46 protein-coding genes, 2 tRNA genes and 1 other annotated feature (1 of these 49 running past the window's edge) are annotated in these 57,671 nt (G+C 46.1%); of the genes, 34 read left to right on the top strand and 14 right to left on the bottom strand.

Translation table 11 applies throughout. The features are described from left to right. On the bottom strand, window positions 1-988 hold the 5' portion of the coding sequence (locus tag QUA36_RS17410) for an alpha/beta hydrolase (protein ID WP_333458523.1). Its footprint begins 122 nt before the window's first position; only the first 988 of its 1,110 coding nucleotides appear in the window; it begins with the start codon at window positions 986-988; its stop codon lies off the left edge, out of view. 154 nt (window positions 989-1,142) lie between these two features. Between QUA36_RS17410 and QUA36_RS17405 the strand changes: the two genes are divergently transcribed. Both QUA36_RS17405 and QUA36_RS17400 read left to right on the top strand, forming a co-directional pair. After that, the gene (locus QUA36_RS17405) at window positions 1,143-6,152 is read left to right on the top strand and encodes an amino acid adenylation domain-containing protein (RefSeq protein ID WP_333458522.1); all 5,010 of its coding nucleotides are present in this window, start codon (window positions 1,143-1,145) and stop codon (window positions 6,150-6,152) included. Window positions 6,153-6,303: 151 nt separating this feature from the next. After that, the gene (locus QUA36_RS17400; protein WP_333458521.1) at window positions 6,304-10,374 is read left to right on the top strand and encodes an amino acid adenylation domain-containing protein; all 4,071 of its coding nucleotides are present in this window, start codon (window positions 6,304-6,306) and stop codon (window positions 10,372-10,374) included. A gap of 253 nt (window positions 10,375-10,627) precedes the next feature. Here the strand turns inward: QUA36_RS17400 and QUA36_RS17395 are convergent, their stop codons facing one another. Further along, window positions 10,628-12,028 carry an inorganic phosphate transporter gene (locus QUA36_RS17395; protein ID WP_333458520.1) on the bottom strand — a complete coding sequence of 467 codons (1,401 nt, stop codon included), beginning with the start codon at window positions 12,026-12,028 and terminating at the stop codon, window positions 10,628-10,630. A gap of 67 nt (window positions 12,029-12,095) precedes the next feature. Between QUA36_RS17395 and rplS the strand changes: the two genes are divergently transcribed. Beyond that, window positions 12,096-12,479 carry a 50S ribosomal protein L19 gene (gene rplS / locus QUA36_RS17390; protein WP_242721249.1) on the top strand — a complete coding sequence of 128 codons (384 nt, stop codon included), beginning with the start codon at window positions 12,096-12,098 and terminating at the stop codon, window positions 12,477-12,479. 134 nt (window positions 12,480-12,613) lie between these two features. Then, a tRNA-Trp gene (locus QUA36_RS17385) sits at window positions 12,614-12,686 on the top strand. 58 nt (window positions 12,687-12,744) lie between these two features. On the opposite strand, the gene QUA36_RS17380 is transcribed toward QUA36_RS17385, so the two are convergent. After that, the gene (locus QUA36_RS17380; RefSeq protein ID WP_333458519.1) at window positions 12,745-12,939 is read right to left on the bottom strand and encodes a hypothetical protein; all 195 of its coding nucleotides are present in this window, start codon (window positions 12,937-12,939) and stop codon (window positions 12,745-12,747) included. A 78-nt stretch (window positions 12,940-13,017) separates the two neighbouring features. On the opposite strand from QUA36_RS17380, the gene secE reads away from it, so the two are divergent. The 6 genes from secE (at window position 13,018) to rplL (ending at window position 16,727) form a co-directional block, all read left to right on the top strand. Further along, on the top strand, window positions 13,018-13,251 hold the full coding sequence (gene secE, locus QUA36_RS17375) for a preprotein translocase subunit SecE (protein WP_333166850.1): 234 nt from the start codon (window positions 13,018-13,020) through the stop codon (window positions 13,249-13,251). Beyond that, entirely contained in the window at window positions 13,248-13,886 is a 639-nt protein-coding gene (gene nusG, locus QUA36_RS17370; protein WP_242721257.1) for a transcription termination/antitermination protein NusG, read from the top strand. The genes secE and nusG overlap by 4 nt, the downstream gene beginning before the upstream one ends. 3 nt (window positions 13,887-13,889) lie before the next feature. Next, window positions 13,890-14,315 carry a 50S ribosomal protein L11 gene (rplK, locus tag QUA36_RS17365; RefSeq protein ID WP_006635588.1) on the top strand — a complete coding sequence of 142 codons (426 nt, stop codon included), beginning with the start codon at window positions 13,890-13,892 and terminating at the stop codon, window positions 14,313-14,315. A 265-nt stretch (window positions 14,316-14,580) separates the two neighbouring features. Next, a complete protein-coding gene (gene rplA, locus QUA36_RS17360) occupies window positions 14,581-15,294 on the top strand; it encodes a 50S ribosomal protein L1 (protein ID WP_333166848.1) in 714 nt (237 codons plus the stop codon). A 109-nt stretch (window positions 15,295-15,403) separates the two neighbouring features. Continuing rightward, window positions 15,404-15,577 (top strand) — a sequence feature (ribosomal protein L10 leader region). A 29-nt stretch (window positions 15,578-15,606) separates the two neighbouring features. Next, window positions 15,607-16,191, top strand: coding sequence for a 50S ribosomal protein L10 (gene rplJ, locus QUA36_RS17355; RefSeq protein WP_333166846.1), 585 nt, complete (start codon window positions 15,607-15,609; stop codon window positions 16,189-16,191). A 143-nt stretch (window positions 16,192-16,334) separates the two neighbouring features. Then, on the top strand, window positions 16,335-16,727 hold the full coding sequence (gene rplL / locus QUA36_RS17350) for a 50S ribosomal protein L7/L12 (RefSeq protein ID WP_333037133.1): 393 nt from the start codon (window positions 16,335-16,337) through the stop codon (window positions 16,725-16,727). Between the two features lie 179 nt (window positions 16,728-16,906). Here rplL and crtD read toward each other — a convergent pair whose 3' ends face one another. The 4 genes from crtD to QUA36_RS17330 all read right to left on the bottom strand — a co-directional run bounded on the left by crtD (window position 16,907) and on the right by QUA36_RS17330 (window position 21,844). Then, window positions 16,907-18,523, bottom strand: coding sequence for a C-3',4' desaturase CrtD (crtD, locus tag QUA36_RS17345; protein ID WP_333458534.1), 1,617 nt, complete (start codon window positions 18,521-18,523; stop codon window positions 16,907-16,909). 180 nt (window positions 18,524-18,703) lie between these two features. Next, entirely contained in the window at window positions 18,704-19,876 is a 1,173-nt protein-coding gene (locus QUA36_RS17340; RefSeq protein WP_333458518.1) for a ribbon-helix-helix protein, CopG family, read from the bottom strand. Between the two features lie 231 nt (window positions 19,877-20,107). Next, window positions 20,108-20,764: a HEAT repeat domain-containing protein gene (locus QUA36_RS17335; protein WP_333458517.1), complete on the bottom strand. Its 657-nt coding sequence runs from the start codon at window positions 20,762-20,764 to the stop codon at window positions 20,108-20,110. A gap of 150 nt (window positions 20,765-20,914) precedes the next feature. Further along, window positions 20,915-21,844, bottom strand: a complete 930-nt coding sequence (locus tag QUA36_RS17330) for a phosphodiester glycosidase family protein (RefSeq protein ID WP_333228458.1) — start codon at window positions 21,842-21,844, stop codon at window positions 20,915-20,917. Between the two features lie 71 nt (window positions 21,845-21,915). Between QUA36_RS17330 and QUA36_RS17325 the strand changes: the two genes are divergently transcribed. The 5 genes from QUA36_RS17325 (at window position 21,916) to QUA36_RS17305 (ending at window position 23,963) form a co-directional block, all read left to right on the top strand. Further along, the gene (locus tag QUA36_RS17325; RefSeq protein ID WP_333458516.1) at window positions 21,916-22,701 is read left to right on the top strand and encodes a pentapeptide repeat-containing protein; all 786 of its coding nucleotides are present in this window, start codon (window positions 21,916-21,918) and stop codon (window positions 22,699-22,701) included. Window positions 22,702-22,783: 82 nt separating this feature from the next. Then, entirely contained in the window at window positions 22,784-22,960 is a 177-nt protein-coding gene (locus tag QUA36_RS17320) for a HEAT repeat domain-containing protein (protein WP_333458515.1), read from the top strand. 20 nt (window positions 22,961-22,980) lie between these two features. Then, on the top strand, window positions 22,981-23,316 hold the full coding sequence (locus QUA36_RS17315; RefSeq protein ID WP_333458514.1) for a hypothetical protein: 336 nt from the start codon (window positions 22,981-22,983) through the stop codon (window positions 23,314-23,316). Next, window positions 23,285-23,584, top strand: coding sequence for a type II toxin-antitoxin system HigB family toxin (locus QUA36_RS17310; protein ID WP_333458513.1), 300 nt, complete (start codon window positions 23,285-23,287; stop codon window positions 23,582-23,584). Before QUA36_RS17315 ends, QUA36_RS17310 begins: the two co-directional genes overlap by 32 nt. Then, entirely contained in the window at window positions 23,568-23,963 is a 396-nt protein-coding gene (locus tag QUA36_RS17305; protein ID WP_333458512.1) for a transcriptional regulator, read from the top strand. Before QUA36_RS17310 ends, QUA36_RS17305 begins: the two co-directional genes overlap by 17 nt. A gap of 274 nt (window positions 23,964-24,237) precedes the next feature. Here QUA36_RS17305 and QUA36_RS17300 read toward each other — a convergent pair. Continuing rightward, window positions 24,238-24,322 (bottom strand) — tRNA-Ser (locus QUA36_RS17300). 213 nt (window positions 24,323-24,535) lie between these two features. On the opposite strand from QUA36_RS17300, the gene QUA36_RS17295 reads away from it, so the two are divergent. The 9 genes from QUA36_RS17295 to moeB all read left to right on the top strand — a co-directional run bounded on the left by QUA36_RS17295 (window position 24,536) and on the right by moeB (window position 32,178). After that, entirely contained in the window at window positions 24,536-24,904 is a 369-nt protein-coding gene (locus QUA36_RS17295; RefSeq protein WP_333185390.1) for a 2Fe-2S iron-sulfur cluster-binding protein, read from the top strand. 34 nt (window positions 24,905-24,938) lie between these two features. After that, window positions 24,939-25,454 (top strand): thermonuclease family protein, encoded by a 516-nt coding sequence (locus QUA36_RS17290; RefSeq protein ID WP_333456258.1) that lies wholly within the window; start codon window positions 24,939-24,941, stop codon window positions 25,452-25,454. Window positions 25,455-25,606: 152 nt separating this feature from the next. Continuing rightward, window positions 25,607-26,422, top strand: a complete 816-nt coding sequence (locus tag QUA36_RS17285) for an inositol monophosphatase family protein (protein WP_333458533.1) — start codon at window positions 25,607-25,609, stop codon at window positions 26,420-26,422. 101 nt (window positions 26,423-26,523) lie between these two features. Further along, window positions 26,524-27,462, top strand: coding sequence for a tetratricopeptide repeat protein (locus QUA36_RS17280; RefSeq protein WP_333458511.1), 939 nt, complete (start codon window positions 26,524-26,526; stop codon window positions 27,460-27,462). Between the two features lie 449 nt (window positions 27,463-27,911). Next, the gene (locus QUA36_RS17275) at window positions 27,912-29,147 is read left to right on the top strand and encodes an ATP phosphoribosyltransferase regulatory subunit (protein ID WP_333165036.1); all 1,236 of its coding nucleotides are present in this window, start codon (window positions 27,912-27,914) and stop codon (window positions 29,145-29,147) included. A 144-nt stretch (window positions 29,148-29,291) separates the two neighbouring features. Beyond that, the gene (locus QUA36_RS17270) at window positions 29,292-29,519 is read left to right on the top strand and encodes an indolepyruvate ferredoxin oxidoreductase subunit alpha (RefSeq protein ID WP_015174956.1); all 228 of its coding nucleotides are present in this window, start codon (window positions 29,292-29,294) and stop codon (window positions 29,517-29,519) included. Between the two features lie 180 nt (window positions 29,520-29,699). Continuing rightward, window positions 29,700-30,311 (top strand): Uma2 family endonuclease, encoded by a 612-nt coding sequence (locus QUA36_RS17265; protein WP_333458510.1) that lies wholly within the window; start codon window positions 29,700-29,702, stop codon window positions 30,309-30,311. 135 nt (window positions 30,312-30,446) lie between these two features. Beyond that, a complete protein-coding gene (locus QUA36_RS17260; protein WP_333458509.1) occupies window positions 30,447-30,926 on the top strand; it encodes a M67 family metallopeptidase in 480 nt (159 codons plus the stop codon). A gap of 79 nt (window positions 30,927-31,005) precedes the next feature. Beyond that, on the top strand, window positions 31,006-32,178 hold the full coding sequence (gene moeB / locus QUA36_RS17255; RefSeq protein ID WP_333458508.1) for a molybdopterin-synthase adenylyltransferase MoeB: 1,173 nt from the start codon (window positions 31,006-31,008) through the stop codon (window positions 32,176-32,178). Window positions 32,179-32,341: 163 nt separating this feature from the next. On the opposite strand, the gene QUA36_RS17250 is transcribed toward moeB, so the two are convergent. The 4 genes from QUA36_RS17250 to alaS form a co-directional block, all read right to left on the bottom strand. Beyond that, window positions 32,342-33,940 carry a hypothetical protein gene (locus QUA36_RS17250; protein WP_333458507.1) on the bottom strand — a complete coding sequence of 533 codons (1,599 nt, stop codon included), beginning with the start codon at window positions 33,938-33,940 and terminating at the stop codon, window positions 32,342-32,344. Continuing rightward, the gene (locus QUA36_RS17245) at window positions 33,927-34,319 is read right to left on the bottom strand and encodes a hypothetical protein (protein WP_333165024.1); all 393 of its coding nucleotides are present in this window, start codon (window positions 34,317-34,319) and stop codon (window positions 33,927-33,929) included. Before QUA36_RS17245 ends, QUA36_RS17250 begins: the two co-directional genes overlap by 14 nt. Before the next feature lie 198 nt (window positions 34,320-34,517). Next, window positions 34,518-37,682 (bottom strand): CHAT domain-containing tetratricopeptide repeat protein, encoded by a 3,165-nt coding sequence (locus QUA36_RS17240; RefSeq protein ID WP_333458506.1) that lies wholly within the window; start codon window positions 37,680-37,682, stop codon window positions 34,518-34,520. A 316-nt stretch (window positions 37,683-37,998) separates the two neighbouring features. Further along, window positions 37,999-40,659 carry an alanine--tRNA ligase gene (gene alaS / locus QUA36_RS17235; protein ID WP_333458505.1) on the bottom strand — a complete coding sequence of 887 codons (2,661 nt, stop codon included), beginning with the start codon at window positions 40,657-40,659 and terminating at the stop codon, window positions 37,999-38,001. 632 nt (window positions 40,660-41,291) lie between these two features. On the opposite strand from alaS, the gene QUA36_RS17230 reads away from it, so the two are divergent. The 8 genes from QUA36_RS17230 to QUA36_RS17195 all read left to right on the top strand — a co-directional run bounded on the left by QUA36_RS17230 (window position 41,292) and on the right by QUA36_RS17195 (window position 54,844). After that, a complete protein-coding gene (locus QUA36_RS17230) occupies window positions 41,292-41,504 on the top strand; it encodes a hypothetical protein (protein WP_333165016.1) in 213 nt (70 codons plus the stop codon). Window positions 41,505-41,674: 170 nt separating this feature from the next. Next, window positions 41,675-42,283: a hypothetical protein gene (locus QUA36_RS17225; RefSeq protein ID WP_333458504.1), complete on the top strand. Its 609-nt coding sequence runs from the start codon at window positions 41,675-41,677 to the stop codon at window positions 42,281-42,283. Between the two features lie 6 nt (window positions 42,284-42,289). Beyond that, window positions 42,290-44,986, top strand: coding sequence for an OmpA family protein (locus QUA36_RS17220; RefSeq protein WP_333458503.1), 2,697 nt, complete (start codon window positions 42,290-42,292; stop codon window positions 44,984-44,986). 2 nt (window positions 44,987-44,988) lie between these two features. After that, window positions 44,989-45,525 carry a Rab family GTPase gene (locus QUA36_RS17215; RefSeq protein ID WP_333458502.1) on the top strand — a complete coding sequence of 179 codons (537 nt, stop codon included), beginning with the start codon at window positions 44,989-44,991 and terminating at the stop codon, window positions 45,523-45,525. After that, on the top strand, window positions 45,522-47,087 hold the full coding sequence (locus tag QUA36_RS17210; protein WP_333165006.1) for a PAS domain-containing sensor histidine kinase: 1,566 nt from the start codon (window positions 45,522-45,524) through the stop codon (window positions 47,085-47,087). The genes QUA36_RS17215 and QUA36_RS17210 overlap by 4 nt, the downstream gene beginning before the upstream one ends. A 56-nt stretch (window positions 47,088-47,143) precedes the next feature. Beyond that, entirely contained in the window at window positions 47,144-49,969 is a 2,826-nt protein-coding gene (locus QUA36_RS17205; protein WP_333458501.1) for an adenylate/guanylate cyclase domain-containing protein, read from the top strand. Between the two features lie 44 nt (window positions 49,970-50,013). Beyond that, window positions 50,014-53,721, top strand: a complete 3,708-nt coding sequence (locus QUA36_RS17200) for a PAS domain S-box protein (RefSeq protein ID WP_333458500.1) — start codon at window positions 50,014-50,016, stop codon at window positions 53,719-53,721. 4 nt (window positions 53,722-53,725) lie between these two features. Further along, a complete protein-coding gene (locus QUA36_RS17195) occupies window positions 53,726-54,844 on the top strand; it encodes an ATP-binding protein (RefSeq protein WP_333164999.1) in 1,119 nt (372 codons plus the stop codon). Between the two features lie 49 nt (window positions 54,845-54,893). Here the strand turns inward: QUA36_RS17195 and QUA36_RS17190 are convergent, their stop codons facing one another. After that, window positions 54,894-56,297: an NAD(P)/FAD-dependent oxidoreductase gene (locus QUA36_RS17190; protein ID WP_445301443.1), complete on the bottom strand. Its 1,404-nt coding sequence runs from the start codon at window positions 56,295-56,297 to the stop codon at window positions 54,894-54,896. Between the two features lie 108 nt (window positions 56,298-56,405). Between QUA36_RS17190 and QUA36_RS17185 the strand changes: the two genes are divergently transcribed. Both QUA36_RS17185 and QUA36_RS17180 read left to right on the top strand, forming a co-directional pair. Beyond that, entirely contained in the window at window positions 56,406-56,690 is a 285-nt protein-coding gene (locus QUA36_RS17185; protein ID WP_333164995.1) for a hypothetical protein, read from the top strand. 51 nt (window positions 56,691-56,741) lie between these two features. Then, window positions 56,742-57,281 (top strand): DUF2231 domain-containing protein, encoded by a 540-nt coding sequence (locus QUA36_RS17180; RefSeq protein WP_333164992.1) that lies wholly within the window; start codon window positions 56,742-56,744, stop codon window positions 57,279-57,281. Window positions 57,282-57,348: 67 nt separating this feature from the next. On the opposite strand, the gene cutA is transcribed toward QUA36_RS17180, so the two are convergent. After that, window positions 57,349-57,609 (bottom strand): divalent-cation tolerance protein CutA, encoded by a 261-nt coding sequence (cutA, locus tag QUA36_RS17175; RefSeq protein WP_333458531.1) that lies wholly within the window; start codon window positions 57,607-57,609, stop codon window positions 57,349-57,351. Window positions 57,610-57,671: the final 62 nt, after the last annotated feature.

Raw genomic sequence — 57,671 nt, 5'->3', positions numbered from 1 at the left:
TTCGCAGGCTAGCTGGGGGCGTAGTGGCGATATCTGAATCGCCGCAGATCACCAACACAGGAATGTCAATTGATGGCAAAGTTTTTGTTTCATCAAATTTGAGCATTCCCAGTGTGCCGCGAGCAAGAACGCCGGGAGAACCCAAGGCTGATAAGAAAGCTGAAAACTCTAATTGACCGCGCGTTTCAGTGCCTTTAAATCCCGATACTTCTACACTGATGTACAGTGAACCATTGAGATAGCTCAGCCAAGTCATTCCCCACATAATCGGTTCAAGAGCTATGGTGAGGTAGAGCAGAGGTTGCAGCAGCGGCTTCTGCAAAGCGCGTAATAAACCGCTAAAAATAGCGGTTTTGACGGGATTAGTATAGGTGGTATCTACCAGAATTAAACCAGCTACTCGACTACCGAGAAGTTCTGGAAAAAGCCGACTGAATGTTAGAGAAATCATGCCGCCCATGCTGTGTCCGAGTAGGATAACAGGTTTATTTCCTGCTATGGCAATGACGGCTTCGAGATCGCGGGCAAATTTTTCTAGGGAGTAGTCGCTGTTTTTTGGTCGAGTGGATTTTCCCAAACCTGGAAGATCCCAAACAATCACTCGGTAGCGATCGGTTAGTTGCCGTTTCGCGTAATACCAAACCATACTGTTGGGCCCCCAACCATGGGAGAGAATAATCGGCTGCCCGTCCTCTGGGCCGTAGAATTCTACTTGTAAAATAGTGCCATCAGGTCTCTCTACCCGCTGCACTGTACCCGTCCGCGTCGGCTTCGGTTCGTCAGCACCGGGGCGGCGGAACAGCGGCAAACTGATAAAGCGGCCGCCAACAGACCAAAGAAGCATCAAGACTCCGCTGACTAAGTAGGAAATCCCTACAAGTTCGCCGATGTACCATTCGTAAATAATATATATACCTCCGCCAAGTACCCCGATCGACAGCAATCCTACCAGCCAGAGGAACAGGAAATTGAAGGGCATGAACGGCATAAGCTGAAACCTTGGGTAGAATTTGGGTTGCGAATTCAAACAGGATCATACTCAGGTTAGGCCACAGTAAGCAAGCGGTAAGTTAAGCTCTTAACTTGTGTACTGGTTGAATTTCTTTTATTGATTTGCCCAAGTAATGACAGGATGACTCAAAATGCCCGATCCAAAAATATCGAGCTCATCGCCAAATGCCAGAGATTCTGTCACTGTGGAGTTAGTTGAGTTTTTATCTTACCTTCGCAGTCTAGATATTAATATTTTTGTTGAGGGCGAGATCCTGCGCTGCAATGCTCCCGAAGGAATTATTACACCCGAACTGCGGGCCGAAATTTCTCAGAAAAAAGCCGAAATTATTTCATTTTTAAAAGCAGCTAATCGTACTTCTAGTTTCACTCCTACACCGATTGTTCCTCTGGGGCGGGACGGAAATTTACCGCTTTCTTTTGCACAGCAGCGCTTGTGGTTTCTCGACCAATTAGTCCCGAACAATCCCTTCTATAATGTTCCCGCAGCCTTGCGTTTGACAGGTTCGCTCAATTTTTCGGCGCTGCAACAAACCTTCAATGAAATTGTGCGCCGCCACGAAGCTTTACGCACGACTTTAGCAGTAGTTTCGGGGCAACCTGTTCAGAGAATAGCTGCTGCTTTCCACCTCCCGATTAATGTAGTAGACTTGCGAAACTTGCCAAAGGAATCTCGACAAACTGAAGCAAACAGGCTCACGGCTGAGGAAGCTCAACGGTCTTTCAATTTGTCCAATGACTTGTTGCTGCGAGTCACATTATTGCAGTTAGATGATGCCGAATATTTACTAATGCTGAATATGCACCACATTGTATCCGATGGTTGGTCTATCGGAGTGCTAATTCAGGAATTAGGCGCACTTTACACGGCATTTGCTAGGGAAAAACCTTCGCCTTTACCGGCTTTGTCGATCCAGTATGCTGATTTTGCAAAATGGCAGCGCGAATGGCTGCAAGGGGAAGTTTTAGAAACGCAGCTTGCTTACTGGCGACAGCAGTTAAACGGCATTTCTATGCTAAATTTGCCTGCGGATCGACCCCGGCCAGCAATTCAAAGTTACCGAGGCAAAAGGCAATTTTTGCAATTGCCAAAACAACTGAGCGAGGCTTTAGAAACGTTGAGCCAGCGCGAAGGAGTGACGCTGTTTATGACAATGCTGGCAGCTTTTAAAACGTTGCTTTACCATTACGCCCAGCAAGAAGATATTGTAGTAGGTTCGCCGATCGCCAATCGCAACCGCAGTGAAATTGAAGCATTAATCGGTTTTTTTGTCAACAGTTTGGTGCTGCGTACAGATTTGTCGGGAAATCCAACTTTTCGGGAACTTTTAAACCGAGTCAAAGAGGTAGCATTAGGAGCTTATGCTCACCAAGATTTGCCGTTTGAGAAGTTAGTAGAAGAACTGCACCCCGATCGCGCGTTGAACCAAAATCCCTTATTTCAGGTGGCGTTTGCGCTGCAAAACGCGCCGGGGAATCGGTTAGAATTGCCAGAATTAACACTCAGCCCGCAGCAGTTAGATGTGGGTACAGCGCGCTTTGATTTGGAGTTTCATTTGTGGGAGCGATCGCCCAACAGCTCGGGAAGCCACCAATCGCCCAGCAATAAGCTGTGGGTTGATAGCTCGGAGGGTATCAGCGGCATGGTTATTTACAGCGCCGATTTGTTTGATGAAGCTACGATTACGCGCAGGATCGGGCATTTTCAAACCTTGTTAGAAAGCATTGTGACAAATCCCGAACAGCGAATTGCCAACTTGCAATATTTGAGCGCCCAAGAGCGCGATCGTTTGTTAGTTGAATGCAACAATACTCAGGCGGATTATCCGCAAAATTTGTGCATCCATCAGCTATTTGAAATGCAAGCCGATCGGGCACCGGATGCGGTGGCGCTGGTATTTGGAGAGGAGCGAGTCACCTATGGAGAGCTAAATCTCCGCAGCAACCAACTAGCACGTTATTTGCAAAAAATGGGGGTTGGGGCGGAAGTTTTAGTCGGGCTTTGCTGCGGGCGATCGCTCGATCTGATCGTGGGGATGTTGGGTACCCTGAAAGCGGGAGGAGCTTACTTAATTTTAGATCCGAGCTATCCTGCTGAGCGATCGAGCTTTATGGTAAAAGATGCTCAAGTGTCAGTATTGCTTACCCGCCAGGGAATAAATTCCCTGTCTAATAGCGAAAGTCGTCTAAAGACGACTGAAGGAGGACAAGTTTCCAGTCGGCTTAAGCCGACTTCAGCTATGAGCCAGGGAATTTATTCCCTGGTGGATGATGGCGAAGTGCAAAATTTAGAAACACAGTCAGAGGATAAAATTCACCATCCAAGGGTTGTTTTTCTAGACACAGACTGGGAGATGATTTCCCAAGAAATCGCCGACAATCCCACCAGCGCAGCCACAGCCGAAAATCTGGTTTACGCGATTTACACCTCCGGATCCACGGGAAAGCCGAAAGGAGTTGAAATTGAGCACGGGAGCTTGTTAAATCTCGTTTTTTGGCATCAAAGAGAGTTTGGGGTGTCAGCGGGCGATCGAGCAACGCAAATTGCTGCGATCGGCTTTGATGCTTGCGGGTGGGAAATTTGGCCTTATCTCGCCGCGGGGGCTAGCATCTACTTTCCAGAAGATGACATCAGGCGAGATCCTGAAAAACTGCAAAACTGGTTAGTATCAAACGCCATTACAATTAGCTTTTTGCCAACACCTTTAGCAGAGAAAGTTTTGCTATTAGATTGGCCTCAAACAACAGCGTTGCGAATCTTGCTCACAGGCGGCGAAAAGCTGCAACAACATCCTTTAAAATCCCATCCATTTAAGCTAGTAAATAATTACGGCCCAACCGAGAACACCGTCGTCACAACTTCCGGTTATGTTCCTGTAACCGAGCAAACAGACATCGCCCCGACAATTGGCCGCCCCATTGCTAACACTCAAATCTACATATTAGACAAATATTTGCAGCCAGTGGCGATCGGCGTTGTTGGCGAATTGTACATCGGCGGAAACGGACTCGCTCGCGGCTACCTCAACCGCCCAGATTTAACCGCACAAAGCTTTATTGTCAATCCTTTTAAACCAAATTCAGGAGAGCGAATTTACAAAACCGGCGACTTAGTGCGCTACAGAGGCGATCGCAACCTTGAATTTTTAGGACGCATTGACGAACAAGTAAAAATTCGCGGTTTCCGCATCGAATTAGGAGAAATCGAGACACTATTAATTCAACATCCGGCGGTGCAGCAAACTGTAGCAACAGCTTCGGAAGATGGACAGGGAGATAAACGTTTAGTAGCTTATATTGCCCTGAATCCTGAATATAGCAGTGCCAGCGAAAAAAACCAAATAATGCAATTGCAGGACGAACAGGTTTTGCAGTGGCAAATGCTCTACAATGAAACTTACAATCAACCTGCTGTTGACTCAGATCCAACATTTAATATTGTCGGCTGGAATAGCAGTTATACTAATCAGCCAATCCCAGCAGAACAGATGCGCGACTGGGCGAACAATCAAGCCGCCCAAATTTTAGCTTTGCAGCCGAGCAGAGTGTTAGAAATTGGCTGCGGCACAGGTTTGTTGCTGTTCCAAATTGCCTCTCGCTGCACTCACTATTGCGGGACAGACTTTTCACCTATTTCGCTAAACTATATTCGGCAGCACTTGGCAAATCAACAGTTAGCTAATGTAACGCTGCTTCAGAAAATGGCGACAGACTTTGAAGGAGTAGAGACAGCAGCTTTTGACGCAGTAATTCTCAACTCAGTCGTGCAATATTTCCCGAATATCGACTATCTCGTGCAGGTGCTAGAAGGTGCGGTGAAAGCAACTGCCCCGGGCGGCTTTATATTCATCGGAGATGTCCGCAGCTTGCCGTTGCTGGCAGCTTTCCACGCTTCGGTACAACTGTATCAAGCCGAACCTTCTCTCGCGGGCGAACAGTTGCAGCAGCGAGTACAAATGCAAATTTTTCAAGAAACAGAGTTAGTTATTGAACCAGATTTTTTTAGCGCATTAAAACACCGCTTTCCGCAGATTGGTGGCGTAGAGATTCAATTAATTCGCGGTAGTTATCGCAATGAGTTAACTGATTTTCGGTACAATGCTATTCTGCATATTGCGTCGGAAACAGATCCCCCCAACCCCCCTTACGAAGGGGGGCTAAGAAATCTCTCTAACTTTCCTGACAAAATAGAGCTTCCTCACCGTCCTTTTCCGGGGGAGTTGGGGGGGTCGAAACGGCTGGATTGGTCGGCTGAAAATCAGAATCTGACTGTTACCAAGGTGCAACAAATATTATGGGAAAATCAACTCGATGTTTTAAGAATTGCTAATGTGCCTAATGCGCGGGTAACGGCAGCAGTTAAGGCTGCAGAATTGCTGTCTGTTGTCGATAAATTTTCAACTGCAGGTCAGTTGCAGAAAGCCGTGGAAAAAGTTGAGGATTTAGGAGTCGATCCCGAAGCGTGGTATGCTTTGGAAGTTCCGTATAATGTTAATATTAGTTGGTCTAATTCCGACAGTCAAGGGCGCTACGATGTAGTGTTTGCACGGGGCGAAACTAAAGATTTTATGCCAGAAACCAGAAGCGATAACTTGCGTCCTTGGCGCTCTTATGCTAACAATCCCTTACAAGGTAAAGTAGCACGGAAATTAGTGCCACAGTTGCAGGCTTATCTAGCAGAAAAACTGCCGGAATATATGGTTCCGTCGGCTTTTGTGGTGCTGGAGTCGCTACCGGTGACGGCTAACGGAAAGGTCGATCGGCTCGCTTTGCCTGCACCGGAGCCGATTAAGTTAGAATGGGCTGGCGGTTATGTTGCGCCTCAGACTTCTATTGAGGAAGTTTTAGTGAAAATTTGGGTTGAGGTTTTGGGGATAAAGCGAGTGGGTATCCGGGACAATTTCTTTGAATTAGGAGGCCATTCGCTGCTGGCGACTCAGCTTGTTTCGAGAGTGCGAGATGCTTTCGGGGTAGAGTTGCCTTTGCGCCGCGTTTTTGAAGCGCCGACAATTGCAGAATTATCTAAGATTGTGGAAAGTTTAAAAGATAAGAATGCTAAAAGTGATGCTCCGGCTTTAGTGCCGATTTCGCGCGATAGTCGGCGGCGGAAGCTATCATCTTTTAATAGACCTATTGCATAAATTTTTGATTGATAGAGCAACCGCAGATGAAGGGCAGATTAACACTGATAAACGCAGATAATTTTAAGAGGGTTTTTGACTTTGGTAAGATGTCGAATCGAGAAAGTAAATGAAAAGGATGGCTGTTTAACAGGATGCAATTTCGATAAATATGCAGCAAGAAACAGATGTTTTCGTCTTCCCCGCATCATTTGCTCAGCAGCGGCTTTGGTTCCTCAATCAATTAGCACCGGGCAATCCTTTCTACAATGTCTCAACAGCGCTCCGCTTAACAGGTTCCCTCCACTTCAGATCCTTAGAGCAAACCTTCAACGAAATTGTGCAGCGGCACGAAACTTTACGCACCACATTTACGCTTTTGGAAGGGGAACTCGTACAAATTATTGCTCCCATTTTAACCGTATCGCTCCCCACAATCGACTTACAAAATCTCTCGCCCACTCAGCAAGAAACCGCAGTGCTGCAACTCGCAACCGATGCAGCGCAAAGCCCTTTCGATTTAGCCGCTGGGCCGTTATTCAAAGTAACGCTGCTACAACTCAGTGAAACAGAACATATATTGTTGCTGAATTTACATCATATTGTGGCTGACGGTTGGTCGATTGGAGTGCTAATTCGAGAGCTGGGAACGCTCTACACAGCATTTGTAAAAAATGGGATCTCGCACTTACCAGCACTGCCCGTGCAGTACGCCGACTTTGCAGAATGGCAGCACCAATGGTTGCAGGGCGAAGTATTAGAAACCCAGTTAGCTTATTGGCGGCAGCAGTTAAACGGAATTACCACACTCAATCTACCAACAGACAGGCAAAGACCAGCCGTTCCATCCTACCGCGGCGCTAAACAATTTATAACACTATCACCTGCTTTGAGCGAGGCGCTAAAGTCATTGAGTCAGCAAGAAAGCGCGACTTTATTTATCACTCTACTAGCCGCTTTTCAAACTTTGCTGTACCGCTATACAGGACAAGTAGATATTGCAGTAGGAACGCCGATCGCCAATCGCAACCTGAGCGAAATCGAAGCATTAATCGGTTTTTTTGTCAACAGTTTGGTGCTGCGTGCAGATTTATCAGGAAACCCAACTTTTCGGGAACTATTGCATCGGGTAAAAAACGTCGCAATGGCAGCCTACGCCCACCAAGATTTGCCCTTCGAGAAGTTGGTTGAGGAATTGCACCCCGATCGCGAGTTGAGCCGCAACCCCCTATTTCAACTTAGTTTCAGCCTGCAAAACACTCCTGTAGCAGCGCTAGAATTGCCGGGAATCGCTTCCGAGGCGATCGACTTTGACGCGGGAACCGCCAAGCTCGATTTAGAGTGCCACTTGTGGGAAAATGCAGGAAGTATTCAAGGGCAATTTGTCTACAGCACAGATTTATTTGATAGCGGCACAATTGCGCGCATGGCGGGACATTTCCAAACGCTGCTCGAAGCCATTGTTGCCAATCCCAAACAGCACCTCAGCGACTTGGCTTTGCTGACAGCGCCAGAATACCAGCAATTATTAATCGATTGGAATGACACTCAGAGAGATTATCCGCAAAAGCAGTGTTTCCATCAGCTATTTGAAGAGCAAGTCGCGCGATCCTCTTCGAGGGCTCCGCTAACGCCCCATGCTGTCGCCGCCGTCTTTGAAAACCAGCAGTTAACCTACTGCCAACTCAACAGCCGAGCCAACCAACTTGCACGTTACTTGCAGCAATTGGGAGCAGCACCCGAAGTTTTAGTGGGCCTTTGTGTAGAACGTTCCTTAGATGCGATCGTCGGATTGCTAGGCATTATCAAAGCAGGCGCAGCCTACCTGCCTTTAGATCCCACTTATCCTCAAGAGCGGCTTAACTTCATGTTAGAAGATGCTCAGGTGTCGATTTTGGTAACTCAGCAGCACTTAACAAAAAACTTGACGCAGCCGGAAAATTACGGAGTTTTTTCAGTAGTGTGTTTGGACTCCGACAGAGAAATTATCGCCCGACAAAGCTCCAAAAACCCAACTACAAATATCCTACCAGAAAACCTAGCCTACGTCATTTACACATCTGGTTCAACCGGAAAACCCAAAGGCGTTTTAATCGAACATCGGGGACTCTACAACTTAGCCATAGCTCAAATAGAAGTTTTTAACTTAAACTCAAATCACCGCATTTTGCAATTCGCCTCCCTGAGTTTTGATGCCTCAATCTTTGAGATTGTCATGGCCTTGGGAACCGGAGCAACACTTTACTGTGCCAAGAAAGAATCTTTATTACCAGGAGAAACATTAATCCAATTTTTGCAGGACAATGCTATTACCCACGCTACCTTGCCGCCGTCGCTGCTAGCTGTCCTTCCAAGCGCCGAACTTCCCGCACTGCAAACAATCATCTGTGCTGGCGAATCCTGTTCCCCGGATATTGTTAAATGCTGGGCTTCCCGGCGCAGATTTTTTAACGCTTACGGCCCTACAGAAGCGACAGTATGGTCAAGTTTTGCCGAAATTAGCGAACCCAAAAAACCGCCAATCGGCCGCCCAATAGCTAACACTCAACTCTATATTTTAGATGAAAATTTACAGCCTGTACCCGTTGGAATTCCCGGTGAATTGTACATCGGCGGCAGCGGATTGGCGCGAGGCTACCTGAACCGCCCCGAATTAACCGCCCAGCGATTTATTGCTAATCCGTTTAGCCAGAAAGCAGGAGAACGAATTTATAAAACTGGTGACTTAGCTCGCTATTTTCCAGACGGCAATATTGAGTTTTTATGCCGCACTGACGAACAGGTAAAAATTCGCGGCTATCGAATAGAATTGGGAGAAATTGAAGCGCTGCTGGTTCAGCATCCAGCAGTCAAAGAAACAGCGGCGGTTGCTGTGGATGATTTGTCTGGCAACAAACGCCTAGTTGCTTATGTCGTCCCCAATCACAATCAGACGCTTAATCCTGGGGAAATACGCAATTTCCTCAAACAACAACTGCCCAATTACATGATTCCCAGTGCTTTTGTGGCGATGGATTTTCTGCCCCTAACTCCCAATGGCAAAATCGACCGCCTGCGCCTACCTGTACCGGGAACTCTAACTAGCAATTCAATAGATAAAAGCTGCATTGCACCTCGCACGCCAACCGAGTCAACCCTCGTCCAAATTTGGGCCACAATCCTCAACGCAGAGTGCGTTGGCATTGGCGACAACTTCTTCGATTTGGGTGGAGATTCCCTGCTGGCAATCCGCCTCATCAATGAGATTAACCAGCAATTTCAGCGCGAGTTGCCGCTGTCAGCTCTTTTTTTAAATCCGACAATTGAAGGTTTAGCAGATTCGCTATCTTCAGGAACAAATTCTCTGGAATGGTCGCCTTTAGTTGCGATTAAGCCTCGCGGTAAAAATCCCCCGTTCTTTTGCGTCCATCCCATCTTTGGGGTCGTATTTCCTTATTGCGAGTTAGCCTTTGGGCTAGGAGAAAATCAACCGTTTTACGGGCTGCAACCAAAGGGTATTGACGGCGAAAGTTCTCCGTTAACTAGCATTGAAGACATGGCGGCTGACTACATCGCAGCCTTGCGTACCGTTCAACCAAAAGGGCCTTATTTTTTAGGAGGCTGGTCTTTTGGAGGTTTGGTTGCTTTTGAGATGGCTCAACAGTTGCTCGCAGCGGGGGATGAAGTGGCTTTACTTGCTGTGCTGGATACTTTAGCGCCGGTTTCTGCTAACAAACCTTCTTTTTGGGACGGTTGCAAGTTTATTCTAACTACTGTTTCGCGCTCTATCTGGCCTTTTGTAGTAGATTATTTTCGCTTGGTGGCTACTTCGGAAAATGTTCAAAGTGGCGGTATTGCGGCCAGGTTTCCTAAATTAAATAAGATGCTTAATCTAGTAGCTAATTTTTTGCATCGCTGGAATTGGAAACAGGCAGTTATGGTTAGCATCCTATCTCAGGAGTCAACAAAACACAACTGGCGCGAGCTGGCAATTCCCTCAATGTTTACTGTATTTCAGGCTAATAGTCAAGCAACTCTCAGCTATATACCGAAATTTTATCCGCAGCGAATTACTCTGTTTAGATCGAGGGAACAGCTAAGCATGAGTCATCAAGATTCGACTCTTGGCTGGAGCGAATTAACGACCCAAAAAGTAGAGGTGATTAGGGTTCCTGGGAATCACCTGACTATGCTGAGAAAGCCTAACGTTGAGGTGCTGGCTCAAAAGTTGAAGCATTGCTTTGAGGAGGAATTAAGTGATTGAGTTACCCGCAGGCTTGTGCGTCGCCACCGGGTTTGATGTGCGAAAGCGCTATTAGTCCTGAATCTGATCTTCATCTGCGTGAATCAGCGTCAATCCGTTGTCATCTGCGGTTTACATTCTCTTTTTTTAACCGCAGATACAGGCAGATAAACACAGATTAACGCAGATGAATTAGATCGAGTCCGGTTGCACCCTCCATCCGTGATTGTTGACTGATGACTGTTCTGAAATGCCTCAATCTAAAATCTAAAATCTAAAATTGCCCAATGGATTGCGCGATGCTGAAAATGATAGCACCCAAAGCTCCTGCGATCGGAATTGTCACCAGCCAAGCCGAACCAATTGACAGCAAAGTTTCCAAGCGTACTGTTTTCCAAGCTTTGATCAGCCCGACTCCGACAACTGCACCGACTAAAGCGTGGGATGTGGAAACTGGCAAACCGAAGCGGGATGCTAGCAAGACTGTGGTGGCTGTGGCTAATTCCGCGCAAAATCCGCCGCTTGGTTGGAGTTCGATGATCTTTTCGCCGACTGTGGCAATTACATTTTTGCCCCAGATGGCTAAACCGATGACTATTCCTGCGCCTCCGACGACTAAAATCCACAGGGGCACGCTGAAATCCTCTAGGGGAAAGGAACCTGTGCGCCGGATGTAGGCGATCGCAGCTAGGGGAGCAACTGCATTGCCTACGTCGTTGGAACCGTGGGCAAATGCTACAAAACAGGCGCTCAAGACTTGAAATCTTGCCATTTGTTGCTCGATGAGAGTGTGGGGGAGTGTCGGAGTGGGAGGGGGGGAGAGTGGGAGAGTGGGAGAGTTTGTGTTTGTACTTCTTCCTTCTTCCTTCTTCCTTCTTCCTTCTTCCTTCTTCCTTCTTTCTTCTTCCTTCTCAACTGATTCTAATTTTTTCCAGCTATTGAATGTGAGGCCGATCGCCCCAATACTCCCGATGCCAATGACAAAATCGTGAATTGGAAGATTCCAGCCAAATCTATCCTGGGCGGCGGCGATCGCCCCTGTCTGCACCAAAGCGACATTCACAACAGACGGCAGTACAATTATCCCAAATACGCTCAGCATTGCTGCACTCAGCCAAGGTATCCACTCGCGCATTTGAGATAGAGGATCTGGCCGATCGAGAATCGAATACTTCACCACACTGTAAAATAGTGCGGCTAAAGCACCGCTGGCAACAGGTGTCGCCAGCCAAGTTAGGGAGATAGTGCCGATGGTTCGCCAATCAACTGCATTAATTCCGGCTGCAACACAGCTAAAACCCGCGATCGCGCCCACCACTGCATGGGATGAAGAAACTGGCAAACCTCGACTGGTAGCGATTTGCAGCCATATCCCGCAAGCTATCAGCACTGACACCATCCCGATTAAAAATACTTGCGGTTGGGCCGCGAACACTTGTGCATTCACAACTCCTGTTGCCAGAGTTTCGGAAACTCCTTGGCCGAACAGCACTGCGCCGGAAAACTCCAGTATGCCTGCAACAATTATTGCCTGTCGCAGCGTTAGCGCCTTCGAGCCTACGGATGTCCCCATCGAGTTAGCGACATCGTTGGCCCCCAAGTTGGCGGCGACGTAGAAGGCGAGTGCGGCCATTGCCCCTAGTTGCAGAAATACGACCCCAGAGGTATCTAACATAGAAATTTTTTGACATAAAACGGGCATTTCGATATATGATAAGGGATTGTGAGTTTTGGTAAATCCGATGAAAGGCGCAGAAATAATCCGTTCTATCGAAACGGAAGAAATAAATAGAGTCAAGCAAGAACTTAATAAACAAGTTCCCGAAATTTACGTCGGCGACACAGTGCGAGTCGGCGTAAGAATTAAAGAGGGTAACAAAGAACGGGTTCAGCCCTACGAAGGGACTGTGATTGCCATGCGTAACGGCGGGATTAATGAAACAATCACCGTCCGCCGCGTATTTCAGGGCGTCGGAGTGGAACGGGTGTTTTTGATTCACTCGCCCCGCATCGCTACGATCCAAGTGATGCGCCGCGGGAAAGTCCGCAGAGCAAAACTTTACTACCTGCGCGATCGGGTGGGCAAAGCTACTCGCGTCAAACAGCGGTTCGATCGCTCCCTGTAGGAATGCACCCAGCTTTCCCTTGGTTCATGATTCATGGGAAATTGAAAAAAATCAAAAAAAAGTTTTCCATTTACGAGCGCACTGTGTTAAAATAGAAATCTAGAGGTTAAGCGAATTTCAGCAACCTCACCTGTGCGCTCTTAGTTCAGTTGGTAGAACGCAGGTCTCCAAAACCTGATGTCGGGGGTTCAAGTCCTCCAGGGCGCGCTGAATCACCAAACATTAAATTCTGCCCGAAAGCGCCCGGATTATTGGCTGGCAACAGTCAAAACCGCAAACTTTCGGGTAGAATTAATTTTTGTGGGCGGTTCGCAAAAAATGCCATCAACAAATGCTCGGTGTGGCTTCTCGATCGTTGGTTTAGGCGATCGGCATTTACGCCGTTGATTGGTTGGGCTTGTAAAAAAGTGCTGGCTTTAGATTTGAGATTTGGGACTTGGGCGTAAGTGGTTAGTGTCACAAAATCTGAGAGCCGCGGGCCACTCACACCATCTAAAATCTAAAATCTAAAATCTAAAATCGCAAGGGGGATTGAATCGTGGCGAAAAAAGACGAAGCTCAAGAAACTCAAGAAATAACGGCGCCTGGGTTTAATCCTACGGGTTTTTTTAAGGAAACTAGAGAAGAACTCGACAAAGTGGTTTGGCCCAGCAGGCAGCAGCTAATCAGCGAGTCTTTGGCCGTGCTTTTGATGGTAATCCTCTCAGCAAGCCTGATCTATTTGGTGGATAACTTCTTTAACTGGGGCGCGGGAAAGGTGTTTGGGCCATGACTTTTGCATCAGAAGAATCTGAGTATTCCACAGAAGCGACGGGACAGGCAGCATCGCCAGATGTGCCGGAAATTGATGCTCGCTGGTATGCTGTTCAAGTTGCCTCTGGCTGCGAGAAGCGGGTGAAGGCAAACTTGGATCAGCGGATTCAAACTTTGGATGTTGCCGATCGCATCGTTCAAGTGGAAATTCCGCAAACTCCGGCGATCAAAGTCGGCAAAGACGGTTCCAGGCGACAGTCAGATGAAAAAATCTTTCCCGGCTACGTACTCATCCGTATGTTTATGGACGAGGATACGTGGCAGGTGATCAAGAATACCCCGAATGTAATTAATTTTGTCGGGGCAGAGCAGAAACGCCGCTACGGGCGCGGCAGGGGTCACGTCAAACCGCTACCTCTGAGTCATTCGGAAGTAGAACGGATCTTCAGAAACGCTCAGGAATCAGAACCAGTTGTCAAAGTATCGATGTCTACTGGAGACCACGTTGTGGTACTTTCCGGGCCGTTTAAGGATTTTGAAGGTGATGTGATTGAAGTTAGCCCGGAACGAAACAAGCTCAAAGTTTTACTCTCGATTTTTGGGCGCGATACGCCTGTAGAATTGGAGTTCAATCAGGTTCAGAAACAGAACTAACTAATGGCAAAGAAAGTTGTTGCAGTAATTAAGTTGGCGATTACGGCGGGAAAAGCCAACCCAGCTCCTCCGATCGGCCCAGCTCTGGGTCAGCACGGCGTCAATATTATGATGTTTTGCAAGGAGTACAATGCTAGAACAGCAGACCAAGCGGGTCTGGTGGTTCCGGTAGAAATTTCGGTTTTTGAAGACCGCAGTTTTACGTTTATTCTCAAAACCCCGCCGGCGTCGGTTTTGATTCAAAAAGCGGCTGGCATTGCTAAGGGTTCGGGAGAACCTAACCGCAAGCAAGTAGGGACGATTACACAGGCTCAGTTACGAGAAATCGCTGAAACCAAAATGCCTGACCTCAATGCTAATGATGTTGAGGCTGCTATGAAAATTGTGGCAGGAACGGCTAAAAATATGGGCGTGGCGATCGCGGATTGAAGGAAGAAGGAAGAAGGAAGAAGGAAGAAGGAAGAAGGAAGAGTTTTCCTAGTCCAAGTTCCAAATTGCTAATCCAAAATTCCTGATTTTGAAGGTAAAATCTTCAATCTAAAATCCAAAATCCCCAATCCAAAATCGATCGGTTCAGGGGGAGAAGCAAAGCTTCGCTAGTAACCGAAAACGGGTAGATTTTAAGATTGTTCGATAGGTTCAATCTAAAATCTAAAATCTAAAATCTAAAATCGACTGACCCCAGGAGATAACAATGGCAAAGAAAGTATCGCGAAGACTGCAAGAACTTCTAAAGAAAGTTGAAGACAGACCTTATCTACCGCTGGAAGCTCTGCAACTTTTGAAAGAAACAGCAACCGCTAAGTTTGGCGAAGCTGCTGAAGCTCACATCCGTTTGGGAATTGACCCGAAATATACTGACCAACAGTTGCGGACAACTGTATCGCTACCAAAAGGAACTGGTCAAGTAGTCAGAATTGCGGTGATTGCTAAGGGCGAAAAAGTTAAAGAAGCTCTAAATGCCGGCGCAGATATTGCTGGTTCTGAAGAGTTGATCGATGAAATTCAGAAGGGCATGATGGACTTCGATTGCCTGATTGCTACCCCAGACGTGATGCCGTTGGTGGCAAAATTGGGTCGGTTGTTGGGCCCGCGCGGTTTGATGCCTTCTCCGAAAGGTGGCACGGTGACGACTGACATTGCTCAGGCGATCAACGAGTTTAAAGGTGGTAAACTAGAATTCCGTGCCGATCGAACTGGCATCGTTCATGTTATGTTTGGCAAGGCAGCTTTCTCAGCGGAAGATTTGCTCGTCAACCTTCATGCTTTGCAAGAAACTGTTGACCGCAACCGTCCTTCTGGTGCTAAAGGTCGCTACTGGCGCAGTTTGTACGTATCCGCAACAATGGGCCCGTCGATAGAAGTCGATATCAGTGCTCTGCGCGATACCAAACTTGATGCTGCGTAGAAAGAATTCAGCAGAAGGCAGAAGGTAAAAGACTGCTTCGGCTGTCTGTGTAAATCTCTTACAAGACTTACGCCAGACCCCAGCTAATGTCTGCCTTCTGGTGATAGCCTAATCAAAAATCAATAAGCTGAAGACCGCAGGTGCCGATCGCTTAATTTCCTGCCGAGGCTGAAGAAATAAAAACTCAAGACTCAAAGATTAGAAAATTTCTATTTTTTAATTCTGACTTGTTAATTTTTAATTCTCTGCCCCGGCTCGAAGGTCGGGGTTTTTGACGGGCAGTTTTCGATCCTAAAAGGAGGTGAAATAAGTATGGGCAAAAGTTTAGCAGTAAAAAATGAGATTATTGCAGACCTCAAGCAAACCTTGAGCGAATCTCAACTGGCGATCGTGATTGACTACACGGGCTTAACTGTTGCTGAAATCACAGATTTGCGTCGGCGTTTGCGTCCGAAAGGCAGCAGTTGCCAAGTGGCAAAAAACACGCTAATGCGAATTGCTGTTGAAGGCAACGAAACCTGGCAGCCGATACAAGAATTGCTGACAGGTACGTCGGCGTTCCTGTTCGTGCAAGAAGATATTGGCGGCGCGATTAAAGCTTACCAAGAATTCCAAAAAGTCTCTAAGAAGACTGAACTTCGCGGCGGCGTGATGGAAGGACGGGTGCTGAAAGAAGCTGATGTTAAAGCATTAGCTGATCTGCCGTCGAAAGAACAACTCATGGCTCAAATTGCTGGCGCTATCAACGGTGTCGCAACCAAGTTGGCTGTGGGTATCAATCAAGTTCCTACTTCGATCGCTCGCGGTCTTAAAGCTTATGCTGAAAAAGACGGCGATTCAGCAGAAGTAGCAGCAGAAGCAGAAGCACAACCTGAAGCAGAAAGCGTATCTGCTTAGTCATTAGTCATTAGTCATTAGTCATCAGTCATTAGTGTTAATCCACAGGCTGAAGACTGGAGACGAGAAACTAATGATGGAGGAGCAATCCCAAATCCCAAATCCCAAATCCCAAATCTACAATCGAACTAGGAGTTTAACGAATGTCTACTGCAACTGACGAAATCTTGGAAAAACTTAAGTCTCTGACTTTGCTCGAAGCTTCTGAATTGGTTAAGCAAATTGAAGAAGCTTTCGGCGTGAGCGCTGCTGCTCCTGTCGGCGGCATGATGATGATGCCCGGTACAGGTGGTGGAGCCGCTGCTGAACCAGTAGAAGAGCAAACTGAATTTACTGTCATGCTCGAAGAAGTTCCTGCTGACAAGAAAATCGCAATTCTGAAGGAAGTCCGCGCAATTACCGGTCTGGGCCTGAAGGAAGCAAAAGATTTGGTAGAAGCCGCACCGAAGGCAGTTAAGGAAGCTATTGCTAAGGAAGCTGCTGAAGAAATGAAGAAACAGCTTGAAGCTGTGGGCGCAAAGATTTCTATCAAGTAATCAGAGAATGTAGTTGATATCTATTCCGGTGACACCGGAATGATGGTTGACGGTTGACTGTTGACTGTTGACTGTTGACGGTTAACTGTTAACTATTCCCTAAAATTAATCGCGCGATAGTTACATCTCTCGCGCGATTAATTATTTTTGGCGTAGGGAAACGGCATTGCCGTGTCCTCTTAGATTTTAGAGGCGGCCTCCATTTGCCGCACTACTGTTAAAGCAGAATAGGAAACGCCGGCAGTGCCTTCTCCGGGATGGGTGGAGTCGCCTACTAACCACAAGTTTTTAATTGGTGTGCGGTTGGCAAATCCGAAGGGGCCGAAGGTTGGTATTCGCTGGCCGATGCCACCCACAACTCCTCTATCTCTCGCTGTGTAGCGGGCAAAGGTGCGGGGTGTGGCGGCTTCTTGGTGTACGATCGACTCTGGCGTCAAATTGAAATATTCGCTCAAACGGGCGATCGCCCCTGCGGTATATTTTTGCTTCAATCCTTCATAATCAACCGAATTCCACCACATTCGAGTATCAGTAAATGAGGAAGCGATAATTGTCGCCATTCCCTGCGGTGCTCGGCCATCTCCCGGATGGCTGACTGAAACAAATAATGAATTATTCTCCCCAATCTCGCCGTCGTAATCGTAGAGAAACTGAAGGTGGGGCGGACAATTTGCGGGAATTGCGTTTTCATGCACTCCCAAATATATGACAAATGCACCGGATGCGGGCGGCAATTTATCAACTCGATATTTGTAGCCTGCCATTTGATTTGGGAGTTTGTTTGTTGTCTCTGAAGTATCTGATTTAACCGATAAATTATCTGTTGAATTTCCGATAATCGGCTCGCTTGACAACAATTTTACTAGATTTTGCGCGGTTACGTTGGCAACAATGCGATCGGCTGTTTCTGTCCAAACTTCGCCTGTTTTTTGATTGCGAATTATTGTACCGGTGGCTTTGCCGTTGGCGGTGACAATACTTTCAACTGTGTGGCGCAATAAGACTTGACCGCCGTCTCGTTCGATTGCCTCTACAAGTCGATCGCTCAACACCTGCATACTTCCTTCTAGATGATACAATCCCTGCGGCTCTTGCGAAACTCCTAAAGCCGTCGCCGCGTAAAGTAGCGCCGTTTCTTCGGTATCAACTTGAGAATACAATTTTAACTGCAAATCTAGAAAAGTTTTCAAGCGCAAATTGTCACCTAACCCACAAAGTCGCAAAGCATCTCCCACTGTCATAAAAGTGAAAGGCAAAGTAATTAGAGTATCGGGGCGAACTGCTTGAATTAATTGCCAGAAATCCCATAAGTTTCTGGGTGGTAAAACTGGATCGCGCCCTTGAAATTTCCAGCTAGCTTTGAACAATGCAGACAATAATTGCCAAAAAGGTTCGCTTCCGGGAAACTGCCGCTGCCTTTCTTGCTGCCACTTTTGCGGATCTCGCCACACGCTAATCGGTGCGGTTTCTCCCGGCAAAAACACCGCACAAGCGGGATCGCAGGGTGTCGCGGCGGGAAGTTCTATGTCTAATTCTGAGAAAATGCGGTGGTGAATGCCTCCGGGTTCCAATCCTGCAACCTGCGTGGCGCCGACATCGAAGGTAAAGCCTTTGCGTTTGAAGGTGGAAGCGCATCCGCCGGGGACGATCGCCTGGTCTAAGACTAGCACTTTGTATCCTCTGCGGGCTAGCAGGGCTGCTGCTGTCAGCCCGCCGATGCCGCCTCCAATTACCGTGACGCGGCCCTTAGTGTCTGCTGGATTGGATTTGCCTAAAGGGGTGCGATCGCCTGTCATAAATTTATTTATTGTAATATTTCTTAATAGTATGCTCATATTTTGCAATAAAAAGCTCTTGTAGCGACAGGTTGAAATCTATCGCTACAAGAGGAAGGAGACCGAGTTTAGAGGACTTTTTAGGGATAAAGTGATCCGGGCGCACCCGGAGCGTTAGACTGTGCCGTGCTGATGAGAAAATCAGGGACGGCGCCACTTGTTGAGATAAGCTTCGCCAATCCCAGCCACAGCCTGCATTTGAGCTAACTGTTCCCGTAAAGCTTTGATGGTTCTTAGCTGTTCTTGAGACTGTTGTTGCAAAGCGTCGTAATTTCGCTGTATCGCCGCACTCTGGCTCAATTGATTTTCTAGAGATTGCAACTTGCTTCGTTGAACTTGGAAGTCGCCGATCGCACTTGACTTTTCTGCTAACTCGTGCTGTAAAGATTCGTAACTCGACTTTGACACGGTTTCCTGGAATTGGCTTTCGAGATTTTGCTTTTCGGTGGCGAATTGCTGCTGCAAAGATTCCAGAGCACTGGATTTTTCGCCTAGCTGTTGCTGCAAAGATTCCAAAGCACTGGATTTTTCGCCTAGTTGTTGCTGAAACTCGTGTTCTCGGTGTTCTCTTTGGGCCAATTGCTGCTGCAAAGATTCCAGAGCACTGGATTTTTCGCCTAGCTGTTGCTGCAAAGATTCCAGAGCACTGGATTTTTCGGCTAGCTGTTGCACAAACTCGTGTTCCCGGTGTTCTTTTTCAGCGAATTGCTGCTGCAAAGATTCCAGAGCGCTGGATTTTTCGGCTAGCTGTTGCACAAACTCGTGTTCCCGGTGTTCTTTTTCAGCGAATTGCTGCTGCAAAGAAGCGATCGAACTTTCGCGTTCACTCAACTGCTGCTGTAAAGTTTCGTAACTTGACTTCGCTACAGTTTCGGCTAATTGGCTTTCGAGATTTTGCTTTTCAGTAGCGAATTGCTGCTGCAAAGAAGCGATCGAACTTTCGCGTTCACTCAACTGCTGCTGTAAACTTTCGTAACTTTCTTGCAGCGGATTTGGCTTTACACTCACCGAGTCCGATAGAGTTTCTGCCGTTACAGCGTCATTAACTTCGCTTTCTTCGGCTGTTTCCCCTTGCAAGTGGGCTGCATCTACCTCAGTTTCTTCACCTTTTTTCCAAGTGACAGTAACTTCCGTCTTGTCCTTAGAAATATCCAGAGCGCCTTGTGCCAAGCGTTCTAGGAGTTCCGACCTTGATATTCCGAGCTTGCGAGCGATCGTGTTTAATCGATCGGCACTAGAAGAAGTCAGCGAAAGTCCGACTTTGACTTTACTTTCTGAATTGGAACTAACTACATTGCGATTTTTTTTGACCATTGGCATTTTCCTCATGCCAACCTACACTAATAAGTGTAGTGGCTGAAGCTTGTATTAAAATTAATTCTTGTTACTTACCAATTGTGCCAGCTTGCGTTCCCAATTGAACAAAAATCCGTGAATATACTCTTGGGTTCATTCCTCCCCGTAGAACCGCGTGAACATTCCCTGACGCGGGTTTTTTTCGGCACGATACCGCAGATAGCGCAGTTGAGCTTGTAAGCCGTTGTTTTAAAGCGAAGCTTCCAAAGTCGCACCTGCAACCCGATGATCTCGATCTTTTGCCAAATAGCTCACAGCAGCGCGAGCTTGAGGATTGTCAAATTTCCTCAGCGCGCGAGCAACTCGCAGCCGAATTCCCCAGTAATCCGCGCTCACAAGAGGTAATAATTGCTGCAAAGCCTCTTCTTGCTTCTGGGTATTTGCCAGCAGACCAAATCCGTCAATTGCTGCTTCCTGAACTGGTAAATCTTCGCCGCCAAGACCGATCGCACAAATTTCAAATACTGCATCAGGACACTGCATTTCGTACAGCGGAGCCATAATGCTGCGCCGAACGAGCCAATTGTCATCGCGGCGAAAAGCTTCGACTAAATGAGAAATTGCCTCGGTTCCGAACCTTGACAAAGAATTAGCGGCTTCGGCGCGCACGTTCGGATCGCGATCGAACTGCATCATTTTTAACAGCGCCGCAAAAGCTTCCGCAGTTTGAATCTGCCGCAATCCCATCGCCACGAACGATCGCACCATAAACTCGCGATCGTCCACTTTGCTCAGCAACATCGGCAGCGCCACCGCAGAATCGCAGTTTCTCAGAGCCGTTACCCCCCGCAGCCTCTCTTGAGAATCCGAACTTTGCAGCGCTGCTTGGATTTCGTTAATTTTCATAAGCCAATTATAAATTTTTGTTACGTTTCTTTACAATTTTAGCAATTATTCCCGGATTTTGGGCAGATTAAAAAAAACTTCACTGCTGAATAATAAATTTTGTGGGTATTTAAGCGAATTTTTGTATTACTAATGAAGGCAATCAGTACCCTATTTATTTGAGTATGCGGAGGCATCATTATTATCTCGCGCGTAAAATCCCAAATGATTGGAAATTGGACGTTCCTGCATGGGAATTTTATTCTGAATCGGAGCATTCAACAGTTTCGCTCCTGACGGCGATGCTACTGCAAAAGTTACCGACCCGCCGCCATCTAAATTCAGCACTGTCTCGGCTCCCAACTGCATCGAAATATCAGTTATTTCGCTCAATTTCAGCCCTTCACTGTAAAGCCTCTGCTTGCCGTCTGCCAGAATTAACCACAACTTGTCGCCTGTTTTGTCGATCGCCGCGACGGCACGGGGATAGGGTTTATCCTGTGTGCGTTCTTTCTGGCTTTGTGCTACGGGTTGGCCATTTTTTACCAGCAAAGTATCTCCGGCAACTGCATAGGCTGTTCCCGCAGGACAAGTACCGTTTTCGATTATTTGAGCGCGGTTTTTGGCATCAAAACAAAGGGCGGGAAAGCCTGAATGTGGTTGAGAATAAGCTTGGCTTTTGGCAATGGCGTGTCCGACATTATTTACTCGATCGCCACTGCGGGGATAGTAATCCCAAGGTGCTTCCTCGATGCAGGGATAAAAAAAATTGCCGTTGACGGCTAATTGCAATTTAAATTCTTTCAGGAATTCAGTAGCGGTGCGGGCATTGGTTTCTGTTAAATCGGGTGTTGGGTTTCCGGGAGTGACAAAAATTCCTATTCCCGGCGCTTTTAGGTCGATGCTAACAATGTGAATTAGGGTGGGACGCGGATTAGTCCGAAATTCCCTGCGGTAGGCTATTCCTTGAAAGAGCGATCGGGCTTCGTTTGTTTGTTGGGGGCGCAAAAAGTAGGGAATGTTGTAGAGTAGTATTGGTGCGAGCAATATTCCGAGACCGAGAATATGCCAAATTGGTTTGATCGTGGGTCGATAATTCATACCATTTTAGATTTGAGATCGGGGAGGGGAAAACTGACAGATTTATATATTTTCAAGCATCCTGTACTAATATGAAGTATTCGGGTTCCAATAATTTTAGCAATCAAATTTTACGAAATAGATCGTTCCAAGGACAAGTTCTTAGCGGTGCTGATTTCAGCGGTGCGGATGTTCGAGGCTGCAATTTTAGAAATGCTCAGTTAGCGGGTGCGAATTTTATCGGTGCGAAAATCGGGCTTTCTCGGCGACAGATAGCTGTTTTGAGTGCTGGGGCGATCGCGATTTGTTTGGTTGTGGGCGATGTTCTGACTCGACTGATTTTGGGAACTCAAGGACAACTACCGGGCTCTGGCAGTTGGCCTTTTGTTCTGTTGCTGTACGGGGTTTTGAGCGCTGCTGGCTTCGCTTCGGCGATCGCCAGCAAACAGCCAAAAACCTCAAAAGCGGGTAGATTGGCACGAACAATTTCTGCTATTCTATCAGGAGCTTTGCTGGGATTTTTCTATGCTGGGACTGCAACTAATAATAATTCCCAGGCTGCTCTTGCTGGAATGTCGATCGGCGGGGTGTTAATGTTTTTTGTGAATTCCCGGATTCGTAGCCAATTTTCACAGGTGGCGATCGCATCGGCTGGAAGTGTGGCGACTTACGCAGCAGCTTTTTTGTTAAGTGCAACGGCGAGCGCTTTTCTGAGCACTCACAAACTGTTTTGGGGTATTTGTTTCGGTTTGCTGTCGCTGCTGTATCTTTGGTTTGCGTTTGTGTCTTTCTCGGCTATTGTTCGAGAGATTGGAAATGCTGAGGGTACTTCGTTCAGAGGGGCAAATCTCGCTGATGCTAAGTTCGATATACATTAGCTCAATCTAAAATCTAAAATTTAAAATCTAAAATTACCCGACTGATATTCAAACAGTAATTGAGCCAGCAGAAAGCGACGCTTTGCTGCAAACGGTGATGGAGCAAATGGCCCTCGCAACTTTCAATCCCAACGACAGCGAACTGCTCAAAAAGATGGTTGAATGTATGGGAGATTCGCAGGGAATGGTGAGGCTGAGTTTAGCCGAAACTCTCGGCTCAATTGGCAAACCTGCAACTCCTTTTTTGGTGGAAGCTTAGCACATCACCGCAACCCTGTCGTGCGTAGAGCCTCTGCTAAAACGCTGACTCTGATTTGCGAGGCGATCGCCCGAACCACGCTGCTAGAAGCTTTTTTACACGATGAGGATCAAGTCGGGGGAGGAAGAGTGGGATTAAAGACAAAGCCTGCGGTTTCCAACCGCGCCTACACAGACAAAACCCACTTGGAGTGGGTTAAAGAATTTTTACTCGATCGGGCCTTGACATTTTCCTCTCAAAACGAGAGTATAAGCATAGTAGTCTATGCAGTTGTTTACCCGAAGATCGCTATGCAAAACAAAAGAACAAATCAAAGAAAAACAAATGCACCTAATCTCGATCCGGAACCTCCGTAAAGATTCTGCCCAGTACCCCGATGTCAAAAATCAAATTGATAGCTGGAATGCAACTGTAAAGCAAGCAGAATGGCAGAATTTGGAGGAGGTTCGCAAGATTTACCGGGATGCCGAAGCAGTAGGAAACTTGACAGTCTTCAATATCAAAGGCAACGAATATCGCCTGATAGTCGGCATCAACTACGAGGAGCAAACTATTTTTTACAAATATTTCCTAACCCACGCTGAATACGACAAAGAAAAATGGAAAAATGATCCTTACTTTTGATGGAGCTACTTATAGCAAATTGCTTGCAGAAATTGCTCCTAGAGCGATCGAAACCCAAGAGGAATACGATCGCCTCCTGGCTGTGGCAGAACGGCTAACGTTCGCTAAAAAGCTCACTCCAGAGGAGAGAGCTTTATACAAGTTGTTAGTCACGCTGATTGAAGTTTATGAGACGGAAAATTATCCGATCGAATCGGAGCCTCATGAGATTTTGCAACACATCATGGAATCCAGCGGCACCCGTCAAGCGGACTTGGTAGGTATCATTGGATCGAGCGGTGTGGTGTCTGAGGTTGTGAATGGGAAAAGAGCGATTAGCAAGGCACAAGCTAAGGCACTAGGCGATTATTTTAAAATCTCACCTAGCTTGTTCATTTAATTTGGAAATTGGGCATTGGAAAAACAATTAAGTGACGCTCTTAGACCATATCGCTGGCGATTGGTGGAGGATCTTCACTATGGTTTTCTACTATTGGCATTATCTGGGCGTTTATTCTCGGCGCGATCGCCCGTAATTTACCCTCAAAAATATAAAAGCGAGATCCCTTGAGTTTTCTAAAAGAATTCAAGGGCGATCGCTCTAATCAAAGTATTTATCTCATATCAGAGATTTTTGTTGCAAGCTGTTTTTTTTGCCTGAACAGCTTGATTAACGGAGAGGGAGGGATTCGAACCCTCGTTAAGTTGCCCTAAACACACTTTCCAGGCGTGCGCCTTCAACCGCTCGGCCACCTCTCCAGGGCTAAATTAATTCATTTAGCCACAGCTAAACTATCTTAGCAGAACAAATCTGATTTGGGAAGGGGTAACGGCATAAATTTGCTGTTTAATGTGGGTAGGGTGTCAAACGGGCAGGCCGGATTCTGCTTCCTGTGTCGCAAACCCTTTCATATAAAGGATTTAGCCCCGCAAACCCCAATCTAAAATCTAAAATCTAAAATCTAAAATTCCATGACAGACTCTTACACAATTAAAATTCATAACAGACAGACAGGCGATCGCCACACCGTGCGAGTACCCGAAGACCGCTACATCCTGCAAAGCGCCGAAAACCAAGGAGTAGAATTGCCCTTTTCCTGCCGCAACGGCGCTTGTACCGCCTGTGCGGTGCGCGTCAAGTCGGGGGAACTGCACCAGCCAGAAGCAATGGGGCTTTCTGTGGAACTGCAAAAAGAGGGTTATGCCCTGCTGTGCGTCAGCTATCCCCGTTCCAACATCGAGGTAGAGACGCAAGACGAAGACGAAGTGTACGAACTGCAATTCGGCCGCTACTTCGGCAAAGGTAAAGTTAAAGCCGGTTTGCCGTTGGATGAAGAGTGAGGGAATTTGATAAATAATCAACTACCAATTATCCATGCTTTATCGATTATGTGCGATCGCCCTTTGTCTGTTGCTAGCTAGCTGCCAAAAACCAGAAATGCCGCAAGGTACGATCGCCAAAGTAGAAAGGGCCATCAGCGGCCAAACAATCGAAGTTATCAGTACAGCCGACAAAATAGCCTTATTAGAACAAATCAGGCTGATTGGTATTGATGCGCCGGATTTAAAACAGCAGCCTTGGGGAGAAGCAGCCAAACAAAGACTAGAACAGCTAACTGTGGGAAAACAGGTATTGTTAGAATCAGACATCGAAGAGAAAGACCAGTTCGATCGCAAACTAGCCTACTTGTGGCAAGATAAAATTTTGCTCAACGAACTGCTAGTCAAAGAAGGTTATGCCCTGGCCTCAGTGCGATCGCCCAACACCAAATATCAGCAGCGACTCATCAACGCTCAAGAATGGGCGAGACTCATGGGTAAAGGTCTGTGGAATCCAGAACGAGCTTTGCGCCAAACTCCCGCAGAATTTCGCCAGCAAAATCGGAATTAGTCAGTTGACAGTTGACAGTTGACAGTTGACAGTTGACAGTTGGCAGTTGACAGTTGACAGTTGACAGTTGGCAGTTGTCATTGGAAGCAATTCCCAATTCCCAATTCCCAATTCCCAATTCCCAATTCCCAATTCCCAATTCCCAATTCCCAATGACTGACAATCAACTGCAAAACTTCTTAGAAATAGCCACCGAAGCAGCCCTAGCCGCCGGTTCCGTCCTGAAATCTTTCTGCGGAAAATTAGAAAAAATTCAAGAAAAAGGCCGATCGGGCGATTTAGTAACAGAAGCCGACAAAGCCTCAGAAGCGGTTATCTTAGAAATTCTCGGCCGCCACGTACCCGACCACGCCATCCTCGCCGAAGAATCCGGCAAATTAGGGGATGCCAGCAGCAAATACCTGTGGGCGATCGACCCTTTGGATGGCACAACAAATTATGCTCACCAATATCCTTTTTGGGCCGTGTCGATCGGACTTTTAATCGACGGAATACCACAAATTGGAGTAATTTACGACCCTTTTCATAATGAATTGTTTCGGGCAGGCAAAGGATTGGGAGCAACCTGCAACCGATCGCCGATCGAAGTTTCCCAAATCCCAGAATTGAGAACCAGCTTGCTAGTCACTGGCTTTGCATACGATCGCCGCGAAACAGCAGACAATAACTATGCCGAATTCTGTCACCTCACCCACCTCACCCAAGGCGTGCGGCGCAGCGGTTCCGCATCCCTAGACCTCGCACACCTCGCCTGCGGGCGATCGGACGGATATTGGGAACGGGGACTGTCCCCTTGGGACATAGCAGCAGGTGTAGTCATCGTCTCCGAAGCCGGAGGTCAAATTACAGCTTATGACGGTAGTGCCTTTGAGATGAACTCAGGTCGGATTTTGGCCACAAACGGCAAAATACACGCCGAACTCAGCAGCGCACTGCTAGCAGTTCCTCCCTTATCTTCTTGGAAGTAGCGCCCCCCAGCAATAGATCGGGGGTAGTACGGGGGTCAGAACCCCTTGACTCAAGCTACATTAAAGAATAGTGAAAAGCCAGGAAAGGAAGAGTAAAAGTTATGTCTTTTGAAATGACAAAAGGGCTGTTCAAGTATGACTTTACAGATCAGCACGCAATTTTGGGAATTCCCTTAGACGCCGAGTTTAACGACATCCGCAAGCGCTACATGAAAATCGCCCGCCGCTTGCATTCGGATACTTGCTCTTTTGAAGACCAAGCAGATAAAGATTGGGCCAACCAATTTTTGTCAAAAGTAGTCAATCCGGCTTACAACAAATTCTCTAAGGAAAGCGATCGCAAAGAATACAGCCTGCTATTAGCAGCCATCGGCAAGCGCGTTGTTAAAGAACAGGCGAAAATGCAAATCGAAAGCGAAGCAGCTAAACAGTTAGTTACCGCTCAAAATTGGGAAGAAGCTTACAAAACAGCAGTTAGCAAACTCGCTCTCAAGCAGTACGAATCAGTTAAGGAAACGCAAGAGGCGATCGATCAAATTAGCGAACTTAACATGGTTTACCTGCTGCGAAAAGAGCGCATGGGTGGTGGTGGTGCGGTTGCACCCGGTTCATCTGCAAAAGCCACAAACCCAACTAGCACAGAAAAAACAGCAGCAGCAACCTCAGTCACCGCAAATCCCGCGCCTCCTCCTCCTCCGCCTAAAGTCGAACCCCCAGACTCGCAGACCGAAGCCTATTGCCGCCGAGCTCAAGGATTTATGGACAGCAAAAATTACGCTAAAGCAAGTTTGGAGTTGAGGGAAGCCCTGAAGCGCGATCCAAAACACAGCAAGGCTCACGCTATGTTAGCAATGTGTTACCTTGAACAAAATCAAGCCACAATGGCAAAACTTGAGATGAACAAAGCTTTGGCATCAAATCCTGAAGAACCGACGGCTTTGGAGGTGAAGAAAAAGCTGGAACAAGCTTCCGCAAAAGCCAAAAAAGGTGACGAGAAACCAGGATTTTTTGCAAGTTTGTTTGGCGGGAAGAAGAAGTGAGAAGTTGTGAGTGGTGAGTCTTGAATATTTAGAAACGAATGAACTGCTCAGCAGTGGAGTGAGGTAGATTAAAACAATCAAGACTTGGTGATATCAAATCCGGTGACATCGGAATTATACCATCAGTGCGATCGTCCCGCGATCGCGGATTCTCCAGAAAGAACGGGACGATCGCACTGACGGGGAAAATGATAATTGCGATGCAAACGAAAACGATATGACGCCTTAATTTGTTAAAGTCGAATGTTAAGCTTGCCTTCTTCGACTTTAACACCGTCCCCTAAAGCTAAGCTTCTAAGCCCAATCTAAAATCTCAAATCTAAAATTAATATGACACCTTAATTTGTTAAAGTCGAATGTTAAGCTGGCCTGGTTAGACTTTAACACCGTCCATAAAGCTAAGCTTTTAAGCCCCATCTAAAATCTAAAGTCTAAAATCTAAAATTGATATGGTTCACCAACCCCCATCCGGCGCAAGAGATTTATTGCCCCTTGACGTTGCTCAAAAAATTTCGATCGAACGGCGCTTGCAGCAGGTTTTTCACCGCTGGGGCTATCACCGGATTATTACCTCTACTCTAGAAAGGCTGGAGACATTGATGGCTGGGGGCGCGATCGACCGATCGACCTTAATTCAATTGCAAGACGCCGAGGATGGAGAACTTGGTTTGCGGCCGGAATTGACAGCATCGATCGCGCGCGCGGCTGCAATGCGGATGGCCGGGACTCGCTGGCAGCCTCAGCGCCTCTACTACAACGCTAACGTGTTCCGCAAAGGCCCAGATACTGGCTCAGGCGGGCAACAGGAGTTCTATCAAGCTGGCGTAGAGCTCCTCGGCGCGGGGGGGGCGGTTGCGGATGCGGAAGTGCTGCTGCTGCTGTCTGAGTGCTTGCAGAGCTTGGAAATTGATGAGTGGCATTTGGTTTTGGGAGAAGCGGGCTTGACTGCAACATTGCTAGAACCGTTTCCGCCAAACGTGCGCCAAAAAGTTCGGGGGGCGATCGCCAATCTCGATCGAATTGCCTTGGAAACTTTGCCGCTGTCAACGGAATTGCGAGAAAGAGCTCTGCTATTATTTGACTTGCGCGGTCGCCCGGAAGAGGTGTTGCCAATTGTTGCCAAGCTGGATTTAGATTTGCCGCAGCAAGCGGCGTTAAATAATCTCAAATCTGCGATCGAATTGCTGCACCAATGCCAATCAAAAATTCCCAATCTCAAATCCCACATTCACCTCGATTTGAGTTTAATTCAAACATTTGACTATTACACTGGAATTGTGTTTGAAGTTGTCAGCAGCAGTAAGACTGGACAGCGAGTTCTAGGACAAGGGGGACGTTACGACCAACTGTTGGGACTGTTTGATCCGCAAGGGCAAAATTCCCCCGGCATCGGGTTTTGTCTGAATATTGAAGAATTGCACCAAGTGTTGCTGACAGAGGGGCAATTGCCCAGCCAGACGCCCGCTAGCGACTGGTTGGTTGTGGCTCAAACTCCTGAAGCTAGTGCCGCCGCGTTTGCTTACGCTCGCAAACTCCGAGACTCTACTCACCTAGTTCGGGTAGAAATAGATTTGGAGAGTCGGGAGACAGCAGAGTCGGCACGGGAATACGCGCGCGATCGACGAATTGCTCAAATTGCTTGGGTAAATGCCGAAGGATTGCCAACAATTGAAACGGTAAATTAGCCTAATTGGTAATTGGTAATTGGTAGTTGGTAATTGGCTAAAAATCACCCGATATGATATTATGTATCCTGCTGATTGAGAGAAGGTTTTGCCAATTGCTAATTGCTAATTCCCTATCTAACTAAAATCTTTTGAGAGAACACTATGGCACACACTATTGTTACGAATATTTGCGAGGGAGTTGCTGATTGCGTTGGCGCTTGTCCGGTTGCTTGTATTCACCCCGGCCCCGGCAAAAATGTCAAGGGTACTGATTGGTTTTGGATTGATTTTGATACCTGTATTGACTGCGGTATTTGTTTGCAGGTGTGTCCTGTCGAAGGTGCGATCGTTCCAGATGAACGGCCTGAGTTGCAGCAAACTCCCTCTTGATTGCAACTTGATTGCAATTGAGGGCTAGATAGCTACATTAACTAAGGGGTAAGGTGCGCGACCGGGCGCACCCTAAATTAACTTTTTTATGAACCGCAGAGGGCGCAGAGGACACAGAGAAGAAGGGTGAGAAATCTTGAAAAACTCTAACGTTTAGATATCTAAGTGAGGTAATTAATTATGTTACTTTTAGATCCAAAAACTCTCGTTCCAGCGACTGAACAGCGCATAATTCTCTATGAGGTGACTTGGGAGCAATACGAGCAACTTTCTGATATGTTTGTCGATGAATTTCCCAGGATGATCTACTTGGAAGGAACGTTAGAAATTATTATGACGACCTCGCCAGAACAGGAAAGGCTTAAAACAATTATTGCCCGGTTGATAGAAACTTATGCGGTTGAAAGGCTAATTAATCTCAACGGTTACGGAAATACTACATTTCGCCGCGAAGCTGTGAGACGGGGTGCGGAACCAGATGAGTGTTACTGTTTAGGTTTACTTGCAGAAGTCCCGGATATTGTGATAAAAATTGCTCTGACTAGCGGCGGTGTTGACAAGCTGGAGGTGTATCGCGGTTTGCAGGTTCCTGAAGTCTGGTTTTGGGCTAACGATCAATTTTCTCTTTACCACTTGCGGGAGTCTGGTTATGAGTTAATTTCCAGCAGTGAATTTTTGCCTGAGTTAGACTTTTCTGTATTGAGTCAATATGTAGGATATGTTAACCAAACAGAAGCTGTTATTGCTTATAGAAGTGTTTTGCAAACAGCTACAGGAATGTCAAATCAATAGACATCTCCAGAAAATCCATTATTGAACAGGCAAGATGCCTGTTCCACAATAAAAAAAAGCCCGTGAAGCGTAGCTATCCCCCAGGGAATCGCACTTTACAAAAAAAATCTACACTAAAATCTACAATAAAATCTTATGCAGCCGATCGCACTTTCCGACTCTCATATTTTATCCATGCGTACCCACGCCGAAAGCGCTTATCCTGAAGAATGCTGCGGTTTGTTGCTCGGTCGAGTTACTGGCGATGTTAAAAATATAGTAGAAGTTTGGCCGACTGAGAATGCTTGGAGTGCTGAGGCCCAGGAGAATTGGCCTGACCAAAAAGAATTGACAGAAAAACGCAGATATGCTATAAAGCCCGAAGATATGTTGCAGGCGATGAAACACGGGCGCGATCGCACTCTGGATATTATCGGTATATATCATTCTCACACGGATTGTCCCGCAGTGCCCTCAGAGTGCGATCGGGCATTGGCGTGGGCCGAATACTCTTATATTATTGTGTCCGTCCGACAAGGCTGTTCAGAAGACGTTCGCAGTTGGAGTCTTGACGGAGAGGGGAACTTTCAAGCAGAGGAAATTCGCCTAGTGGAACAGACTCAGATTAAGAAATAATTAGTAAAAATAACAAACTCGTAAAAATGCGAAAGATTTAGATAGGATATAATTCAAAATCTGCGCTACACACAATATCATGCTAAATCCTAATCTGGACGAGATCCAGCTCAACAAACAAGAATACGAACGCTACTCTCGCCACCTCATCCTCCCAGAAGTTGGATTGGAAGGGCAGAAGCGTCTCAAAGCTGCCAGCGTGCTCTGCATCGGTACGGGAGGTCTCGGTTCGCCGTTGCTGCTGTATTTAGCAGCCGCCGGTGTTGGCCGCATTGGGATTGTAGACTTTGATGTTGTAGACCATTCCAATTTGCAGCGCCAAGTAATTCACGGCACTTCTTGGGTTGGGAAACCGAAGATTGAATCGGCTAAAAATCGGATTTTAGAAATTAATCCTTTTTGTCAAGTTGATTTGTACGAAACTCGCGTTAGTTCCGAAAATGCGATCGACATTGCCACTCCTTACGATATCATTATCGACGGTACGGACAACTTCCCGACTCGCTATTTGATGAACGACGTTTGCGTGCTTTTAAACAAGCCCAACGTCTACGGTTCCATCTTCCGATTTGAAGGGCAAGCAACTGTTTTCAACTACGAAGGCGGCCCGAATTACCGCGACTTGTACCCGGAACCCCCGCCTCCTGGCATGGTTCCTTCTTGTGCAGAAGGCGGCGTTTTAGGGGTTTTGTGCGGAGTTGTCGGTTCTATCCAAGCAACGGAAGCTATCAAGATTATCTTGGGTCAAGGCACTACTTTGAGCGGCAGATTGTTGCTTTACAATGCCTTAGATATGACGTTCCGACAATTGAAACTGCGGCCTAATCCAGTGCGCCCGGTAATTGAAAAGTTAATCGATTACGAACAATTCTGCGGCATTCCTCAAGCTAAAGCGGAGGAAGCAAGTCAGCAAACGCAAATTCCTGAGATGACTGTCAAAGAACTTAAGCAGTTAATCGACAGCGGTGCCAAGGATTTTGTATTGTTGGATGTTCGCAATCCCAACGAGTATCAAATTTGTCAAATTCCTGGGTCAGTTTTGGTTCCTTTGCCGGATATCGAACACGGCGCAGGTGTCGCTAAGGTCAAGGAATTGTTGAACGGCCACCGCTTGATTGCACACTGCAAAATGGGCGGGCGTTCTGCGAAGGCTTTGGGGATTTTGAAAGAAGCTGGAATTGAGGGGATTAATGTTAAGGGCGGAATTACTGCTTGGAGTGAAGAAGTAGACCCGTCTGTACCTCAATATTAAGGCTAATCTTTTTCTGGGGCGGGCGATTTGCCCGCCCGGAACCGGGATGATTAGACTTCTTGCACTCATTTCCCAACAATCTCAAAATTATCTGCGTTAATCTGTGTTTATCTGCCTTGAATCTGCGGTTTCCGTATTAATCAAAGATTTATGCAATTCAACTCTATTGCGGCGGCAACTGCTTATTTTTACCGAGTAGATTCTTGAACTTACCTAATAGATTCTTGGAATTTGCACTCAACATAACCATACCCCAAACCACAACCCCCGCACCGATACTAATCAACAATACCAACGCAAAAGAATTAATTTCCCCCTTCAAGAAAGGCAAAGCAACCATTTGATTCGACGGCTCTTGTTCAATTAAATAAGGAGCACTTCCAGCCACCACCCCGGCTACTCCCAAACCAAAGCCGACAGCTTGAATCGTTACCTCTAGTTTGGCATTCCGATAAGCTTCTTCGATCGCCACAATAGCTCTAATTGCCTCGGTTGCTTGGTCTAGCAAGCCGGAACCGTGTTTGAAATAGCCTAAATCTGCTTGAATCTGCCTTTGAAACTGCGGGCAAGTTTCTTTGCTGAATGTTTCGAGGAAACTTAAATCGGCATCACTATCATTGTACTTTTTAGCTGCTTTGATGTCAAGACTTATTTGATTTAATTTATCTTGGTAATTTTGGGCGTTAATTGCGATCGTATTTTGGCGAAACTCCAAATCAATCAGCATTCGGGCATACTTCACAGCCCGAGGCGGCATCTCAATCATCTGAGTTTCCAGATATTTTAATTCTTCCTCCTTTAAACCCGCACCTTTCGATTGCTTCTGCTGAGCTTTATCTCGCTGCAAATACTTAAAAGTATTGTCAATATCCCGTTCAATTTTTTCATATTCCTCGCGAATTTTGCGGTAATAGGCCCGACTTTCCCAAAAAGCACGAATAATTTTATTTCTGTACAAAAACAGCTCCATAAAATCGCCGTACCTGGCTGCATCCCAGATTTCACCTGTTGCCGGACTGTTTAAAAACCAGATCAGAATGTGGCAGTAGGAAGCCTGCTGATTCGGATTGCCATATTCCAAAATCGGACTGCCGAACAACTCGCCTTGACGGTAAAAAGTCGGCAAGTTTTGACCGCAAATAAACTTTTCCAGACACTGTTGAGCCAAGCTTTTGAGAAAATGCTCATCTTGCCGCATTTCTTGGTTTTGTTCCGCACTCAGCCAAGCTGTAAGCAGCAGAGTTTGACCAAAATAACTGTTAACAGAATTCGGCAGCAAGCAGTTATCTGGATTCAATTCCTGAAAAATGCTAACATCGACATTAGATGTTTTAATACCATCAATTTCTTCGGGAATGCTAATGTTAAATCCCAAAGCATAACTGTCATCAATCCGCTGCGGTTGAGCAAATCCTTGGAGAAAAATCGGCTGGCCGTGATGCTCAATATTCTTCTCGAAAGGCAGAAAAGCCAGGTCATTTACAGAATTTTCAACAATCAGGTTGACGCGCCCTCCCGGAGGTGCTGTTTTCGCGCTGTATAAATTGCTAGAATTTAATTCCGCATCGACTTTGAGATTATTTTTCAATATCTCGTTGCACTTTTGCCACAAATGTTCGGGATTGACAGGGAAATTTGAGCTTGAAGTTAGGGCTGGCTGTTGAGAATTGACAGGGGAATTTGAGTCAGAACCTAGGGCATCCCAGAGGTGAAAGGCAAATAAATGAACGTTGGGAGCATAGATTTTGCTATTTTGGTTCATTATCGGTATCCGAACTATTTTCTTGGTTGGGATTTTGTTGTAGATTGTACGCAGTTAGAATGCTGTCGCGCAGAATTTTAGTGATATTAGTTGTTGACCGCCCTGTCATTAAAGTCGGTTTCGTGGGACGGATATCTTGCCGTGCATCACTTACATTATCAACCAAGTTTTGTTCCTCAATAGCATCTCTCAAAGTCTTTCCCAGTTCGTGTTTGCTACACCACTTGCTGATAGTCATGGCAATCGGGAATAATTCATCATCGGCAGATTCAGCTATTTGTGTTTCTAATTCAGGTAAATCACGCCATGCAGAGATAAAGATACTCGGTTTTTCGTTCAGCCAGTTCAGGAAAGTATTGATAATTTGTTCAGGTTCCATAGGACAATTCCCCTTTGATAAAAATTTAGGTTTCGTAACTCATCTCACAGATTTTGCAATTACTTCTGGCTTGTTTTTTTCTGGCAATCACGCTCGCCTTCACATTATACCAAATCTGTTTTAAATCGCAATGCTTTCTCTTAGCCCGCTAGGAGTAGACTTCGTTTGTGTGGTAGCGATTTCAAGATGCGATTCCTCTTAATATCCAGTAGCGCAGAAGGCAGCCCAATATTGTGGGTCGGAAAATAGTGATTCATCTGGTGTGAAGGACGTTAACCGCAATTGGACTTTTTGACTCAATTTTTTATCTAAACCTAACGATTGCATCCAAACACGAAAATCTTTTTCCGTGACTCCGCGCATCCAGTTTTGCGCCGCATTCAAAGCGAGGGCTACTGAATCTGCATCCGGCAATTTCTGATAAAATTTAATCATTAAAATTGCCGTGGCAAAATCATCGACAGCCCACAGACTGCTGACAACATTCATGCTACCCGCATACAAAAAACCGCTGGGTAAACCAATGTATTCATCCGTCATTGCGGTTGAGGTGGTTAACCCGGTTTCGCAGGCGGAAAGTGTGACGAGACTGCACTGCGGTAACTGCAATTCGGCAAAGATTTCTCGCAGGGTGAGGCATTTTTCTGGGATGGCTTTTCTGCCGCTGCGTAGGGTGAGATAGCGCTGTTTTTCATCGGGCTGATTTGACTCTGGGGGCGGGGGTGAGGTTTGCGGTTCCAGGGAATCGGCTAAGACTAGGGATGACAGCAGCGGATAGTCAAAGTTGAAGATGCCGTGACAGGAAAAGTGCAGGTAGTTGGCGTTTGAGAGGTTTTCTCGGTTTTCGTTGAGGGCGGTTTTTGTGGCTTGTTTTTTGAGTAAAATTTGATGCGGATTGAATCGGGTTTTGATGGTTTCTACTTCCATGTCGGCGTTGAATAAGTCTTCGGTGGGATTCTGGAGGGCAAATAGTTGTTGCTGATGTGGTGGGGGGGAGTTTCTGGTGGTGATGCGATTTTTTACGAGTTGCAGCAGTTGCAAGCTGGGGGCGTATTTCACGCCTGCGGGGAAGCTGTCGAGGAGGTAGCGGCGAGAGTTGGTTTTTTCTTTAAATCGGGTTTCTGAGGTGAATTGTAGGGCGTGGAGGGGGAATAGGTGCAGGTAGCGGTGGGGTACTAGGATTAGTTGTTTGCAGTTGGGGGGGATGTGGGCGATTATCTCGTTTAGTCGCAGGATTTCTGAGAGTGTTTCGAGTTTTTGGGATAGGGTTTTTTGCCAGGTTCTGTTGGTTTCTTTGTTGCGGTATTCGTCGAGATAGTTGTTTTTCCAGGTTTCTAATTCGGCTATTTCGGTTGTGGTATATGTGACTGGTTTTATGCTGTCGCGGGTGATGATGAAGGCTGATCCCCCCCAGCCCCCCTTAAGAAGGGGGGAGTTGGAGTTGGAGGGGGAGTTAGAATTGCCGATGTACCATTCTACGATTGCTGTTTCGGTGTCTAAGGTTTGTTGGAATTGGGTGATGTCGATGGGTTCGACTTTTTGAGTTAGGGAGAATTCTGGTTCTCGCTGTTTTATTTGTTCCAGCAGTTGTGTTAGTTGCTGTGATGTTGTTTCTAATTTGGCTTTTTGTTGTTGGAAATATTCGGGGCCCAGACTGCGGGTTTGAGTTGTGGGTTGTGAGGGAGAGTCATCTGGAACCCCCCCCGGCCCCCCCTTGGTAAGGGGGGGAGAAAGAGGGGGAGGAGATGGGGTTTCTGTTTCTAGGAATTGTTGGGAGGCGGCGATTTGGCGGCGCAGGTTTTGGAGTTGCTGTTTCTCGGTGTCGGTGGCTGTTTTGGGGTAGATTTCGCTGTTGGTGAAGAGTTCGACTAGGTAGCGGGATTTGCTGCGTTCGATTGTTTGCAGGGCTTTGTCATATTTTTGGTGATTGATGCAGGATTGCATCATTTTTTCGTAGACATCGAGATTTTCTTCGATGATTTCTCGTTTGCGGTTGTCGGATGCGATCCACTCGCGGCTTTGTTCCACTGCTTCGATGGCTTTTTCGTACCCGAATATGGCTGTTTCCCACAAACTTTCTGTAAATCCTACATGGCCTAGATTTCTGCCTGTTTTCAGACAGTTAAGGGGTAAGGTAGTAGGAGTGTCAACTTCTAAAGCTGCTTTAAAAAGTTGGATCGCCCTTTCGATATTCTCACCCCGTTCTCCTTTGATTCTGTCACTGTAAGCAGTTGCCAAATTATTTTGAGCCATCGCCCAATCTTGGGGAAAAGCATCGCGGGTGTAAACTTTTAAAGCAGCTTCATAAAATGCGATCGCCTTTTCAATATTCTCACCCCGTTCTCCTTTGATTCTATCTTTGTAAGCATTTGCCAAATTATTTTGAGTCATCGCCCAATTTTGGGGAAAAGCATCGCGGGTGTAAACTTTTAAAGCAGCTTCATAAAATGCGATCGCCTTTTCGATATTCTCACTCCGTTCTCCTTTGATTCTGTCACTGTAAGCAGCTCCCAAACAAATTTGAGTATCTGCCCATTGTTCCGGGAAAGCAGGGCAGCTACGAACTTCTAAAGCTCTTTCATAAAATGCGATCGCCCTTTCGATATTCTCACCCCGTTCTCCTTTGATTCTTCTATAGTAAGCAGCAGCCAAATTATTTTGAGTCTGAGCCCAATCTTGCGGGAAAGCAGGGCGGGTACGAACTTGTAAAGCTGCTTCATAAAGTGCGATCGCCTTTTCGATATTCTCACCCCGTTCTCCTTTGATTCTATCTGTGTAAGCAGCAGCCAAATTATTTTGAGTCGCAGCCCAATCTTGGGGAAAAGCATCGCGGGTGCGAACTTGTAAAGCTGCTTCAAAAAATGCGATCGCCCTTTCTAAATTATCACCGCTGTCTCCCTTGATTCTCTCACAGTAAGCAACTGCCAAATTATTTTGAGTGCTTGCCCGCTTTGCAAGATAAACATCGCCATACTTTTGCATAAGTAGTGATGCGATTTGACATAACCCATTCTGTATGAGTAGATAAAATGTCAAAATCACTACTTGTTCAGCACAATCGCGAGTCCAAACGGTTAATGCTATTTTGTTACAAATAATAGCAATTTCTAAGTTGCTTGCTCTACTGCCTTGCTGAAGAGTTATAAATAGAACACTCAAATCCCTTAAAGATTGACCAAAAATATCTGCTTTATCTACATCCAAATTTGCTAAAAATTCAGTAGCAATTTCTCGCAAAGATTCGGCAAATTTATCGTCTAATAATTCGAGATTGGCTTGCAGGATGGCGGTTTGTTCGTCGATGTCCCAGGTGAGGAGAGATTGAATCAGGGTGAGATAGGCTTGGTGGCGTTCTTCGTTCATTTTTTACTACCCATGTTTGTATGATTTTACATTTTTTGCGGGGAAATCAAGGGACTTTTTAACCGCAGATGTTGGCGGATGGACGCGGATAAACGCAGATGTAAGGGCCAATATATGCGGTAGCAGCCTGCGGAGATTCAGGTAGACGGAAGCGATCGAACTGACGATTAGGCCCCGATCCCCCCTAGCCCCCCTTAAAGAAGGGGGGGACAAGATTCCGATCGAAGTCCCCCTTCTTAAGGGGGATTTAGGGGGATCTAGCCTCCGCTATAAACGAGAGATAAAAAGAGTTTTAGTCTCCTACAAAAAACCCAGATTACCCCAACTCTTCAACTAACAAATTGCGAGCACTTTCCAACGCTTCCTGCAACTTACTTGCATCGCGTCCCCCAGCTTGCGCCAAATTCGGCCGCCCGCCGCCTTTTCCGCCGCAAATTTGAGCAATTCCCCCGATAAACTTGCCAGCTTGCAATCCTTTCTTATTGACTTCTGGACTAAAAGCAGCCACCAAACTTACCTTGTCCGGTTCAGGAATTGATGCCAAAACAACCGCAGCATTTCCTAACTTTTGCTGCAATCTTTCCGCCGCAGTTTTCAGCGCTTCCGTATCCACATCACCCAATTGAGCTACAATGATTTTGAATTCGCCAATCGCCTCAGCCACACTCAGCAACTGGTCGGATTTCGCGATCGCCAATTCCGACTTCACAGCAGCCAAATGTTTCTGAGTATCCTTCAACTCATTCTGCAAATTAGTAATCCGGTTCGGCAATTCTTCAGGCTTCGCCTTAAATCGATCGCCCAAATCACGCACCACCTTATCGCGCACATTCAAATAGTCCAAAACAGCTTGACCGGAAACCGCTTCAATCCTGCGAGTTCCCGCCGCTACCCCCGCTTCGGAAACAATCTTAAACAGCCCGATTTCTGCGGTATTGCTGACGTGAGTTCCGCCGCACAATTCCATCGAAACACCGGGAAAATCGATAACCCGCACCACGTCGCCGTACTTCTCGCCAAACATCGCAGTCGCGCCTTTTTCCCTCGCTTGGGCGATCGGCATTTCTGCAACCTCAGCAGCGTGCGCCTCAGCAATCCAACTATTAACTAAATCCTCAATTTTCTGCAACTCTTCTGCTGTGACAGCGCGCGGAGAATTGAAATCAAACCGCAATCTCTCAGACGATACCAGCGAACCAGCTTGCGAAATCGAATCGTCCACAATTTTTCGCAAAGCTGATTGTAATAAGTGAGTTGCTGTGTGGTTGGCCTGAATTCGGCGGCGACCGCTATTGTCAATTTTCGCAGTAATACTATCGCCAACTCTCAGCGTTCCCCGTTCCACAAAGCCGAAATGCACGAAGAAATCCGATTCCTTCTTCACATCATCAACTCTTACCAACAAACCCTCTGCATTCTCTCCCTGAATGCTGCCGTTCAAATAACCTTTATCCCCAATTTGTCCGCCGGATTCAGCATAAAACGGCGTTTGGTTCAAAACAACTTGTACCTCGGTACCGGCGGCTGCTTCCTCCACAGATTTGCCGTCAACCAAGATAACTTCCACCTCAGCTAAACTCGACAATTCAGCATAACCAACAAACTCAGTTCCTTGGATTGTTTCAGCCAACTTATCCAAAGAACCCTGCACCGTCAAATCGATTGTTTGGCGAGCATCTTTAGCGCGAGTTTGCTGTTCCTTCATCGCCGCTTCAAAGCCGTCCAAATCCACAGTAATTCCCTGTTCCTCAGCAATTTCTTGAGTCAGTTCTAAGGGGAAACCGTAGGTATCGTAAAGAGTGAAAGCATCTTGACCGCTGATTTGTTGGTTGGCTTGCTGTTTTGTGCGATCGACAATTTCCTCCAGCAGCTTCTCTCCGCGTTCCAAAGTCTTGAGAAACTGCGCTTCTTCCCTTGCCAATTCCGCCTTAATTTGACCTTCCCGCCGCCGCACGTTCGGATAAGCAGCTTCCGAAAGGGCGATCGCACTTTCAGCCACCCGCACCGTAAATTCGCCCTGAATTCCAATCAGCCGCCCGTGGCGCACCACCCGGCGAATCAACCGCCGCAAAATGTAACCCCGACCAACATTCGACGCGCGAATTTCGTCCGCAATCATGTGCACCACAGCCCGAATGTGATCGCCAATTACTTTCAGCGAAACCTTGACTTCTTCATCGCTATTGTGGTAATCAATCCCGGCAAGTTCCGCCGCCGATTGAACGATCGGAAAAATCAAATCTGTTTCGTAATTATTGGGGACTTTCTGGAGGATTTGCGCCATCCGTTCCAGTCCCAGGCCAGTATCAATATTTTGATTTTGCAGCGGTGTTAAATTGCCCTCTGCATCTTTATTGTACTGCATGAAAACCAGGTTGTAGAATTCAATAAACCTGCTATCATCTTCGAGGTCAATCTTGTCGCCTCTCTCTGGGTAGAAATCATAGTAAATCTCCGAACACGGGCCGCAGGGGCCAGTCGGGCCGGATTGCCAGAAATTGTCATCTTCTCCCATGCGCTGAATCCGATCGCCCGGAATGCCAATTTCATCGCGCCAAATCGCAAAAGCTTCGTCATCTTCTCGGAAAACACTAACAACCAAATTCGACGCTGGTAAACCGAAAACTTCCGTGGAAAGTTCCCACGCCCAGGCGATCGCCTGTTTCTTGAAATAATCCCCGAAACTGAAGTTACCCAACATTTCAAAAAACGTGTGGTGGCGGGCGGTGCGGCCGACGTTTTCGATGTCGTTGGTGCGGATGCACTTTTGAGAAGTCGTGGCGCGCGGTGATTCGGCGGTACGCTGTCCAAGAAATATCGGCTTGAATTGTAGCATTCCGGCGATCGTCAGCAATACTGTCGGATCTTCGGGCACCAAAGAAGCACTCGGCAAGATTTTATGTCCCCGCTGGGCATAAAAGTCGAGGAATGTTTGGCGGATTTGGCTGCCACTGAGAAACTTAGGAGAAATAGACATGACAAAAACAGTTAAGTATGTAAAGATGTAGCAGCAATAGAACTTACATCTATGTGGATATTTATATCATTATACTTAGTAATGTAAAGACCTATCAAGTTTTGCAAATAGTGCTTTACTCCTCCGAAAGGCTATGCTAACTTAATAATAGACACCCGGACAGAAAGAGAAAGGAGGTCGCTATATTTAGAAAGAAAATTCGAGGATATAGACATGGTGTCTCCGGTCTAGATTCCCAGGCGCAGCAGAAATTAACCGAACACAACTTGGAATAGTGGCGAACTGCCGATCGAGCAGTCAAGCCAAACCGCAGTCGAGTCAGACTTATTGTGGTTGCGGAATAAAAGTAAAGCTGCACAAGTTGTAAACCCTAGTAAGAAACAGTTCTCCACCGGAAACACATCTCGTTTGTTAGAAAACACAAAGTTCTCATATTATTGGGTCTGATCGCTGTCGATCGGGCCCTATGAATTTTTATAGGGCGATCGCATCAGGAGAGGGTTCGAGGGGGAGTGAGAGAGAGGGGCACAGTTCGACTGTATAAGTGCTTTCAGGCCAAACGCAACATCCCTCGGAGCCGATCGGCGAGCGATCTGTGCAGCTTTTGAGTTATATATTATATATAATGGGACGTGTGCGCCCGCGCCCGCCCGCTTTTTGCCGGGAAGCAAGCGCTGTGGTATGAGGCACTGTCAAGATGCGATATGATGGAGGATGTCAGTCAAGACATTAAAACCTACCCCGCTGTGCTGTATAGCAGCAAAATCTACGCTTCTATGAGCTTGCTGCAAGCCAAGGATAGCAAACCGCCATTTTTGGTGGCAAGACCAGGCTCAAAAATTTGAATCTCAGGATATTTAGAGTCAAAACTCTAAAAAATCCCATCCCCGACGCAGGGGTGAGAGTTCAAAAAATAAAAGCCCCCCCACTCAAAAAAGCTAGTGCCACCAACAACGGTAGTAAATCACTAGCACACTTCTTAAACTCACAATCTCGGGAGATTCTAGGTACAAGCATGGCCGAAATAACTAAAGAAGAAATGCGCGAACGGCTGGGAAATATCGACCAGATTCGCGATATAATTTTTGGAGCGCAGCTTAGAGAATACGATAATCGCTTCGATAAAATAGATTCCGACTTGTCGATGATGCAGCAAGATATGCAAACTCGCATCGAACAAGTAAAAACAGTTCTTTCAGGAGAAATGAGGGCTGCGGTGGATTCGTTAGAGAAGAAAGTTAAATCGCTCACCTCAAACACCCAAGAAGAAAGCGCCGATATCCGGCAGCAAGTCGATCGCATTAACCGCAAATTCTCCAGCAGCGTGGAAGCGCTGGACGAGGCTATAGACAATCAAACCAGTTCGCTTCGCGACGAACTCTCCAAAACCAGAGATCGACTATCTGAAGAAAGCCGCACTTTGAAAACACAAGTTTTTGAAGAGCTCGATCGTCGCTTTTCCATGCTAAGAGATGTTAAAGTTTCTAGAGACGACATGGCAGAAATTCTGTTTGAACTCGGCATGAGGCTCAAAGGAACAGAATTTGTACCCGAACTTAAAGGCGTTGCTGATAATAAGTTAAATAACGAATTTCTGTTGCCAGAGCGCCACCATCACGGATAATAACGCATGGCTTTACCGAAAGAAAATCCGGCTGACGAAAATGAGTTAGAGGGTTTTGTTTCTCAACCTGACGAGTCTGCTGCCGATGCAGCAACCCAGCTAGAACCCTTGCTGAATCTTTTAGTCGATCTCAAAATTATTGCGGGTTCAAACCAGCAAAATGCAGAGCCCGAAGATGACAGCAGCGACGAAAAAAATCAAGCTGGGGCCCTCGGCGGGTTGATGGATTTGTTAGGTATTTCTGAGCAAGCGCCAGAGGAAGTTGCAGCGAGTGTACCCGAAACTGGCGATCGCAAACCGGAGTCGGGCGATTCCCTGGCTGTTGCAGACGAGATCAAAAGTTTGCTATTCGCTACTCACAAACTCAACACTTCAGAACTGGAAAAAGACTATTCATCAGCTAAAACTATAGATGTTTCAGCGATCGCCCAGCCGGATTTGGAGGAGGAATCACAGCCTGTCGAAGAATTGTCTAACTTGACAATGAAAGATTCTCTACAGTACGTACAGGCTCAAAAATCCCACGGATTCGATCGGCAACAAGATGTTTCCCCTCCCGAAACCGAGTCAAAATTCTCGGAAATTCCCGATAATCCCATAGTTTCCACCGTCTCAGAGCCACCAGAAACGGGATATTTAGATGCTGCGGTGGCTTCGGATATAGAAATTCCCAACTTACGAGAACAGCCGACAGAAATATTAGGCCAAATTAAACAGGATTTAAATGAAGCCGACAGCGCGATGGAAAGGCTGCAAAATCTGATGTTTGGCTCGCAAATATCAGATATAGAGCAAGTGAAAAGTCTGCTGGCTGAAAACGATTTGCCGGGGGTGCGCCACCTGATGGCAACAATAGACGATAAATTAGAAAAATTGGAGCACCAAATCTACGAGCCCCAAGAGTTGATTGAGTTGATGTTGCCTTGGATCGCAGAAATTCTCAGCCGCAAAATTGCCGATTCCAGAGAAGAAGTTGTCAACGCGATCGTCCCAATTATTGACGAAGTGATTAGGGCAAAAACTCAGGAAAACAAGTCAGCAATGAGTGCGGCAATAGCTGAGCTGCTTCCCGAGGCACTTGCTCAACAAATAGTGAATTCGCCAGCGGATATTGCTAACGCGATCGCCCCAGAAATCGGTCTGGCAATTAAAGAGCAAATTCGCCTTGACCAAGAGTCGATCGCCCAAGCCCTTGCACCGGAAATGGGCAAAGCGATTACAGCCCAAATAAAACTCGAACGCGACTCTATGGTGGATGCGCTCTATCCCGTAATTGGCAGTACAATTTCCCGATACATGGCAGAAGCTATCAAGACAATCAATGAAAAAGTGTCAAATGCCATCAGCGTCGAAGGATTCCAGAGAAAAATTCGCTCCAAAGTACAAGGAGTCTCCGAAGCTGAATTAATCCTCCAAGAATCAGTACCCTTCACCGTCCAATCAGCATTCTTAATTCACAAAGCATCAGGCTTGATTATTTCCGAAGTTCAAAACTCAGAAAGCTACCACTTAGAATCAGAAATGGTAGCAGGAATGCTCACAGCTATTCGCAGCTTTGTTAACGAGTGCATCGTGCGGCCGGGAGAATCTTCCGAACTAAATCAAATTGAATACGGCGACTCAAAAATTCTGCTAGAAGTAGCGGGATATTGCTACATGGCCGTCGTGATTAAAGGAGAACCGCCAAACTTGTTTATCCAAAAACTACGACAAACCGTTAGTAATCTCATTCTTAATTATGGTGAAGTAATTCACGAGTTTAACGGCGACCCCGGTACTATACCGGAGTCGCTGCACCCGTGTATAAAAACTTTATTCGACCCGCTACAAACGGAAAAATCAAAAAAACCCCCGATCGCCCTAGTGGGTATCGGTTTAGCCACCCTGAGCTTAATCTTAGTACCTTGGGGAATTTATCAGTACCGCAGCAGCGTTGAGCGCCGCCTCGAAGCCAATGCCATCGCAGCTTTAGGCTCGACTCCCGAATTAGCAGTTTACCGCTTAGATGTGGCAGTTGATGGCAAAACTTTAAAGCTAACCGGAAAGTTGCCCAATCAAGAATTGCGGGCACAAGCTGCAAAAATAGCCGCATCAACTGCACCGAAATTGCAATTAGATAATAGAATAGTAGCTGTAGATGTTCCCCCAGATCCAGTTTTGACGGCGGCCGAGGTGCAGCGGATTACCGCCGTTTTGAATCAGAGGGAGGGCGTTTCTATTTCTACGCGGTATGGCGCTCGTAAAGTGACTGTAGAGGGGACAGTTAGAGAGGGTGCAGAGGGACAGAAAATAGCTCAGTCCCTGAAGCAAATTCCCGGTGTTCAATCGGTGATTAGCACAGTTAAATTAGAGCCGCTGAAAATTACAACCCGCATCTACTTCCAGCAAGGAACGACAACATTAGACTCTACACATGGAGAAATGATCGCCAGTGTCAAAAAATTCATGGATCAATATCCTCAAAAACAGATTAAGATAATTGGGCACAGCGATCGAACTGGGGAAATTGCTACAAATCAACAGTTGTCGCTCAGGCGTGCCGCAGCAGTGCGAGATGCTTTAGTGCGGCAAGGTGCTGACCCGAAGCGCCTCCAAACGGTTGGCATCCCCCATCCTCCTGCCGACGTGGAACCCAATCAACCACGACTTTTAAGCAGATGCGTGGTATTTGAACCAATAACTAAGACCATAAACAGTAAATAATTATGTCAGTTACTATCGCTAAAAAAATGTGTATGATCGGCGATTTTGGCGTGGGCAAAACCAGCCTGATCCGCCGTTTTGTCGATCGGCAATTCAGCGACCAATACCTCTCCACCGTGGGAGTAAAAATTTCTCGCAAAAACGTAGAATTAGAAGACGTAAAACAGCGGGAAAACGTGACTGCACAGTTACTAATTTGGGACTTAGAAGGGCATACAAAATTCAAAGGAATAGCACCGACTTACTTGCAGGGAGCTAGCGGCGTTTTAATCGTTGCCGATGTCAGCCGCTCGGAAACTGTTGAGCGAATCTCCGAACACATTCAGCTTTATTCTTCAGTCAATCCTAAAGGATCAATTATCGTCGCTTTGAACAAAGTAGACTTGATTGATGAGGAAAAATTGGCGCTGCTAGTGGAAATGTCCCATTCCATAGGTCAAGACAAAGTAATAGCAGTTTGCACGACATCTGCTAAAACAGGCAAAGACGTTGACGAAATTTTCTACAAACTAGCTTACACAATGGTAGAACAAGCATGAACCCCCTGTTAAGAAAGCTGTTGGGCCCGCGACAAACACAGTATTTTGTAGTCAATCACCATTTTATCATTCAGGCAACCTCCGCCGAAGTGCAGCATTATGCCGATACTCCGGGCGAGGCTATACCAGGTGTAGATGCTCGCCTGAGTTTTCCCGAACTGATTGGCATTGAAAATATCCTCATGTCTATCATTATGGGACGGCTGCCAGGTTTTGAAGTCAAAGGTATCGCTCGGTTTGCCGACCCGAACCGCCCTTTATACTTTGATATGTTGGCTATCAAATATGAAGAAGAACAAGAAGATGTGCCGAGTAAATTGCTAATTTTGATTGAAGATACCACCGAAAAGATGGTGATGAAGCAATCGTTGATTCAGAGCGCGAATGAAGCTAATCTTTTGGTGAGCGCCTTAGCGGCTTCTAAAGATTATATAGATAAAGTTATTCGTTCGATGGGCGATGCTTTATTGGTGACAACAACACTAGGAACTATCAAAACAATTAATCAATCGGCCCAATGGTTATTTGGGTATAGCGAAGCAGAATTGATCGGCAACCCCCTGTCTTTAATATTAGTCGAAGAAACATTAATTTACCAAGCTCGCCACCGCTATATTCTGTCTCAGAAAGAGCTGCGTAGAGAACTAGAAATAGTCTGCACTACTAAAGCAGGAGAAAAACTTTGGGTAGAATTTTCCTGTTCGGCAATTCAGACAGAATTAGAGGGACTTTACGATTTCATTTATATAGGCAGGGACATCACAGAACGCAAACAACAAGAAATAGAAATTCGCGGCTCTTTGGCAAAAGAGCAAGAACTCAGACAGGTAAAATCTCGTTTTTTCTCGATGATTGCTCACGAATTCGGCAATCCTTTAAGTACAGTATTATTTGCTACTAAAATTCTCCAAGACTACGGCGACGAAATCACGAACGCGGAAAAACAACAATACCTCGCGCACGTTAAATCAGCATCTCAACAAATGGCTCAGCTATTAGAGGACGTGCGGTTGCTCAGCAGCGCCGAAGCAGGAAAACTCGAATTCTATCCCGCACCAGTTGACTTAAAAAAATTTTGCAGCGAGTTAGTAGAATCAATTAAAATTAGTTATGGAAAAAATCATACAATTAACTTTATTTATCAAGAATTAGTTACGCCCGCGAAACAAAATGATAATGAGTCGCAGGAAACGCAACAGTTGCCCGCACTCGATCCAAAATTGCTGCGGCACATTTTGACAAATTTGCTGTCAAATGCTGTCAAATATTCACCCCTCGACAGCCATATTTATTTTGAATTAAATTGTCAGAATAATCAAGAAGTTACATTTAAAATTAAAGACGCAGGCATTGGCATTCCTCTCGAAGACCAAGAAGAACTCTTTGAATCTTATTATCGAGCCAAAAATGTCGGAAAAATACCCGGTACAGGACTGGGTTTATCCATAGTCAAACAGTGTGTAGAATTGCACAGGGGTCAAATCGAATTTTCCAGCGAGATAGGGCTAGGCACTACCTTTATAGTCAGAATTCCATTTGATAAACCGAGATTAATTAATTAATTAATTTAATTTTAGATAATTAATCCAGAGGGCGCCTTCAATACTAAAAACCTCACATGAAAACCTTGTTTAAAAAACTGTTAGTTCCTCACCACTTGGAGTACCTAGCACTGGATAAAAACTTTGTAATCCAAGAAATCTCTCTGAAAGTGCAGCGGTTTGCCGACTGTCCCGAGGAAGTAGTCGCTGGCAAGGATGTCCGCATTCCCTTTCCCGAATTGGTGGGAACTGAAGAAATTTTAATCGATATTTTTGAAAAACGTTTGCCAAATTTTGAATTAAAAGCAATGACGCGACTATTAGAAAATGGTTCGCAGCTTTATTTTGATATGTATATCGTGGAGTTCACAAATGACGAGAATTATCAGAGATTAATTATATTTTTTCAAGACGTAAGCGACAGGATGGCGTTAGAACAAACTCTAGTGCAAGCTACCAATGAAATGGATATTTTATTGAGTACCTTAGCGGCTACTAATAATTATGTTGAAAAAATTATTACTTCAATGGCCGAAGTTTTGTTGGTAACAACAGCCTCGGGAAAGATTAAAAAAGTCAATCAAGCGGCTCAAGATTTGTTCGGTTACAGCGAATCAGAATTAGTAGGCCAGCAAATAGATGCTCTTGCTGCTTTTGGCTCCTCTTTGCAAGCAGTCAGCCAAGAGGAACCTCAACAATTGCAAACTAACGCCGAAGTAATTTGCACGGCAAAAAGCGGAGAAAAGCTCACAGTTTCGTTTTCCTGTACGGCCATTTCGACTGACATTAAAGGTTTTTCTGGCTCTGGGCGGGCCGTTCAAGATTTCGTTTACATCGGCCGCGATGTCACAGATAGACAGCGGGCCCGCAAACGACAAATAACTCAGTACGTCACCACTCGTATCCTGTCGGCATCCGAAACAATCAAAAAAGCTATAGCAGCAATTCTCCCCGTAATTTGTGACAGCTTGGGATGGGATACTGCCGAACTTTGGATGCCAGAATCTGGGGAAAAACTGCTGTCAGAAACTACGAGAATAACTGGGGTTTCTGACCCCAATTTGCTTCGGTGCGTCGCCCGTTGGACAAAACGCTCAGTTTCTATCCCCAAATTTGCCGAATTTACCGAACAAATGACTTGTGCGTTTGGCGAAGGATTACCCGGTTTCGTTTGGGCTAGCGGTTCCTCTCAGTGGATTGCCGATGTCACAAAAAGCGACAGTTGTTTGCGCCGCGAAATCGCTGCTGAAGAAGGGCTGCACGGAGCTTTTGGTTTTCCAATTTCGGGCGACTACGACCCTGAAAATTCTGCAAAGTCTGTGTTAGGGGTGATGATTTTCTTCAGCCGCGAAGTGCAGTGTTTTGATGAAGAATTACTCCAAATAATGGCAACCATAGGCAGCCAACTCGGTCAATTTATCAAGCGCAAACAAGCTGAAATAGCTTTGCGGGAAAGCGAAGAACAACTGCGAGACTTATTTGAAAATGCTACTGACTTAATTCAAAGTATAGGAGCGGACGGTCATTTTTTGTATGTAAATCGGGCTTGGCGGGAAACTCTGGGCTACAGCGAAGCAGAAATTGCTCAAATGACTGTTTTTGATATCATTCATCCGAACAGTTCCCCAGAGTCTATGGATATATTGTATCAAGCTATTACCCAAAAAACTGTAAATGAAAATACATTATATCCAGCCTCGATCGAAATAATATTTATAACTAAAAATCATGAAAAAATCTTGCTAGAAGGCAGCATAAGCTGTAAATTTTCGGCAGGCTTCCTAGTAGCGATTCGCGCTATTTTGCGAGATATTACTGCTAGAAAAATGGCAGAAGACGCCCTCGGTAAATCTGTGTCCCTGCTGCTAGCAACTTTTGATTCTACTGCAGACGGTATTTTAGCTATTGACAGGAACGGAAAAATAGTCACTTTCAATCGACAATTTGTGGAAATGTGGGGCATACCTAATGAAGTGATGGCACTGCGAGACGACGCCACACTGAACGCTTTTCTCCTGAACCAACTCAAAGACCCCCAAGCATTCCAAGAGAGAAGAGAATTGCTTTACGAGCAGCCAGAAGCCGAAAGTTACGATTTGTTGGAATTTCAAGACGGCAGATTTTTTGAACGCTATTCGCAACCGCAGCGGCTGGGAGATAAAATTATCGGCAGAGTCTGGAGTTACCAGGACATAACGGAACGCAAGCAAGCAGAAGATGCCTTGCGAGAAGAGCAAGAAAAATCCGAAAAGCTGCTGTTAAATATCTTGCCCAAGGCAATAGCAGAACGTCTCAAGCAAAACGAAACTACTATTGCCGAATACTTTCCTGAAGTGACTGTTTTGTTCGCAGATATTGTGGGATTTACTGCTTTGTCTGCTGTCATGAATCCGATCGAACTTGTGGATCTCCTAAATAAGATTTTCTCAGGATTCGACGTTTTGTGCGAACAGCACGGTTTAGAGAAAATTAAGACCATCGGCGACGCATACATGGCAGTAGGAGGACTGCCTGAACCCAGGGCCGACCACGCAGATGCGATCGCCCAAATTGCCCTAGATATGCAAGCCGAAATAGCCCGATTTAATGCTAAAAATAATAAGTTTTTTAGCATCCGCATCGGCATTCACAGCGGCCCGGTTGTTGCCGGAGTAATTGGTATAAAGAAGTTTATTTATGATTTATGGGGCGACACGGTAAATATTGCTTCCCGCATGGAATCTCAGGGTTTACCTTGGCGGATTCAAGTGAGCGAAACTACTTATAAATTTTTGGAAAACAAATATTTGTTTCAGGAGCGAGGAATGATTGAAGTTAAAGGCAAAGGTGTAATGAAAACTTATATTCTCATTGGTCGAAAATCAGGCAGCTCATCAGTCATCAGTCATCTGGCTGATGACTAAAAGTATTGCTAAAGTTAATTAGCAATACTTTTTGACCAATACTAATGGAACTAGCTAATTTGTCGGCAAATTTACGATCGCCCGACGAAGCTGTCGATCGCCACCCTGCCACGGTTGCGCCATCAACTTCGCTCGCAGAGGCGATCGCCCTGATGCGTCGGGCGAGCCACCCTTGCCCACTGCCTAATTCACCTGCATTTCCCGACTCAAACGAAAGTGTAAAAGCATCGATTAATTGCGTCTTAGTTGTCGATGAAAATCAGCTAGTCGGACTGCTAAGCCCGGAAGATGTGCTGAACTTAGCCGCGGCCGAATACGGATGGCAAGACATGAAAGTTGGCGACGCAATGACGCGGAATTTAATTGTCTTACAAGAATCAGAATTTACAGATATTACTACCGCATTCAAGCTATTTTGTCAATACTCGATCGATTGCTTGCCAATTGTAGATGAACGGGGCCAGCTCGTAGGTTTAATCAGTGAAAAAAGTATTCGCCCAGCAATGTATAGCTGGCTCGATGCACTGCATCAAGAAGTGGCAAAACTCCAGGAACAATGCGAACTGTTAGAGGGCAATTGTGAACTAGAAAAAGCCAGCGATCGCCAAAATGCCGAAAATGCCATGCGACAGAGCGAGGCGCGCTACCTGGCGATTGTGGAAGACCAAACCGAACTGATTTGCCGCTACCTCCCAGACGGTAAAATAACTTTTGTCAATCAAGCTTACTGCCGTTATTTCGGCCGGCAGCCGTTCGACTTACTCGGCAAATGCTTCATGTCGCTGCTGCCAGAAGCAGACCGAGAAATTTTTCAACAGCAATATACTTCTGTGTCTCCCGAAAACCCTATTTTTACCTGCGAACATCGAGTAATTTTGCCGAGCGGGGAAATTCGCTGGCAGCAGTGGATCGATCGGGCGATATTCGACAACAGCGGACAAATCGTCGAGTATCAAGCTGCGGGCCGGGATGTCACGGATCGCAAACAAGCAGAAATCGCTTTGCAGCAGCTCAATGCAGAGTTAGAACTGCGAGTGCAGCAGCGGACACAATGGTACGAAATGGCCGTCTCGGCCGGCAAAGTGGGGGTTTGGGACTGGAATTTGGAAACCGACGAAATCTACATTGCTCCGTCTTTGAAAGCTTTGTTGGGGTATCAGGACGCAGAGATTCCTAACCGCATGGAAAATTGGGCGTCTCATGTTCATCCCGACGATCGAGTTGCAGTCGCCGAAGCAGTAAATGCTTATCTAGAGGGTTTGACAGAAATTTATCAAATAGAACACCGGATGCTGCGTAAAGACGGCAGCACCTGCTGGATACTTGCCCGCGGCAGCGCGATCCGATCGGCTTCTGGCAAGGCCTTCCGCCTGACTGGCACTGACACCGACATTACCGATCGCAAATTGACCGAAGAAAAACTCCAAAACTCCGAAGCCGAACTCCTAGCGCTGTTTAACGCCATGACGGATATCGTCCTGGTTTTCGATGCAAAAGGCCGCTACCTCAAAATTGCCCCCACTGCTCCCGAACTGCTGTACAAACCGGCTCCTGAAGTGCTGGGCAAAACCCTCGCCGAAATCTTCCCAGAAGCGGAAGCTAATTTTGCCCTAGCCCACATTCGCCAAACATTGGCATCTGGGCAAACCCACAGAGTTGAATACAGTATGGAAATTGGCTGCAAATTATTTTGGTTTGATGCCAGTATTTCGCCGCTGGAGATTGATCGGGTGATGTGGGTCGCCCGAGACATTACCGCTCGCAAACACGCAGAAGCTGCACTGCAAAAGAGCGAGGAAAAGTTTCGTAACTTATTTGACGATGCTCCGATCGCGCTTGGTTTGGCAAGCGTGCGCGACTACCGCACGATCAAAGTGAATGAAGCTCACCGCCAGATGTTGGGCTACAGCGATTCGGAGTTGGCTAGCATGACTTTTACTGAACTCACACATCCAGAAGATTTACAAGCAGATGTGGAGCAAGTCAAGCAGTTGATCGGCGGCAATATTTCTCGTTTCCAAAGGGAAAAACGGTTAATTAAGAAAAATGGCGAGCTGATGTGGGCAAACTTGACGGTGACGCTGATCCGCGATCGCGAGGGCATTCCTCTCTACAGCATGGGGGCGATCGAAGATATCAGTTATCGTAAGCGAGCAGAAATGGAATTTCAGCAGTTAAAAGAACGCCTGCAATTTTTACTGGGTTCTAATCCGGCGGTAATTTTTACAGCCGCACCGATGGGGGACTTTTGTACTACTTACATCAGCGACAACGTTCAGACAATCTTTGGCTACGCTCCCCAAGAATTGTTAGCAGATTGTAAATTTTGGTCTAGTAGGATTCACCCTGAAGATCGGCCACAATTTCTAGTAAACTTTTCGGATTTGTCTGCAGAAAAAAATTGCATTTCCGAGTATCGTTTTCTACACCAAGACGGAATTTACCGCTGGCTAAGGACGGAACTAAAACTATTGGTTGACAGCAGGGGCATTCCGATCGAAATTATTGGTTACGCCGCTGATATCAGCAATTCTAAATACGCCGAACTCGCTAGGGGGCAGCAGTTCGAGCAAGAACGGCTTGTGGAGGCGATCGCCCGTCGTGTCCGCCAGTCTTTGCAATTAGAGGAAATTCTCAACACCACGGTTGCGGAACTCCAGCAAGTATTATTAGCCGATCGAGTTTTGGTTTATCAACTTTTACCCGAAGGTGGCGGGCGAGTCATTGCTGAAGCCGTGGCAGAAGGATGCAGCCAACTCGTAGATAGATGTTTTGGCGAAGAGGTTTTTCCCCCTGATAGTTATCAGCTTTATTTGCAAGGGCGAATTTCTGCGATCTCCGAACTAGATTCTCCCTTCCTTACAGCTTGTGTGGCGGAGTTTATGAAACAAATTCAAGTTAGGGCAAAGTTAGTAGTGCCGATTATTCAGCACAGCCAACTTTGGGGATTGCTGATTGCCCACCAATGTGATGGCCCTCGCGATTGGGCAGAATGGGAAATCAATTTATTTCAGCAGTTAGTGAATCAATTGGCGATCGCCATTCAGCAATCTCTACTTTACCAGCAACTGCAAGCTGAACTTAGCGACCGCAAACAAGCGGAAGCAAATTTAAAAAACTCCCTCAAAGAAAAAGAAATTTTGCTTAAAGAAATTCACCACCGCGTCAAAAACAACCTCTGCGTGGTTGCCAGTCTGTTAGAATTGCAATCGAACACAGTTGCCGACCCACAAGTAAGCAAAATGTTGGAAGAAAGTCAGAATCGCCTTTATTCTATGGCTCTGATTCACGAAAAACTGTATCGCTCGACTAACCTAGCGCAAATTAATTTTGGCGAATATCTCGAAGATTTGGTAAGTAACTTGTTTCACTCTTACAATATTAGCAACAACCAAATTCAGTTGCAGGTATTAGCTGAGCCAATTTCCCTAAATCTTGAAACTGCTACTCCCTGCGGTTTAATTGCCAATGAATTGGTTTCCAATACCCTGAAACACGCTTTTCCTGATGGCACAACTGGTACAGTTAGTGTAGAATGCTATCAAACGGGCGATCAAGAAATCAACCTCTTAGTTAAGGACAACGGCATTGGCTTTCCTCAAAACTTAGATTTTCGGAAAACTCACTCAATGGGGTTTCAAGTTGTCTGCACTTTAACCGAGCAGTTAGAAGGAACAATTGAAATATCCAGAGAATTTGGTACATCCTTTCACTTAAAATTTAATGAGTTAAACTACTTTCAAAGATTGTAACAATATGAGTTTGGCCGAAAAACCAATTAATATTTTGATTGTCGAAGACGAACTGTTAATTGCTAAAAATTTATCTCCTAAATTAGAAAAATTGGGATATCAAATCGCCGATATCGTTTCTTCAGGAGCGGATGCTATTCAGCGCGCCCGCGAACTAAGACCCGATTTAATTTTAATGGATATAGTTATCAAAGGCGACATTGACGGCATAGAAACAGCAGCAATAATTAATCAAGAATTAGATATACCAATTATCTATACAACTGCCTATGCCGATGACGAAACTTTGCAGCGAGCCGAAAATACTGGTTCTTACGGCTACCTTCTTAAACCTTTTAAAGAAAGAGAAATGCACGCCACTATCAAGATAGCACTGAGCAAACATCAAGAAGCAGTTAGTCTGAAAAAAATAATGGCATTAGCAGCAGAAAAAAGCGAAAATAGATCGCGCTTTATTTCAATGGCTTACCACGATTTAAACACTCCTTTAACTACCATACAATTATCTGCTGAAATGCTAGAAGATAGCGAATTGCAGAGAACCTCTGGAACTCCCAATAAGAATGTTGATCGGATTAAAAAAGCCGTCAGTAATATGAGTGGGTTGCTGGAAGATATTTTAATGCTTAGCAAAGCAGAATCCGGCAAAATTTCCTTAAATTTAAATCCGATCAATGCGACTGATTTATGCAATTCTATTTTAGAAGAACTGCAACCTATCGTCACCGATAAACACCTAGTACATTTTTGCAGTCACACAAATCCGCTGCACGCCAATCTCGATGCCAAACTACTGCACCACCTTCTGACTAATTTGCTTTCAAACGCCATTAAGTATTCTCCAAACGGCGGCAAGGTAAGTTTAGAATTAAGCTGCGAAAACCAACAAATAATTTTGTGCGTTCGAGATGAGGGAATTGGGATGACACCGGAATATCAAGGAAAACTATTTCAGCAGTTTGAACGGGGTGCTAATGTAGGCAAGATTAAAGGATCGGGTTTGGGACTCTGCATTGTCAAACACATAGTTGACCTGCACGGCGGTACAATAAGTGTGGAAAGTGCGATCGACAAAGGTACTACATTTATTGTCACGCTGCCTTTTATAGTTAGTAGTCAGTAGTCAGTAGTCATTAGTCAGTAGTCAGTAGTCATTAGTCATTAGTCATTAGTCATCTATCCTTCTTCCTTCTTCCTTCTTCCTTCTTCCTTCTTCCTTCTTCCTTCTTCCTTCTTCCTTCTTCCTTCTTCCTGACATCCGTTACATCCGTTACATCCGTTGCCGAACTTCCTTCTGCTATAAATCGATGGGGAGATAAAAGCTCGATCGCCCTATCTTCTTCTCCCCCCGCCGCCTTCGCAAATCGCTCAGCCAAAGCAGGTACAATAGTCAAAGGATTGCTGAGACCAGAAAAAACGTGCAATCCAGGGCGATCGGCGATCGGCCCCACTACAGGCAAATTATCCGCGCTGAATGCCACACTACACTCGTGCCAACTTGCCGGTAAACCTGCCAAATCAGGCAAAACCTTGCTGATTCCTGCACGAATTGCCGTTTCGCTGGTTTCGCGATCGACTTTAGCATTCAAATCGCTCAAAGTGCGCGACAATTGCCCGATCCGCAAACTCCCATCATTAAATTGAATTGCACCCGAATCTAAAATCGGTGGCTGTAACTCTTTACCAGGTTCATCCCAAATAAAATCCACCTCATTTTTACTAGATTTAGCTTCCAATTCAAAACGTTTTAATACCGCAGGCATCACCAAAGTCCTGAGTTTCAAATCCACAGGTGCAGTTTCCAAAATCTCCGTGCGAGTAAAATAAACTCCCACAGAAACACCAGCCAGCTTCAGTAAACTCCGACTCCAACCTCCAGCACAAATAACTGTATTTTCGCAGGTATAACTTTCCTGTAGCGTCTGGACTCCCGAAATCCGATTTCCCTCTTCGATCAACCCAATTACTTCAGCAAATTCTATAGTGCCTCCCAACCGCAGAAACCCTTGACAATAAGCTTTATTTGTGGCAGTCGGCGAAATGTGACCGTGACGCACAGTCAGAGCTCCGGCGATCGCACTTTTATTCAACAAAGGTTCCAACTCGCCAGCTTCTGCAACACTCAAAAGCTGCGGAACGATCGCAAAATGCGCGTAATTAGCCGCCACTTTTTCGGCATCATTACCCGCATCAATTGTCAGCAACAAATCCAACTCGCGAAACTCAGTATCAGCATCTAATTGGGCAGATAAATGGCGGTGGCGTTCGATACCTTCCCGACACAATTGCCGAGTTAAATCAGTCGTTCCCGACCAATAAGCCAAGCCACCATAACTAAAACGAGTAGCATTTTGCATGGTAGCATCTCGTTCCAAAAGCAGCACAGCAAAACCTTTTTTTGCCAGTTCGTAACTCAGTGCCGCACCCGTAATTCCACCGCCGACAACAATCCAATCGTAACTTTTCATGGGCAACTCAAAGGGAAGGAAAATATCATGCTTAGATTTTAGCTTACGTTTTTTCGGCACCAATCGAAAAACCTCTTCCTGTAGGTAGAGGCTCCCTGCGATCGGCATAACTGAAACTTCCACCCCTCGGGAGATGTTCGCGTAGGCATATTTTTCGTTCAATAGTAGGAATTAGACCCAGAACCAGCAAAAAATTAGAAACACCAGAGAGGTTTTATGAGTATCGACAAACCGAACGAGAAAAAAGATATTAACCGCAGTACCAATCCGGGCGATCGCATTTCCGACGAACCGCAAACCATTGAAGAAAAAGCGCAGCAACTGGCGGTAGACAACGTACCCGACATCACGGGAGATAAAGTTACAGTTCCAACTTATGTGATCGTAGAAGAACCGGATGGGGAAAAGAAAGCTTTGCACCACGTCAAAGACGCCGACGAAATTTCTGACGTAGTTCGGCAGGCCCGCGTTGACGAAAATGGCGAACGGGTTTGGGATTAAGTTCAATCCAATAAAAACGGCTTAGTTGTACAAAAGTTATCTGTAGGAATCATGGAAACAAATCCCAGAAATAGTACGCCCTATCCCAATATTCCGCCGATTCTTGAAAGTCACGATACAGAGTATCGCGACGCCGGCATTACGAGTTCAGTTGCAATTGCAGGCCATCCGATCCACCCCGCGATCGTACTGTTTCCGATCGCCTTTTTAGTAGGAGCCGCCGCCACGGACATCGGTTATTGGCTGACAAGCGATCCGTTTTGGGCGAGAGCTTCGGTTTGGCTGATCGGTGTGGGTTTTGCTGCGGGGATTTTGGCGGCAATCACCGGCTTTTTAGAGTTTTTCAAAGTTAAAAGAGTGCGCGAGCGCAGTGCCGGTTGGTTGCACATGGGCGGCAATGTGGCGGTTATGGTACTTTCCTTGATTAACCTGCTGTTGCGACAAGGAAATCCGGCTGAGCCGATCGTGTATACAGGTTTAGCAATATCGATCGTCGTGGCAACCTTGCTGGGCATTACAGGCTGGTACGGCGGCGAACTAAGTTTTCGCCACAAAATCGGCGTCATTGGCCCTACCAGTCATAATTCCTAGGTTCGTGAGCATTTGTAGTAGGGACTTTCGTCCCTCTTCATTTGACACTTTAGGACTAAAGTCTTGACTACAAACTTAAAGATTTTCCCAGCCAATTGAGATAAGCATCACTGCCAGCGATAATAGGAATAGCAATAATTTCGGGAACTTCATAGGAATGGAGCTCCTGAACTTTTGTTTTTAAAGCCTCAAATTTAGCCAAATCAGTTTTAATCAGCAACTGCCACTCTGACTCGGCATGAATCTCGCCTTGCCAAGTATAAATAGAGCGAATTGGCGACAAACTCACACAAGCAGCCAGCTTGTGTTCAACTAGGGCTTGCTGAATAAGTTAGGAAAAATCGCGTAGGCGTAGCCAGCCGTAGGCATCGCACTTGATGGGCAATTCAA

Origin of the sequence: Microcoleus sp. Pol10D4 (assembly GCF_036701555.1) — a bacterium.
Lineage (GTDB): Bacteria > Cyanobacteriota > Cyanobacteriia > Cyanobacteriales > Microcoleaceae > Microcoleus.
Note: the sequence above shows the minus strand (reverse complement) of the source record. Positions and strands in the feature narration are given on the sequence as shown.

What these genes read in the sequence shown, in the direction of transcription:
- QUA36_RS17405 (WP_333458522.1), top strand. Translation starts at nt 1,143, where the DNA reads ATGCCCGATCCAAAAATATCGAGCTCATCGCCAAATGCCAGAGATTCT.
- QUA36_RS17400 (WP_333458521.1), top strand. Translation starts at nt 6,304, where the DNA reads ATGCAGCAAGAAACAGATGTTTTCGTCTTCCCCGCATCATTTGCTCAG.
- QUA36_RS17395 (WP_333458520.1), bottom strand. Translation starts at nt 12,028, where the DNA reads ATGTTAGATACCTCTGGGGTCGTATTTCTGCAACTAGGGGCAATGGCC.
- rplS (WP_242721249.1), top strand. Translation starts at nt 12,096, where the DNA reads ATGAAAGGCGCAGAAATAATCCGTTCTATCGAAACGGAAGAAATAAAT.
- nusG (WP_242721257.1), top strand. Translation starts at nt 13,248, where the DNA reads ATGACTTTTGCATCAGAAGAATCTGAGTATTCCACAGAAGCGACGGGA.
- rplK (WP_006635588.1), top strand. Translation starts at nt 13,890, where the DNA reads ATGGCAAAGAAAGTTGTTGCAGTAATTAAGTTGGCGATTACGGCGGGA.
- rplA (WP_333166848.1), top strand. Translation starts at nt 14,581, where the DNA reads ATGGCAAAGAAAGTATCGCGAAGACTGCAAGAACTTCTAAAGAAAGTT.
- rplJ (WP_333166846.1), top strand. Translation starts at nt 15,607, where the DNA reads ATGGGCAAAAGTTTAGCAGTAAAAAATGAGATTATTGCAGACCTCAAG.
- rplL (WP_333037133.1), top strand. Translation starts at nt 16,335, where the DNA reads ATGTCTACTGCAACTGACGAAATCTTGGAAAAACTTAAGTCTCTGACT.
- crtD (WP_333458534.1), bottom strand. Translation starts at nt 18,523, where the DNA reads ATGACAGGCGATCGCACCCCTTTAGGCAAATCCAATCCAGCAGACACT.
- QUA36_RS17340 (WP_333458518.1), bottom strand. Translation starts at nt 19,876, where the DNA reads ATGGTCAAAAAAAATCGCAATGTAGTTAGTTCCAATTCAGAAAGTAAA.
- QUA36_RS17335 (WP_333458517.1), bottom strand. Translation starts at nt 20,764, where the DNA reads ATGAAAATTAACGAAATCCAAGCAGCGCTGCAAAGTTCGGATTCTCAA.
- QUA36_RS17330 (WP_333228458.1), bottom strand. Translation starts at nt 21,844, where the DNA reads ATGAATTATCGACCCACGATCAAACCAATTTGGCATATTCTCGGTCTC.
- QUA36_RS17325 (WP_333458516.1), top strand. Translation starts at nt 21,916, where the DNA reads ATGAAGTATTCGGGTTCCAATAATTTTAGCAATCAAATTTTACGAAAT.
- QUA36_RS17310 (WP_333458513.1), top strand. Translation starts at nt 23,285, where the DNA reads ATGCACCTAATCTCGATCCGGAACCTCCGTAAAGATTCTGCCCAGTAC.
- QUA36_RS17305 (WP_333458512.1), top strand. Translation starts at nt 23,568, where the DNA reads ATGATCCTTACTTTTGATGGAGCTACTTATAGCAAATTGCTTGCAGAA.
- QUA36_RS17295 (WP_333185390.1), top strand. Translation starts at nt 24,536, where the DNA reads ATGACAGACTCTTACACAATTAAAATTCATAACAGACAGACAGGCGAT.
- QUA36_RS17290 (WP_333456258.1), top strand. Translation starts at nt 24,939, where the DNA reads ATGCTTTATCGATTATGTGCGATCGCCCTTTGTCTGTTGCTAGCTAGC.
- QUA36_RS17285 (WP_333458533.1), top strand. Translation starts at nt 25,607, where the DNA reads ATGACTGACAATCAACTGCAAAACTTCTTAGAAATAGCCACCGAAGCA.
- QUA36_RS17280 (WP_333458511.1), top strand. Translation starts at nt 26,524, where the DNA reads ATGTCTTTTGAAATGACAAAAGGGCTGTTCAAGTATGACTTTACAGAT.
- QUA36_RS17275 (WP_333165036.1), top strand. Translation starts at nt 27,912, where the DNA reads ATGGTTCACCAACCCCCATCCGGCGCAAGAGATTTATTGCCCCTTGAC.
- QUA36_RS17270 (WP_015174956.1), top strand. Translation starts at nt 29,292, where the DNA reads ATGGCACACACTATTGTTACGAATATTTGCGAGGGAGTTGCTGATTGC.
- QUA36_RS17265 (WP_333458510.1), top strand. Translation starts at nt 29,700, where the DNA reads ATGTTACTTTTAGATCCAAAAACTCTCGTTCCAGCGACTGAACAGCGC.
- QUA36_RS17260 (WP_333458509.1), top strand. Translation starts at nt 30,447, where the DNA reads ATGCAGCCGATCGCACTTTCCGACTCTCATATTTTATCCATGCGTACC.
- moeB (WP_333458508.1), top strand. Translation starts at nt 31,006, where the DNA reads ATGCTAAATCCTAATCTGGACGAGATCCAGCTCAACAAACAAGAATAC.
- QUA36_RS17250 (WP_333458507.1), bottom strand. Translation starts at nt 33,940, where the DNA reads ATGAACCAAAATAGCAAAATCTATGCTCCCAACGTTCATTTATTTGCC.
- QUA36_RS17245 (WP_333165024.1), bottom strand. Translation starts at nt 34,319, where the DNA reads ATGGAACCTGAACAAATTATCAATACTTTCCTGAACTGGCTGAACGAA.
- QUA36_RS17240 (WP_333458506.1), bottom strand. Translation starts at nt 37,682, where the DNA reads ATGAACGAAGAACGCCACCAAGCCTATCTCACCCTGATTCAATCTCTC.
- alaS (WP_333458505.1), bottom strand. Translation starts at nt 40,659, where the DNA reads ATGTCTATTTCTCCTAAGTTTCTCAGTGGCAGCCAAATCCGCCAAACA.
- QUA36_RS17225 (WP_333458504.1), top strand. Translation starts at nt 41,675, where the DNA reads ATGGCCGAAATAACTAAAGAAGAAATGCGCGAACGGCTGGGAAATATC.
- QUA36_RS17220 (WP_333458503.1), top strand. Translation starts at nt 42,290, where the DNA reads ATGGCTTTACCGAAAGAAAATCCGGCTGACGAAAATGAGTTAGAGGGT.
- QUA36_RS17215 (WP_333458502.1), top strand. Translation starts at nt 44,989, where the DNA reads ATGTCAGTTACTATCGCTAAAAAAATGTGTATGATCGGCGATTTTGGC.
- QUA36_RS17210 (WP_333165006.1), top strand. Translation starts at nt 45,522, where the DNA reads ATGAACCCCCTGTTAAGAAAGCTGTTGGGCCCGCGACAAACACAGTAT.
- QUA36_RS17205 (WP_333458501.1), top strand. Translation starts at nt 47,144, where the DNA reads ATGAAAACCTTGTTTAAAAAACTGTTAGTTCCTCACCACTTGGAGTAC.
- QUA36_RS17200 (WP_333458500.1), top strand. Translation starts at nt 50,014, where the DNA reads ATGGAACTAGCTAATTTGTCGGCAAATTTACGATCGCCCGACGAAGCT.
- QUA36_RS17195 (WP_333164999.1), top strand. Translation starts at nt 53,726, where the DNA reads ATGAGTTTGGCCGAAAAACCAATTAATATTTTGATTGTCGAAGACGAA.
- QUA36_RS17190 (WP_445301443.1), bottom strand. Translation starts at nt 56,297, where the DNA reads ATGCCGATCGCAGGGAGCCTCTACCTACAGGAAGAGGTTTTTCGATTG.
- QUA36_RS17185 (WP_333164995.1), top strand. Translation starts at nt 56,406, where the DNA reads ATGAGTATCGACAAACCGAACGAGAAAAAAGATATTAACCGCAGTACC.
- QUA36_RS17180 (WP_333164992.1), top strand. Translation starts at nt 56,742, where the DNA reads ATGGAAACAAATCCCAGAAATAGTACGCCCTATCCCAATATTCCGCCG.